Source organism: Pseudomonas sp. P110(2024) (assembly GCF_057480795.1).
Genome location: NZ_JBLIYT010000003.1, coordinates 392,174 through 447,989, shown reverse-complemented (window position 1 = coordinate 447,989; position 55,816 = coordinate 392,174). Strand labels below are relative to the sequence as shown.

General features: G+C 64.5%; 53 protein-coding genes (2 of these 53 cut by a window edge). 18 read left to right on the top strand and 35 right to left on the bottom strand.

Going from position 1 to position 55,816, the window contains the following annotated elements; genetic code table 11:
- A protein-coding gene (gene ptsP, locus AC25ND_RS07225; RefSeq protein WP_028688499.1) for a phosphoenolpyruvate--protein phosphotransferase crosses the window boundary here: on the top strand, positions 1–437 show its 3' portion. Its footprint begins 1,837 nt before the window's first position; the window shows 437 of its 2,274 coding nt (coding positions 1,838–2,274); the start codon falls outside the window, past its left edge; its stop codon occupies positions 435–437.
- A 95-nt stretch (positions 438–532) separates the two neighbouring features.
- Here the strand turns inward: ptsP and AC25ND_RS07220 are convergent, their stop codons facing one another.
- Positions 533–1,279, bottom strand: coding sequence for an NRDE family protein (locus AC25ND_RS07220; protein ID WP_182321925.1), 747 nt, complete (start codon positions 1,277–1,279; stop codon positions 533–535).
- A gap of 131 nt (positions 1,280–1,410) precedes the next feature.
- Between AC25ND_RS07220 and AC25ND_RS07215 the strand changes: the two genes are divergently transcribed.
- From AC25ND_RS07215 to AC25ND_RS07205, 3 genes are read left to right on the top strand one after another with little or no spacing between them, the layout of a single operon-like run.
- Entirely contained in the window at positions 1,411–2,193 is a 783-nt protein-coding gene (locus tag AC25ND_RS07215) for a sulfite exporter TauE/SafE family protein (protein ID WP_486976197.1), read from the top strand.
- A gap of 16 nt (positions 2,194–2,209) precedes the next feature.
- A complete protein-coding gene (lgt, locus tag AC25ND_RS07210; protein ID WP_050707398.1) occupies positions 2,210–3,019 on the top strand; it encodes a prolipoprotein diacylglyceryl transferase in 810 nt (269 codons plus the stop codon).
- Between the two features lie 48 nt (positions 3,020–3,067).
- Positions 3,068–4,039, top strand: coding sequence for a thymidylate synthase (locus tag AC25ND_RS07205; protein ID WP_028688503.1), 972 nt, complete (start codon positions 3,068–3,070; stop codon positions 4,037–4,039).
- Positions 4,040–4,180: 141 nt separating this feature from the next.
- On the opposite strand, the gene cadR is transcribed toward AC25ND_RS07205, so the two are convergent.
- Positions 4,181–4,624: a cadmium resistance transcriptional regulator CadR gene (gene cadR / locus AC25ND_RS07200; protein WP_028688504.1), complete on the bottom strand. Its 444-nt coding sequence runs from the start codon at positions 4,622–4,624 to the stop codon at positions 4,181–4,183.
- A gap of 111 nt (positions 4,625–4,735) precedes the next feature.
- Between cadR and AC25ND_RS07195 the strand changes: the two genes are divergently transcribed.
- Together AC25ND_RS07195 and AC25ND_RS07190 are read left to right on the top strand one after the other, a co-directional pair.
- Positions 4,736–6,967 (top strand): heavy metal translocating P-type ATPase, encoded by a 2,232-nt coding sequence (locus AC25ND_RS07195; protein WP_486976196.1) that lies wholly within the window; start codon positions 4,736–4,738, stop codon positions 6,965–6,967.
- Between the two features lie 32 nt (positions 6,968–6,999).
- Positions 7,000–7,869: a LysR family transcriptional regulator gene (locus AC25ND_RS07190; RefSeq protein ID WP_028688506.1), complete on the top strand. Its 870-nt coding sequence runs from the start codon at positions 7,000–7,002 to the stop codon at positions 7,867–7,869.
- 65 nt (positions 7,870–7,934) lie between these two features.
- Here the strand turns inward: AC25ND_RS07190 and AC25ND_RS07185 are convergent, their stop codons facing one another.
- A complete protein-coding gene (locus AC25ND_RS07185) occupies positions 7,935–8,411 on the bottom strand; it encodes a DUF4399 domain-containing protein (protein WP_062359824.1) in 477 nt (158 codons plus the stop codon).
- Between the two features lie 228 nt (positions 8,412–8,639).
- Between AC25ND_RS07185 and AC25ND_RS07180 the strand changes: the two genes are divergently transcribed.
- Positions 8,640–9,122, top strand: a complete 483-nt coding sequence (locus AC25ND_RS07180; RefSeq protein WP_028688508.1) for a transporter substrate-binding domain-containing protein — start codon at positions 8,640–8,642, stop codon at positions 9,120–9,122.
- Positions 9,123–9,198: 76 nt separating this feature from the next.
- Here the strand turns inward: AC25ND_RS07180 and AC25ND_RS07175 are convergent, their stop codons facing one another.
- The gene (locus tag AC25ND_RS07175) at positions 9,199–9,696 is read right to left on the bottom strand and encodes a 2-thiouracil desulfurase family protein (protein ID WP_028688509.1); all 498 of its coding nucleotides are present in this window, start codon (positions 9,694–9,696) and stop codon (positions 9,199–9,201) included.
- The gene (locus tag AC25ND_RS07170) at positions 9,683–10,306 is read right to left on the bottom strand and encodes a 2OG-Fe(II) oxygenase (protein ID WP_028688510.1); all 624 of its coding nucleotides are present in this window, start codon (positions 10,304–10,306) and stop codon (positions 9,683–9,685) included. The genes AC25ND_RS07175 and AC25ND_RS07170 overlap by 14 nt, the downstream gene beginning before the upstream one ends.
- 121 nt (positions 10,307–10,427) lie before the next feature.
- On the opposite strand from AC25ND_RS07170, the gene AC25ND_RS07165 reads away from it, so the two are divergent.
- Positions 10,428–11,180, top strand: coding sequence for a DUF2059 domain-containing protein (locus AC25ND_RS07165; protein ID WP_028688511.1), 753 nt, complete (start codon positions 10,428–10,430; stop codon positions 11,178–11,180).
- On the opposite strand, the gene bipL is transcribed toward AC25ND_RS07165, so the two are convergent.
- The gene (bipL, locus tag AC25ND_RS07160; RefSeq protein WP_236179563.1) at positions 11,181–12,107 is read right to left on the bottom strand and encodes a phospholipase BipL; all 927 of its coding nucleotides are present in this window, start codon (positions 12,105–12,107) and stop codon (positions 11,181–11,183) included.
- Positions 12,108–12,195: 88 nt separating this feature from the next.
- Here bipL and AC25ND_RS07155 point away from each other — a divergent pair, with 88 nt between their 5' ends.
- From AC25ND_RS07155 to AC25ND_RS07145, 3 genes are all read left to right on the top strand, one after another.
- A complete protein-coding gene (locus tag AC25ND_RS07155; protein ID WP_486976195.1) occupies positions 12,196–12,789 on the top strand; it encodes a DUF6436 domain-containing protein in 594 nt (197 codons plus the stop codon).
- 65 nt (positions 12,790–12,854) lie between these two features.
- Positions 12,855–15,077 (top strand): S-type pyocin domain-containing protein, encoded by a 2,223-nt coding sequence (locus AC25ND_RS07150; protein WP_486976194.1) that lies wholly within the window; start codon positions 12,855–12,857, stop codon positions 15,075–15,077.
- Positions 15,067–15,342 carry a bacteriocin immunity protein gene (locus tag AC25ND_RS07145; RefSeq protein WP_186594580.1) on the top strand — a complete coding sequence of 92 codons (276 nt, stop codon included), beginning with the start codon at positions 15,067–15,069 and terminating at the stop codon, positions 15,340–15,342. Before AC25ND_RS07150 ends, AC25ND_RS07145 begins: the two co-directional genes overlap by 11 nt.
- Before the next feature lie 38 nt (positions 15,343–15,380).
- Here the strand turns inward: AC25ND_RS07145 and AC25ND_RS07140 are convergent, their stop codons facing one another.
- On the bottom strand, positions 15,381–15,932 hold the full coding sequence (locus AC25ND_RS07140; RefSeq protein WP_186594578.1) for a sugar O-acetyltransferase: 552 nt from the start codon (positions 15,930–15,932) through the stop codon (positions 15,381–15,383).
- An 88-nt stretch (positions 15,933–16,020) separates the two neighbouring features.
- On the opposite strand from AC25ND_RS07140, the gene AC25ND_RS07135 reads away from it, so the two are divergent.
- Positions 16,021–18,384 carry a penicillin acylase family protein gene (locus AC25ND_RS07135; protein WP_486976193.1) on the top strand — a complete coding sequence of 788 codons (2,364 nt, stop codon included), beginning with the start codon at positions 16,021–16,023 and terminating at the stop codon, positions 18,382–18,384.
- Positions 18,385–18,431: 47 nt separating this feature from the next.
- Positions 18,432–19,250: an alpha/beta fold hydrolase gene (locus AC25ND_RS07130; RefSeq protein WP_088852202.1), complete on the top strand. Its 819-nt coding sequence runs from the start codon at positions 18,432–18,434 to the stop codon at positions 19,248–19,250.
- Between the two features lie 37 nt (positions 19,251–19,287).
- Here the strand turns inward: AC25ND_RS07130 and AC25ND_RS07125 are convergent, their stop codons facing one another.
- The 18 genes from AC25ND_RS07125 to AC25ND_RS07040 all read right to left on the bottom strand — a co-directional run bounded on the left by AC25ND_RS07125 (position 19,288) and on the right by AC25ND_RS07040 (position 37,347).
- A complete protein-coding gene (locus AC25ND_RS07125) occupies positions 19,288–20,160 on the bottom strand; it encodes a transporter substrate-binding domain-containing protein (protein WP_486976192.1) in 873 nt (290 codons plus the stop codon).
- The gene (locus AC25ND_RS07120) at positions 20,157–20,930 is read right to left on the bottom strand and encodes an amino acid ABC transporter ATP-binding protein (RefSeq protein ID WP_028688520.1); all 774 of its coding nucleotides are present in this window, start codon (positions 20,928–20,930) and stop codon (positions 20,157–20,159) included. The genes AC25ND_RS07125 and AC25ND_RS07120 overlap by 4 nt, the downstream gene beginning before the upstream one ends.
- Positions 20,927–21,586, bottom strand: coding sequence for an amino acid ABC transporter permease (locus AC25ND_RS07115; RefSeq protein WP_028688521.1), 660 nt, complete (start codon positions 21,584–21,586; stop codon positions 20,927–20,929). Before AC25ND_RS07115 ends, AC25ND_RS07120 begins: the two co-directional genes overlap by 4 nt.
- Positions 21,567–22,232: an amino acid ABC transporter permease gene (locus tag AC25ND_RS07110; protein WP_069015892.1), complete on the bottom strand. Its 666-nt coding sequence runs from the start codon at positions 22,230–22,232 to the stop codon at positions 21,567–21,569. Before AC25ND_RS07110 ends, AC25ND_RS07115 begins: the two co-directional genes overlap by 20 nt.
- A 468-nt stretch (positions 22,233–22,700) precedes the next feature.
- Positions 22,701–23,486 carry a MetQ/NlpA family ABC transporter substrate-binding protein gene (locus AC25ND_RS07105; protein WP_028688523.1) on the bottom strand — a complete coding sequence of 262 codons (786 nt, stop codon included), beginning with the start codon at positions 23,484–23,486 and terminating at the stop codon, positions 22,701–22,703.
- 181 nt (positions 23,487–23,667) lie between these two features.
- Positions 23,668–24,615, bottom strand: a complete 948-nt coding sequence (locus AC25ND_RS07100; protein WP_062359839.1) for a sigma 54-interacting transcriptional regulator — start codon at positions 24,613–24,615, stop codon at positions 23,668–23,670.
- Between the two features lie 62 nt (positions 24,616–24,677).
- The gene (locus AC25ND_RS07095; protein WP_028688525.1) at positions 24,678–25,259 is read right to left on the bottom strand and encodes an alpha/beta hydrolase; all 582 of its coding nucleotides are present in this window, start codon (positions 25,257–25,259) and stop codon (positions 24,678–24,680) included.
- Positions 25,260–25,501: 242 nt separating this feature from the next.
- Positions 25,502–25,903, bottom strand: coding sequence for an ExbD/TolR family protein (locus tag AC25ND_RS07090; RefSeq protein ID WP_028688526.1), 402 nt, complete (start codon positions 25,901–25,903; stop codon positions 25,502–25,504).
- Position 25,904: 1 nt separating this feature from the next.
- On the bottom strand, positions 25,905–26,627 hold the full coding sequence (locus AC25ND_RS07085; protein WP_028688527.1) for a MotA/TolQ/ExbB proton channel family protein: 723 nt from the start codon (positions 26,625–26,627) through the stop codon (positions 25,905–25,907).
- Positions 26,628–26,657: 30 nt separating this feature from the next.
- Positions 26,658–27,455, bottom strand: a complete 798-nt coding sequence (locus tag AC25ND_RS07080; RefSeq protein WP_486976191.1) for an energy transducer TonB — start codon at positions 27,453–27,455, stop codon at positions 26,658–26,660.
- Positions 27,456–27,753: 298 nt separating this feature from the next.
- Positions 27,754–28,743 carry a sulfate/molybdate ABC transporter ATP-binding protein gene (locus AC25ND_RS07075; protein WP_028688529.1) on the bottom strand — a complete coding sequence of 330 codons (990 nt, stop codon included), beginning with the start codon at positions 28,741–28,743 and terminating at the stop codon, positions 27,754–27,756.
- Between the two features lie 3 nt (positions 28,744–28,746).
- The gene (gene cysW / locus AC25ND_RS07070; RefSeq protein ID WP_062359848.1) at positions 28,747–29,619 is read right to left on the bottom strand and encodes a sulfate ABC transporter permease subunit CysW; all 873 of its coding nucleotides are present in this window, start codon (positions 29,617–29,619) and stop codon (positions 28,747–28,749) included.
- A 12-nt stretch (positions 29,620–29,631) separates the two neighbouring features.
- Entirely contained in the window at positions 29,632–30,450 is an 819-nt protein-coding gene (cysT, locus tag AC25ND_RS07065) for a sulfate ABC transporter permease subunit CysT (RefSeq protein ID WP_104833771.1), read from the bottom strand.
- 185 nt (positions 30,451–30,635) lie between these two features.
- Positions 30,636–31,643 (bottom strand): sulfate ABC transporter substrate-binding protein, encoded by a 1,008-nt coding sequence (locus AC25ND_RS07060; protein ID WP_062359850.1) that lies wholly within the window; start codon positions 31,641–31,643, stop codon positions 30,636–30,638.
- A 48-nt stretch (positions 31,644–31,691) separates the two neighbouring features.
- A complete protein-coding gene (oscA, locus tag AC25ND_RS07055; protein ID WP_016489716.1) occupies positions 31,692–31,874 on the bottom strand; it encodes a sulfur starvation response protein OscA in 183 nt (60 codons plus the stop codon).
- A gap of 258 nt (positions 31,875–32,132) precedes the next feature.
- Entirely contained in the window at positions 32,133–35,198 is a 3,066-nt protein-coding gene (locus AC25ND_RS07050) for an efflux RND transporter permease subunit (RefSeq protein WP_088852196.1), read from the bottom strand.
- Entirely contained in the window at positions 35,195–36,262 is a 1,068-nt protein-coding gene (locus AC25ND_RS07045) for an efflux RND transporter periplasmic adaptor subunit (RefSeq protein ID WP_028688534.1), read from the bottom strand. Before AC25ND_RS07045 ends, AC25ND_RS07050 begins: the two co-directional genes overlap by 4 nt.
- Positions 36,259–37,347 (bottom strand): efflux RND transporter periplasmic adaptor subunit, encoded by a 1,089-nt coding sequence (locus AC25ND_RS07040; protein WP_236247705.1) that lies wholly within the window; start codon positions 37,345–37,347, stop codon positions 36,259–36,261. The genes AC25ND_RS07045 and AC25ND_RS07040 overlap by 4 nt, the downstream gene beginning before the upstream one ends.
- Before the next feature lie 141 nt (positions 37,348–37,488).
- Here AC25ND_RS07040 and AC25ND_RS07035 point away from each other — a divergent pair, with 141 nt between their 5' ends.
- Positions 37,489–38,655 carry an AAA family ATPase gene (locus tag AC25ND_RS07035; protein WP_062359854.1) on the top strand — a complete coding sequence of 389 codons (1,167 nt, stop codon included), beginning with the start codon at positions 37,489–37,491 and terminating at the stop codon, positions 38,653–38,655.
- Between the two features lie 60 nt (positions 38,656–38,715).
- On the opposite strand, the gene AC25ND_RS07030 is transcribed toward AC25ND_RS07035, so the two are convergent.
- The 7 genes from AC25ND_RS07030 to AC25ND_RS07000 all read right to left on the bottom strand — a co-directional run bounded on the left by AC25ND_RS07030 (position 38,716) and on the right by AC25ND_RS07000 (position 47,013).
- A complete protein-coding gene (locus AC25ND_RS07030; protein WP_028688537.1) occupies positions 38,716–39,609 on the bottom strand; it encodes an ABC transporter permease subunit in 894 nt (297 codons plus the stop codon).
- Positions 39,606–40,487 (bottom strand): ABC transporter permease subunit, encoded by an 882-nt coding sequence (locus AC25ND_RS07025; protein ID WP_175406148.1) that lies wholly within the window; start codon positions 40,485–40,487, stop codon positions 39,606–39,608. Before AC25ND_RS07025 ends, AC25ND_RS07030 begins: the two co-directional genes overlap by 4 nt.
- Positions 40,488–40,522: 35 nt before the next feature.
- A complete protein-coding gene (potA, locus tag AC25ND_RS07020; RefSeq protein WP_062359856.1) occupies positions 40,523–41,665 on the bottom strand; it encodes a polyamine ABC transporter ATP-binding protein in 1,143 nt (380 codons plus the stop codon).
- Between the two features lie 57 nt (positions 41,666–41,722).
- Positions 41,723–42,817, bottom strand: coding sequence for a polyamine ABC transporter substrate-binding protein (locus AC25ND_RS07015; RefSeq protein WP_062359858.1), 1,095 nt, complete (start codon positions 42,815–42,817; stop codon positions 41,723–41,725).
- A gap of 161 nt (positions 42,818–42,978) precedes the next feature.
- The gene (locus tag AC25ND_RS07010) at positions 42,979–44,076 is read right to left on the bottom strand and encodes a polyamine ABC transporter substrate-binding protein (RefSeq protein ID WP_011536274.1); all 1,098 of its coding nucleotides are present in this window, start codon (positions 44,074–44,076) and stop codon (positions 42,979–42,981) included.
- Between the two features lie 168 nt (positions 44,077–44,244).
- Positions 44,245–45,606, bottom strand: coding sequence for an aspartate aminotransferase family protein (locus AC25ND_RS07005; protein ID WP_028688541.1), 1,362 nt, complete (start codon positions 45,604–45,606; stop codon positions 44,245–44,247).
- Between the two features lie 48 nt (positions 45,607–45,654).
- The gene (locus AC25ND_RS07000; protein ID WP_062359862.1) at positions 45,655–47,013 is read right to left on the bottom strand and encodes a glutamine synthetase family protein; all 1,359 of its coding nucleotides are present in this window, start codon (positions 47,011–47,013) and stop codon (positions 45,655–45,657) included.
- Between the two features lie 667 nt (positions 47,014–47,680).
- On the opposite strand from AC25ND_RS07000, the gene AC25ND_RS06995 reads away from it, so the two are divergent.
- Entirely contained in the window at positions 47,681–49,057 is a 1,377-nt protein-coding gene (locus AC25ND_RS06995; RefSeq protein ID WP_028688543.1) for a glutamine synthetase family protein, read from the top strand.
- A gap of 117 nt (positions 49,058–49,174) precedes the next feature.
- Here the strand turns inward: AC25ND_RS06995 and argA are convergent, their stop codons facing one another.
- Positions 49,175–50,473, bottom strand: coding sequence for an amino-acid N-acetyltransferase (argA, locus tag AC25ND_RS06990; protein ID WP_028688544.1), 1,299 nt, complete (start codon positions 50,471–50,473; stop codon positions 49,175–49,177).
- 109 nt (positions 50,474–50,582) lie between these two features.
- Complete coding sequence (gene argE / locus AC25ND_RS06985; protein WP_062359864.1) at positions 50,583–51,728, bottom strand: acetylornithine deacetylase; 1,146 nt, start codon at positions 51,726–51,728, stop codon at positions 50,583–50,585.
- 128 nt (positions 51,729–51,856) lie between these two features.
- Between argE and AC25ND_RS06980 the strand changes: the two genes are divergently transcribed.
- Positions 51,857–53,236 carry a CYTH domain-containing protein gene (locus AC25ND_RS06980; RefSeq protein ID WP_062359866.1) on the top strand — a complete coding sequence of 460 codons (1,380 nt, stop codon included), beginning with the start codon at positions 51,857–51,859 and terminating at the stop codon, positions 53,234–53,236.
- A gap of 72 nt (positions 53,237–53,308) precedes the next feature.
- On the opposite strand, the gene AC25ND_RS06975 is transcribed toward AC25ND_RS06980, so the two are convergent.
- The gene (locus AC25ND_RS06975) at positions 53,309–53,779 is read right to left on the bottom strand and encodes an Lrp/AsnC family transcriptional regulator (protein WP_062359868.1); all 471 of its coding nucleotides are present in this window, start codon (positions 53,777–53,779) and stop codon (positions 53,309–53,311) included.
- Between the two features lie 126 nt (positions 53,780–53,905).
- On the opposite strand from AC25ND_RS06975, the gene AC25ND_RS06970 reads away from it, so the two are divergent.
- Together AC25ND_RS06970 and AC25ND_RS06965 are read left to right on the top strand one after the other, a co-directional pair.
- Positions 53,906–54,220 carry a hypothetical protein gene (locus AC25ND_RS06970; RefSeq protein WP_062359870.1) on the top strand — a complete coding sequence of 105 codons (315 nt, stop codon included), beginning with the start codon at positions 53,906–53,908 and terminating at the stop codon, positions 54,218–54,220.
- Positions 54,221–54,319: 99 nt separating this feature from the next.
- Positions 54,320–55,816, top strand: partial view of a GspE/PulE family protein gene (locus tag AC25ND_RS06965; protein WP_062359872.1) — the 5' portion only. The gene runs 186 nt beyond the window's last position; the window shows 1,497 of its 1,683 coding nt (coding positions 1–1,497); its start codon is at positions 54,320–54,322; its stop codon lies beyond the right edge, outside the window.

The window sequence follows — 55,816 nt, the reverse complement described above, 5'->3', positions numbered from 1 at the left end:
GTGAACTGGCGCGCCAGGTCGACTTCCTCTCGGTCGGTTCCAACGACCTGACCCAGTACCTGCTGGCGGTCGACCGCAACAATCCGCGAGTCGCCGACCTGTACGACTACCTGCACCCGGCGGTGCTGCAGGCCCTGCAGACCGTGGTCAGCGTCGCCCACGAGGAAGGCAAGCCGGTGAGCATCTGCGGCGAGATGGCCGGTGACCCGGCCGCGGCGATTTTGCTGATGGCCATGGGCTTCGACAGCCTGTCGATGAACGCCACCAACCTGCCGAAGGTGAAGTGGATGCTGCGCCAGATCAACCTGGGCAAAGCCAAGGAACTGCTGGCCGACGCCATGAGCCATGACAACCCGCAGGTTATCCACAGCTCGCTGCAACTGGCGCTGAAGAACCTTGGCCTGGCGCGGATGATCGGGCCTAACAAGACCCTCTGATCGTCGGTACCGGCCTCATCGCGGGGCAAGCCCGCTCCCACAAAGTTGCTGCAAGAGCCTCGTGGGAGCGGGCTTGCCCCGCGATGAGGTCGGACTCACACCTCCAGGCTGACCTCGCCCAGGTGCCCGCCAAACGGCCCGTAGCTGCGCTCGACCATCCGCCGCCGCCCCTGGTCATCGACGATCAGCACCGTGCTCGCCCGCGTCCCATAGTTCTGGCTGGCGATGAACACACTCGACAGCAACCTTTCGGTGGTCAACCCCACGCCAGTCTCCGGCAGCTCACCATCCGACGCGGGCTGCGCATCGCCCAGCAGGGTCAACAGCCGTTGCGGATCGGCGGCCTCAAGCAAACTCTCAAGCCCGCTACGCGCCTTCACCAGCTTGGGCCACGGCGTATCCAGCCCGGCGTTCGAAAGCCCGTAGACCCCAGGCGCCAACAGACGCGGCGCGGCCTCACGGGCATGCAGGTAGCCCAGCCGCTCGCCATCGCCCACCAGCAGGTTGAACCCCGAGTACTGCCCACTGCGGCTGGCCACCTGGTCCAGGTAGGCCTCGACATCCAGCTCGCCCTGCAGGTACGCCGCCACCAGCTCGCCCCGTGAGCGCGGCCCCAGCGGCTGGCGCGGATCGCGGATGTTGGTCAGCGCGGCGAAGCGCCCGTTCGGCCCCACGCCAAGCCAGGTGCCGCCGGCCTCCAGGTCGCGCCCGGCATGCACCCCCGGCGCATCCTCCCAGGCCGCCAGGGCCTGTGTCGGCCGGGCATAGAACTCGTCGCGGTTGGCCGCGACGATCAGCGGCCGGGTCGTCCCCGGCCGCCAGGCGAATACGATCAGGCACATAGGTTGTCCCCTGTGTTTTTGGCCACTCTACCCGCGCCGCCGACCGCTATCCATCATCTGACACAGAGTTCACTAGAGCGCCGGGCTTGGCTTCCGTTACCATGCCGGATTGTTTTCCACTGGGGCCACGAATGGAATTCGCTCTCTATCTGCTGTTGGGCGCCTGCGCCGGCGTGCTGGCCGGGCTGTTCGGCGTTGGTGGCGGCATCATCATCGTGCCGGTGCTGGTGTTCAGCTTCACCCTGCAGGGCTTCGACCCTTCGGTGCTGACCCACCTGGCGGTCGGCACGTCGCTGGCGACCATCGTCTTCACCTCGATCAATGCCGTGCGCGAGCACCAGCGCAAGGGGGCGGTGCAGTGGCCGATCTTCGCCTGGATGACCGTGGGCATCCTGCTCGGCGCGCTGGTCGGGGCCAAGACCGCCTCGCTCATCCAGGGCCCGATGCTGCAGAAGATCATCGGCGTGTTCGCCCTGGTGATCGCCGCGCAGATGGCCCTGGACCTCAAGCCCAAGGCCAGCCGCGGCATCCCCGGCAAGCCCGGGTTGACCGCCGCCGGCGGGGTGATCGGCTGGGCCTCGGCCATCTTCGGCATCGGTGGCGGTTCGCTGACCGTGCCGTTCCTCACCTGGCGCAGCCTGCCCATGCAGCAGGCGGTGGCGACTTCGTCGGCCTGTGGCCTGCCGATCGCCCTGGCCAGTGCCCTGGGCTTCATGTGGCTGGGCTGGCACGAGGAACACCTGCCGGCCCACAGCCTGGGCTACGTCTACCTTCCGGCGCTGGTCGGCATCGCTGCCACCAGCATGTTCTTCGCCCGCTACGGCGCGCGTCTGGCGCACAAGCTGTCGCCGAGCGTGCTCAAGCGTCTGTTCGCCGCGCTGCTGTTCTGCGTCGGACTGAGCTTCCTTATCTGAACCTAGAGGAAAGACAATGCTGCCTTACCCGCAGATCGACCCGGTGGCCGTGGCCCTCGGTCCACTGAAAATCCACTGGTACGGCCTGATGTACCTGATCGGCATCGGCGGCGCCTGGCTGCTGGCCTCGCGCCGGTTGAACCGCTTCGACCCGACCTGGAGCCGCGAGAAACTCTCCGACCTGGTGTTCTGGCTGTCGATGGGGGTGATCGTCGGCGGGCGCCTGGGCTACGTGCTGTTCTACGACCTGCACCAGTACCTGGCCAACCCGACCTTGATCTTCGAGGTGTGGAAAGGCGGCATGTCGTTCCACGGCGGTTTCATCGGCGTGATGCTGGCCGCGCTGTGGTTCGGCAAGCGCAACAACAAGTCGTTCTTCGAGCTGATGGACTTCGTCGCGCCGCTGGTGCCGATCGGCCTGGGCGCCGGGCGTATCGGCAACTTCATCAACGCCGAGCTGTGGGGCAAGGCCACCGACGTGCCGTGGGCGATGGTGTTCCCACCATTCAGCGACCCGGCCCAGCTGCCGCGTCACCCGTCGCAGCTGTACCAGTTCGCCCTCGAAGGTGTGGCATTATTCGTCATCCTTTGGCTGTACTCGCGCAAGCCGCGCCCGACCATGGCCGTTTCCGGCATGTTCGCACTGTTCTACGGCATCTTCCGCTTCATCGTGGAGTTCGTGCGGGTACCCGACGCCCAGCTGGGCTACATCGCCTTCGGCTGGTTGACCATGGGTCAGTTGCTCTGCGTGCCGATGATCGTCGGCGGCATCTTCCTGATCTGGTGGGCCTACAACCGTAAGCCGTCGGCCAAGGCCACCGTCTGATTTTCACGGCAGGGGCGATCCCCCTGCCGTTCTTGCTACAGGTAAGCCATGAAACAGTATCTAGATCTGGTCCGTGACGTCATCGAAAACGGCACGCTGCAGGAAAACCGCACCGGCATCCGCACCATCAGCCTGCCGGGCGCCATGCTCAAGTTCGACCTGCAGAAAGGCTTCCCGGCCATCACCACGCGCAAGCTGGCGTTCAAGTCGGCGATCGGCGAGATGGTGGGCTTTTTGCGCGGCGTGAAGAACGCCGGCGAGTTCCGCGAGCTGGGCTGCAAGGTCTGGGACCAGAACGCCAACGAGAACGCCCAGTGGCTGGCCAACCCGTTCCGCCAGGGCCATGACGACCTCGGCGAGATCTACGGCGTGCAATGGCGCCAGTGGCCGGGCTACAAGCGCGTCCCGCTGAGCAACCCGGCAGCCATCGAGATGGCTGAAAAGGCCGGTTTCCGCCGTATCGCCCAGGACGAGGAAGACGGCCAGGCGTTCGTCATCCTGTACAAGGCCATCGACCAGGTACGCCAGTGCCTGGACACCATCGCCAACGACCCAGGCAGCCGACGCATCCTGTTCCACGGCTGGAACTGCGCCCAGCTGGATGAAATGGCCCTGCCGCCGTGCCACCTGCTGTACCAGTTCCACCCGAATGTCGAGACGAAGGAAATCTCCCTGACCCTCTACATCCGCTCCAACGACCTGGGCCTGGGCACGCCGTTCAACCTCACCGAGGGCGCGGCGCTGCTGTCGCTGTTCGGCCGCCTGACCGGCTACACCCCGCGCTGGTTCACCTACTTCATCGGCGATGCCCATGTGTACGAGAACCACCTGGACATGCTCAATGAGCAGATGAAGCGTGAGCCGTTGGCGGCACCGAAGCTGGTGATCAGCGACCGCGTGCCGGCATTCGCCGAGACCGGCAAGTACGAGCCGGAGTGGCTGGAGAAGATCGAGCCAAGCGACTTCTGGCTGGAAGGCTACGAGCACCATGCGCCGATGACCGCGCCGATGGCGGTGTAGCTTTTCAGATTGCCGGGGCTGCCTTGCAGCCCATCGCGACACAAGGCCGCTCCCACAGGTACGGTGCAGAACCTGAAACTGCGCTGTACCTGTGGGAGCGGCCTTGTGTCGCGAAAGGGGGGCGCAGCGCCCCCAGTACTTTCAATGCCCGTGGCTTCTGCCTACATGGGAATGCTCGGTTTCCGGCACCGTCACCGCCCCATTGGTCTCCAGTTGCTGGAGAATCGCGCACTCCGCCCCCTGCGCATTGCACCGCTGCCTCAACTCCACCAGCTGCGCCTGCAGCGCCACCAGCCCGTCGATCCTCGCCTGCACATGCTCGATATGTTCGTCGATCAGCGCATTGACGCTGCCGCATGAGCCGTCGGGGCTGTCGCGCAGGTTCAACAGGCTGCGGATCTCATCGAGGGTCATGTCCAGGGTGCGGCAGTTGCGGATGAAAGTCAGCCGCTCGACATGGGCCTGGGTGTAGAGCCGATAGTTGCCGTCGCTGCGGGCGGGCTCGGGCAGCAGCTGCTCACGCTCGTAGTAGCGGATGGTCTCCACGGCGCAGTCGGTGGCCTTGGCCAATTCTCCGATCTTCATGGCAAATCTCCAGCAGAGGGCTTGACCCTATAGTGGCTACAGGGTGTTCACTTGGCAACAACCCACTCTGCGGATTTGCGCAGAGGCCAGTGCTCAGTTAAGGATGATTCCATGAACCAGCCTGTCAGCCCCGACCACAAGCATGACCATGCGCATGACCATGAGCCCCACGCCCACAGCTGCTGTGCCAGCAAGGCTGCACCGGCCTTGGTGCAGCTGACCGAAAAGGCCAGCGCCCAGGCGCAGCTCAGTCGTTTTCGCATCGAGGCCATGGACTGCCCCACCGAACAGACCCTGATCCAGGACAAGCTGGGCAGGCTGGCCGGCATCGAGCAGCTGGAGTTCAACCTGATCAACCGTGTGCTTGGCGTGCGCCATACACTGACCGGCACCGCCGAGATCGAGCGGGCCATCGACAGCCTGGGCATGAAGGCCGAACCGCTGGCCGCCGAGGACGACGGCGGCGCCAATGCGCCCCAGGCGAGCAAGACCCGCTGGTGGCCGCTGGCCTTGTCGGGTGTTGCCGCGATTGCCGCCGAAGTCGTGCACTTCTCCGGCAAGGCGCCGGATTGGGTGGTCGCCGTGCTGGCCCTGGCGGCGATCCTCGGCTGTGGCCTGGGCACCTACAAGAAGGGCTGGATCGCCCTGAAGAACCGTAACCTCAACATCAATGCCCTGATGAGCATCGCCGTGACCGGCGCCGTGCTGATCGGCCAATGGCCGGAGGCGGCCATGGTCATGGTGCTGTTCACCATCGCCGAGCTGATCGAGGCACGCTCGCTGGATCGCGCGCGCAATGCCATTGGCGGCCTGATGCAACTGGCGCCAGACCTGGCCACCGTGCAGCAGGCTGACGGCCAGTGGCGCGAGCTCGACGTGCGCGAGGTGCCGATCGGCGCCCTGGTGCGGGTACGGCCGGGCGAACGTATCGGCCTGGATGGCGAGGTGGTCAGTGGCCAGTCCAGCGTCGACCAGGCGCCGATCACCGGCGAGAGCCTGCCGGTCGAGAAAGCCGTGGGCGACAAGCTGTTCGCCGGCACCATCAACCAGGCCGGTGCCCTGGAGTACCGCGTCACCGCCGCCGCCGGCCAGTCGACCCTGGCGCGGATCATCAAGGCCGTCGAGGAGGCCCAGGGCGCCCGCGCGCCGACCCAGCGCTTCGTCGACCAGTTCTCGCGCATCTACACCCCGGTGGTGTTCGCCGTGGCCCTGGCCGTGGCGGTGATCCCACCGCTGTTCATGGCCGGCGCCTGGTTCGACTGGATCTACCGCGCCCTGGTGCTGCTGGTGGTGGCCTGCCCGTGCGCGCTGGTGATCTCGACCCCGGTGACCATCGTCAGCGGCCTGGCCGCGGCGGCGCGCAAGGGCATCCTGATCAAAGGCGGCGTGTACCTCGAAGGCGGTCGCAAACTGGACTTCCTCGCCCTGGACAAGACCGGCACCATCACCCACGGCAAGCCGGTGCAGACCGACAGCAAGGTCCTCGACCCGCTGTTCGAAGGCCGGGCCCAAGCCCTGGCCGCCAGTCTGGCCGCCCGCTCCGACCACCCGGTGTCCGGTGCCATCGCCCTGTTCGCCAAGGAACAGGACCTGCCCTTGCGCGAAGTCACCGATTTCGCCGCCCTGGCCGGTCGCGGTGTGCGCGGTGATATCGGGGGCCAGACCTACCACCTGGGCAACCATCGCCTGGTCGAAGAGCTCGGCCTGTGCTCCCCGGAGCTTGAAGCGCAGCTCGATGTGCTGGAGCGCCAGGGCAAGACCGTGGTGCTGCTGCTCGACCGCTCCGGCCCGCTGGCGCTGTTCGCCGTGGCCGACACGGTCAAGGACAGCAGCCGCCAGGCCATCGCCGAACTGCACGAGCTGGGCATCAAGACTGTCATGTTGACCGGCGACAATCCCCACACTGCCCAGGCCATCGCCGCCCAGGTGGGGATTGATCGCGCCGAGGGCAACCTGCTGCCGGCGGACAAGCTGGCCAGCATCGAGCGCCTGTACGGCGAGGGCCATCGGGTCGGCATGGTCGGTGACGGCATCAACGACGCACCGGCCCTGGCCCGTGCCGAAATCGGCTTCGCCATGGCCGCCGCCGGCACCGACACGGCCATCGAGACCGCCGACGTGGCGCTGATGGACGACGACTTGCGCAAAATCCCGGCGTTCGTCAGGCTGTCGCGCCAAAGCGCGGCGATCCTCACCCAGAACATCGTGCTGGCCCTGGCAATCAAGGCGATCTTCCTGGCAATCACCTTTGCCGGCATGGCCACCATGTGGATGGCGGTGTTCGCCGACATGGGCGTGAGCCTGCTGGTGGTGTTCAACGGCTTGCGCCTGCTGCGCAAATAGGCGTCCGCAGCGCAGAACAGAGGTTATCCACAATGCTGAGCGCCGAGCTCAAAGCCTTCTACATGGTGGCCCGCCTGGGCAGCATCACCCTGGCGGCAAAGAAGCTCGGGCTCAGCCAGCCGACGGTGACCACGCAGATCCGCAATCTCGAAGGCCAGTACAACGTCGAGCTGTTCTACCGCGGTGGCCGGCGCCTGGTGCTGAGCGAGGAAGGCGTGCGCCTGCTGCCGATGGTCAAGGCACTGCTGCAGCAGGAGGCCGACATCGAGTTCGAGCTGCGCAACAGTGGCCAGGCCCAGGGCAGCCTGCGCATCGCCGCCACGGCGCCCTACTACATTCTCGACCTGGTGAAGATCTTCCGCGAGCGCCTGCCCCAAGTGGAAGTGGCGGTGGAAATCGGCAACTCGCAGCTGGTGCTGGAGATGCTCGAGGATTACCGGGTGGATATCGCCGCGTCCTCGCAACTGCTGGAAGATGCGCGCCTGGTGCGCCGGGTGCTGGGCACCGATCCGCTGGTGCTGGCGGTACACCGCAATCATCCGCTGGCCCAGCGTCAGGCGGTGTCCATCGACGTGGTGGCCGGGCATTGCCTGCTGATGCGCGAGCAAGGCTCGACCACCCGCAAACTGACCGAGCAGATGATGCAAGAAGCCAATGTGAAGGCCGGGGCCTTGCTGGAGATCGGCAGCCGCGAGTCGATTCGCGAGGCGGTGCTGCGCAACATCGGCATCAGCATCATTGCCCGCCACGAGGTGCCGCATAACCCGGAGCTACGGGTGCTGGCGCTGGAGGAGGCGCCGGTGATGCACGAGTACCTGTACTGCCTGAAGGAGCGGCGTCAGGCGCGATTGCCGGCGGCTTTTCTGGGCGTGGCGCAGGAAGTGGTTGGCTCGCAATTCTGAAACGCTTGCCCGTCTGCAATGCGCTCATCGCCGGCAAGCTGGCCGGCCGGCGATGGCGCGGCGGGTCACTTCACGTTGACGGTGATCTTCTGCGACTCGACGCTTGGCTTGAACGGCACGTGGTACTTGTCGCCCAGCACCAGCTGCAGGGTGTGCTTGCCCGGCGTGAGGGTGATGGTTGCCTCGGTCTGCGCCTTGCCGAAGTGCAGCACCTGCGGGCCTGCCGGCAGCGGCGCGTTGTTCTCGGGCATCAGGCTCGTGGGCAGCGGCTGGTCGGCCAGGGGCGCCTTGTCCACATCCACCAGCAGGTGGTGATGGCCAGAGTGCGGGGTCTGGTCGCCCGCGGGCTTGAGGTCCATGCCTTCGATGCCGAACTTGACGGTGAAGGTCTTGTCGACCGTGGCCCCATCAGCGGGGGAAACGATGAAGACCTTGGCGCCTTCCGGTGGCTGCTCGCTCTTCAGGGCATCCGCGGCACTGGCGAACACCGACGCCCCCATCAGCAGACCGGCGACGGCAGCACGCGAAAATAGGCTTTTCATTCACTTCTCCTGTGATTCACTTCAATTGACCGCTATCACTTAAAGGCAGTGTGGCGGTACTTCACCATAGTCCAACGCGACCGGGAGAGGTTCAAAAACAGGGACAGAAATATTTCAGGGCCGAAGAAAACCTTGCCGCGACCTGGAGGTCTTAGGCTGCGTTCGACCGGGGCAGACGAGAAAGCCACGGCGAATGCACTTCATCTGCCGAACAAGAAAGGGGTACTCATGCGTTTGACCATTGGCATTCTGCTGGCGGCACTGTTCAGCCCATTGGCCCAGGCCGAACTGATCGACGAAATCAACGACCGTGGCGAACTGCGCATCGCCGTGCTTGGCGACGCGCCGCCCTATGCGTTCAAGGAGAACGAACACCTGACCGGCTTCGAGATCGAGTTGGGGCAGGCCCTGGCCAAGGAGCTGGATGTGCGGGCCGAGTTCGTCGAGACGCCCGCCGATGAGGTGCTGCCTGGGGTGGAGAGCGGCAAATTCGACATGACCTTCAACCAGCAAGATGCCGAACTGAGCGACAAGCTCGACGCCATTCGGGCCCTGGCCGGCCAGAAATTGGTGATCCCGTACCAGAAGGGCAATCCAGCTTTCGAGACGGCTGTGAACAATGCCCTGCAGCGGATCGAGGATGATGGCCGTCTGGCCGACCTGGAAAGCAAATGGTTCAAGGGCACCAAGCAGGCGACCACCGGACAGTAACACCGCATCGCGGGGCAAGCCCGCTCCCACGCTGCCGTCATGGTCACCATTGCGTGGGAGCGGGCTTGCCCGGCGATCAGACCTTGGCCAACGCTCGCTGCGCGTCTTCCAGCTCCAGCTCGCTGAACACGAGCACCCCTTCGCGACGCAGCAAGGCCGCGGTCACCCCTTCCCCAGCCACCTTCACTCCGCTGAAGCTGCCGTCATAGGTCTGCAGGTTGCCACACGACGGGCTGCCGGACTTAAGCACCGCCACACGGATGCCATGCCGACGCACCAACTCCAGCGCCCGTCTGGCCCCGGCCAGAAACGCCTCGCTGACATCGTCGCCGGACACCGTCACTACCCGCGCCTGCCCATCCAGAACCTGAACGCCCTGCCCGCCCGGAATTTCCGCAGGCGGTCGCGGCGTCGGCAGGCCACCGGCCACCTCCGGGCACAGCGGCACCACCCGGCCTTCGGCCTGCCAGCGCTGCACGACGTCGGGATGACCACTGGCACGCCCGTCATAGCGCACTGGCTGGCCCAGCAGGCAGGCACTGACCAGTACTTTCGGCCGCTCAGAACGGGTCATTGCCACGGCGCCGGAACCAGCCGGTCAACGACAGGCGTTCACGCCCGGCCGGGAGCACTTCGTGCGGCACTTCACCCGACAGGAACACCACCAGGCTGCCCGCCACCGGCTGTACGTCGTGCTCGACACCGTCCTGCAGGAACATCCGCAACTGCCCGCCATCCTCCGGTTGCCAACCTTCATTGAGGTAGAACACGGCCGATACCATGCGCCGGTCGTCGTCACGGAAGCGGTCGAGATGGCGCTTGTAGAAAGCCCCCGGGGGATACAGCGCAAAATGGCACTCGAAGTCCTCAAGCCCCAGGAACAAACCCTGGTTGATGGCCTGGCGCAGGCTGTCCATCGCGCCCAGGTAGCGGTCGCAGACCTCCGACTCGCCGGGGTCGAGCCACTGGATCTGGTCGCCACGGATCGCCTCGCGGATCTCCTGCGCGGCGCCGCGACCGACGCTGGCCGGGTTGAGTTCGCCCTCGGCGTGACGGCGACGGCATTCGGCCGCCAGCGCGCGCGACAGCGCGTCGGGCAGGAAGAGAGGTTGCTGCGACCAGCCACGGGTGGCCAGGTCGTCGACGATCGTCGACAGCAGCGGATGTTCGAAAGGCGTGTGCATGGCGCATCATAGCCATTCGCCAATCGCTCGCACAGCGCCACTTGGTCAGGAAGCGCCGCTGGCGACTCGACAAAGCCCCGCCACGCCTAGGACAATAGCGGCCTGCCGACAGGAGTCCTGAATGCGCCGTCTGTTTTCCCTGCTTCTGCTGATGATCTGCACCATGCCTGTCTGGGCGGACAGCCTCGAACAGTTGTACAAGGCCGCCGGCTGGCCCGACCAGCGCGTCCATTTCAACGATGCCGTGAGCGCTGCCCAGCAGCGCTACCGCAACAGCCTGCCGCCTGCCGTCTACCAGGCGCTGGTCAACAACAGCAACCAGCGCTTCCAGGCCCAGGCCATGGACCGCCGGGCCCAGGCGCAGCTGCGCGCCAACCTGGCGAATCCCTCGCCGGCCCTGGCGTTCTTCCAGTCACCGCTGGGGCGCAAGGTGGTGGCCGCCGAGCTGCTGGCCACGCGCAAGGACCAGCTGGCCAAGAATGCCAAGGGCCTGCCCAAGGTCCAGGCCAGCGACAACCGCCTGCTGATCGTCGGCCACCTGGCCCAGGCCCTGCCGGCCCGCGAAGCCGGCGCCGAGGTCAGCCTGGCGATCGCCGGCGTGGCGGCCGACAGCCTGAGCTCGATGCTGCCCGGCCTGTTCGGTGGCGGCCAGGCGCAGAACCTGCTCGATGGCCAGCGCCAACGCTTGATGAACCAGGTCGGCGAAGACCTCAACAATACCCTGCTGTACGTCTATCGCGACCTGTCGGACGCCGAGCTGGAGGAATTCGCCACCTTCGCCGAATCCGCCGACGGCCAGGCCTACTACAAGGCGGCGGTGGCAGCGGTACGCGCCGCCCTGGCCGTGGGCCAGAATGCCGCCGAGCTGAAGTGATCAGCCCAGGCGCTGGCCGATGAAGTCGAAGTAGCGCTGGCGAATGCCGGGCAGCTCGTTGGCCAGGTGATGCCGCGCCTCGGGCAGCATGAGGATCTGCGGTTCGGCGAACTTGGCCTTGAGCACCTTGAGGTTGTAGGGCCAGTCCACCGTGCCGTCCGCCTCGCCCTGCACGATCAGGGGCTGGCGCGTGCTGCGCGGCGCGGCTTCGATACGCCGGACCCACTTCATCAACGCCCCCACCCAGGCAGTCGGCAGGCGCCGTGGCTGCAGCGGGTCGGCCTCGAGGAAGGGCAGGAAGGCCGGGTCGTTGGTGTTCTCACTGAAGCGCCGCTCGATGCCGCTGACGAAGTGGCGCAGCACCCGATAGCTCAGTTTCGACCAGTGCCAGGCACGTGGGCGCACCAGGGGCGCCAGCAGGATCACCTGGCCGTCGGCCGGGCTGCGTTCACCCTGGTGCAGCAGGTGATCGACCACGATTGCCCCGCCGGTGCTCTGTCCGCATAGATGCCAGGGTCGCGGCAGTTCCAGCAGGCGGGCCTGTTCGAACAGTGCATCGAGCACCTGCTGGTAGATGCCGAAGTCATCGATGCTGGCCCGCTCGCCGCTGGACAGGCCATGACCGGGCAGGTCGCAGCCGATCACTGCGTAGCCCTGGCCCAATGCCCACGCGATCACGTGCCGGTACAGGCCCATGTGGTCGTAATAGCCGTGCAGCAGGAACACCGTCGCCACCGGTTGCTCCGGCAGCCAGAGCTGTCCGACCAGATCGAAGCCCGCCACCTGGAAGCCACCCAGCCAAGTGCGCGCGGGCAGATCCAGGCCGTAGAAGCGCTGGTAGGCCTGGCCCTGGGCGGACAACGGCTGGCGATCAGCAAGGGGCGACAGGCTGGTACGCAGCTGGTCGGGATTGAAGCTGGCGGGCATCGGTACATCCAGTGTGAAGCAAGTATTGATCTGCGATATTCAGCTCTGCGCCGCGCCATGGCAAGCTTGGCCCCTCCTCCGATGAACAATGCGACCTCGTGCCAAGGCCCCCATGGCGAAGCGATTTATCACATTACTTGCACTGCTGCTCTGCGCCACCACCCTCTGGTGGGCCTACGACAGCTTCCAGTCCCGCTACCTGCGCACCTTCGACAACCAGACCACCTTCTTCGACGGCAGCCAGCTGCGCCTGCCCCCCGAACTGGCAGGTCCGGGCCCGATCCGCGTGGTGCACTTCTGGGACCCGGCCTGCCCCTGCAACGTCGGCAACCAGCAGCACCTGGGCGAGCTGTTCGAGCGCTTCGCGCCGCTCGGGGTCAGCTTCCATGTCGTGCAAAAACCTGGCAGCCACGGCCGACTGCCGGCCAACCTGGGAGCGCTGAAGCCCCTGGCCAGCCTGCCCGGCAGCGAGCACCTGCCCGCAAGTCCCGCCGTGGCGATCTGGGACCACGACGGCAACCTCGCCTACTTCGGCCCCTACAGCGAAGGTGCGGTGTGCAACTCGAGCAATAGTTTCATCGAGCCGATCCTCATGGCGCTGGAAGAAGGGCGTCGGGTGCAGGCCTCCAACACCTTGGCGGTCGGCTGCTATTGCCCGTGGAGCAGTGGGCCAGGCCAATAGCCCACTACCGCAGCCTCATCCCAGAGACTCCCTAGGGTAGCGACATACAGAACAAGGAGAACTGTATGTCACGCGAAGGCTACACCAAGCTTACCCCTATCAACGTCAGAGACCGCTACGAAGAACAGTTCCGTTCAACCCCACCGATCTTCTGGGGACATCAACGGGTCCATCCGCTGCAACTGGTATCGACATTCCGCCCTGGCCACCTGGTAATTGACCTGGTCCGCCAGGTCGAATCGGACAAGCAACAGGTTCACACCGACCACGCGCGCCTGCAGGCTACCCAGGACGAACGACTCGACCAGGCCATCGCGACCAGCGCAGGCCCACTGACAAGCCTCAGCGAATCCGCGCGTCTGGAGCGCCAGATCGCTGCCGTCAGGCAGCTCACCGCAACCTACCAGACTCAGTTGCAACAGGCTCGCCAGCAAGCCAACAGCTTCTTTGGTACAGACCCGGAGCATCGCCCACTCAAAGATTTTCTTGCTGTCGTCCGGCAGCCGAACGCCCCCCACGCGCCTCGTCAAGCCTGGCTGACAGCCTACCGCGCGGCCTTCGAGGCCAAGCGCCTGGCGCGCCAGCTCAATGAACTTCGTCGCCGCCAGGCTCGCCTGCAATGGGCGCTGACCGATTCCAGGTACAAGGCAGCGCAACGCGATCGGGTGGTTCAACTGGTCCATCGGCTGGAAACGAAACTCGCTCGCTTCTCCGTCAGTAAGCTTGAGCATGAGCTCGCGCGCGCCTCGCTCGAGGGCGCATTGAGCACATTCCAGCGCCACCAGCATGACGACATCGCAGCCCAGGCCGCAGCCGAGCATGCTCGTGAGCTGGAGCGGGAAACCTCCGACCTGATCCGCGCCCAGAATGCACTCCATAAACATTCTGCGGCCGCTCGAAAGGATAATCTTTCACTCGAGTTCGACAGCAGTCAGCTCGACACCGTGATCACCGAGCAGAACCGCAAGCCACACGCCCAGCGCAATCCGGAGCTGCAGCAATTGCGGGACAGGGTCGAGCTCGAGCGCACAGGCTATGGCATCGATGCGCAATGGGGACGGGCTGCCGACAACCCTCTGCACCTGAGGGCCCATGACGCCATCCACGCCGCATTCGATGAGCAGACACACCTCTCCATGCTCAGCGGACAGACGCCGAGCAATACCCCTGTCACCTTCCACGCCTGGGTCGCCAGCACTCGCCACGTAGTGGTTCTGGCGAGTTCAAGCGGTGCCATCGCGTACTTCGAGGCGTTCTGGGAACTGCTGGGAAAGGCGCTGCAGTCAGCCGCACCACGCTTGCTGGCACACGCCGCGACCGGCGCCGTTCGGTATGCGTCCCTGATGCTCTACTCGGCCCGACTCGGCAATGGAGAGCGCATGGGCGTCAGTGTGCCGCTGGCCTACATGACTCCCGGCGCGGATCTGACCGCTGAAGCCAACCGCAGGGCCGGGCAGACGCTTGAGCTGGCGCTACGGATGAACGCCGTTCCAGTGGGTGAACAGACCGAGGTATACCTGGCTAGCACCGATGGCAGCAGCCTTCTGCGCGATGTCCGCGTACGCCAAGCCAATTGGGACCCTGCCCTGGAGAGTTACAGCTTCACCGCCGATGGCCCAGGCGGTGCGACGCTGCTCTGGCATCCGGCCACGCCACCGAGCAGCCTGGGCACCCGTGACCCGCTGACCGGCAGCACCACGCCCGCGCTGCCGATCGTCGAGGATCTGACTAAGCATTACCCGGGCACGATCAGTTCGAAGCGCGAGCCGGACATCAACGCATTCCCTGCCCTGCCGGACCCACATATCGACGATTACGTCATTGTCTTCCCCGCCGATTCGGGGCTGTCGCCGATCTATGTGATGTTCCGCGATCCCCGGCAGATCGCCGGGGTGGCCAGCGGTTACGGGCAGGTGACGCCGGATCGCTTTCTTGAGGCCGCAGTCACACCAGAGGGCGCGCCGATTCCTTCACGGATTGCGGATAAGTTGAGGGGGCGCAGGTTCAGTAGTTTCGATAGGCTGCGGGAGGCGTTTTGGATGGAAGTGGCCGCTGATTCCCTACTCAGCAAACACTTCACAAGGAATAACTTGATACGAATGACAGACGGTGGCGCGCCACTGGCACCCGGGATAAAGTGGGTCGGAAAGCGAAAAAGCTTTGAGATTCACCATATTGAAGAAGTCAAAAATGGCGGCGCCGTTTATAACCTGGACAACTTGGCAGTCATGACACCTCAACAACATATTGACCACCACAGTAAAAAAGGTAAAAGCAATGACCAATAGCAAAAGCATCACTGAATACACGGAAAGTGAATTCTTGGAGTTTCTGCAAGATTTTTTTGTCAATCGCACGGATCTCAAAGGTGCCCGTTTCATTGAGTATCAGGATCAACTGATGCGAAGATTCGAGACGATCATCGAAAACCCACAGGGATCTGATCTCATTTGCTATCCAGGAGAAGGCGCAGAGGATAGCCCTCAAGGCGTCCTAGACCGCGTCAAAGAATGGCGCGCAGCCAACGGCAAACCCGGCTTCAAGCCCGCCTGACCAAAAGCCCTGCGGCCAACCCCGCAGGGCTTCGCACTTCAGCCACGCACCCGCGCTGGATTACCCACCACCACCGCGCCCGCCGGCACATCCCGGGTCACCACGCTGCCGGCGCCGACCACGGCGTTATCACCAATGGTCACCCCCGGCAGGATGATCGCCCCGCCGCCGATCCAGACATTGTCGCCAATGATCACCGGGCGCCCGCTTTCCAGGCCACTGCGGCGCAGCGCCGGGTCCAGCGGGTGGTCGGCGGTGTAGATCTGTACCGCCGGGGCGATCTGGCAATCGGCACCGATCCGCACAGGAAGCACGTCGAGAATCACGCAGTTGAAGTTCATGAAGGTGTTGGTGCCCACACTGATGTTGTAGCCGTAGTCGCAATGGAATGGCGGGCGGATCACCACGCCGCTGCCCACACTGCCGAAATGCTCCTCCAACAGGCCATGACGCGCCTCGTTGGGCTGATCGACACTGTTGTTGTAGCGGTGCATCCAGTGGCGGTTGGCCGCCTGTTCGGCTTGTAGCTCGGGACAGCCGGCATGGTAGAGCTGGCCTGCCAGCATTTTCTGTTTTTCGCTGAGGGACATGGAAACTCCTTCCAGGGGACTATGCTCAGTTCGCGAATCCGCCGATGATCGGACCATATTTTCTCGTTCGAGTGCACAAGGAGTCTCGATGAAGCGCAGCCTGACCTTGCTGGCGGTGGTGATCGCAGTGGCCGCCGCAGGCACCGGTTACTGGTACGTGCGCGGCAAGCAGCCGCAACGTGACGGCGAGGTAGCCGTCGGCGGATTGCAGGCGCCGGTCAGCGTGCGTTTCGATGCCCGCGGCGTGCCGCACCTGCAGGCGCAGAACGAGCAGGACCTGTACCGCGCCCTGGGCTACGTGCACGCCCAGGACCGTCTGTTCCAGATGGAGATCATGCGCCGCCTGGCCCGCGGCGAGCTGGCCGAGGTGCTGGGCGACAAGCTGCTGCCCACCGACACCCTGTTCCGCAGCCTGCGCATCCGCGACCAGGCGGCCTTGATGGCGCAGCGCCAGGACCGCCAGTCGCCGGCCTGGCAGGCGCTGCAGGCGTACCTGGACGGTATCAACCAGTGGCAGGCCAGCCATCCCAAGCCGATGGAGTTCGACCTGCTCGGCATCCCGCCACGCCCCTTCACCGCCGAGGACACCCTGAGCATCGCCGGTTACCTCGCCTACAGCTTCGCCGCGGCATTCCGTACCGACCCCGCGCTGACCTACATCCGCGACCAGCTCGGCCCCGAATACCTGAAGATTTTCGACCTCGACTGGCAGCCCGACGGCGCCGTGGCCACCCCTCTGGCCGCCGCCGACTGGCGCAGCCTGGAGCAGCTGGCGCGGCTGAGTCACGATGCCCTGGGCGATGCCGGCATCCCGCAGTTCGAAGGCAGCAACGCCTGGGCCGTGGCTGGCAGCCGCACCCGCAGTGGCCGGCCGCTGCTGGCGGGCGACCCGCACATCAGCTTCGCCGTGCCGGCAATCTGGTACGAGGCGGAGCTGTCGGCGCCGGGGTTCAACCTGTATGGCTACTTCCAGGCGCTCAACCCGTTCGCCCTGCTCGGCCACAACCGCGACTTCGGCTGGAGCCTGACCATGTTCCAGAACGACGACGTTGACCTGATCGCGGAGCGGACCAACCCACAGGCCCCCGAGCAGGTGATGGTCGATGGCCGCTGGCAGCCACTGGAAAAGATCGAACAGAAGATCGCGGTCAAGGGCGCGGAACCTGCCAGCATCACCCTGCGCCGCTCGCCCCATGGCCCGATCGTCAACAGCGTGCTCGGCGATACCGCAGGCCCGACGCCCATCGCCATGTGGTGGGCGTTCCTGGAAACAGAGAACCCGATACTCGAGGGCTTCTACCAGATCAACCGCGCCGACACCCTGGGCAAGATGCGCGAGGCGGCCGCCAAGGTTCAGGCGCCGGGGCTGAACCTGGTATGGGCCAATGCCCAGGGCGATATCGGCTGGTGGGCGGCGGCGCGCCTGCCGATCCGCCCGGACGGCGTCAACCCGGCGTTCATTCTCGATGGTGCCAGCGGGCAGGCCGCCAAGCCGGGCTTCTACCCGTTCAGCGCCAATCCGCAGCAGGAGAACCCGGCGAGCGGCTACATCGTCTCGGCCAACTACCAGCCGCCCGGCGCAATTCCCGTGCCCGGCTACTACAACCTGGCCGATCGCGGCCGTCAGCTCGATCGCCAGTTGAGCGACCCGGACATCAAGTGGGACACCCAGAACAGCCAGGCCCTGCAACTGGACACCAGCACCGACTACGGCCCGCGCACCCTGGCGCCGCTGCTCGGCACCTTGCGCAATATCGCCCAGGGCGACGAGGAGAAGGAGCTGGTCGAGCAACTGGCCGCCTGGCGCGGCGACTATCCGCTGGACTCCATCAGTGCCACGCTGTTCAACCAGTTCCTCTACGAACTGGCGTTCGCCGCCCTGCACGACGAGCTGGGCGACACCTGGTTCCCGGTGCTGATCAGCACCCGCGCCATCGACGCCGCTCTGCCCCGCCTGGCCGCGGACCCGACATCGCCCTGGTGGAGCCAGCGCGGCGCCAGTGAACGCACCGACCGTGACGCCATCGTGCGCCAGGCCTGGCAACGCAGCCTCAAGCACCTGCGCGAGACATTCGGCAAGGATCCGGCCAGCTGGCAATGGGGCAAGGCCCACACCCTCACCCACAACCATCCACTGGGGGTGAAGAAGCCGCTCAACCTGCTGTTCAATGTCGGCCCGTTCGCCGCGCCCGGCACCCACGAGGTGCCGAACAACCTGTCGGCGAAGATCGGCCCGGCGCCCTGGCCGGTGACCTATGGTCCTTCAACCCGCCGGTTGATCGACTTCGCCGACGCAGGCGCCGCGCTGACCATCAACCCCGTCGGGCAGAGTGGCGTGCCGTTCGACCGGCATTACGGCGATCAGGCCGAGGACTATATCGAGGGGCGCTATCACAAGGCGCGGATGGGGGTGATTCCGGCGCAGAGCACGTTGCGGCTGGTGCCCAGATAGAAACCGGGGCCACACAGCGGCCCTCTCGCAATCCATGAGGTCACGCAATGCACAAACGCTTCATCGAGATAGACGGAGCACGCATGAGCTATGTCGACCAGGGCCAGGGCTTCCCAGTGCTGCTGGGACACAGCTACCTGTGGTCGTCCGCCATGTGGCAACCGCAGATCGACGCACTGTCACGGCACTTCCGGGTCATCGTGCCTGAGCTGTGGGGGCACGGCGATTCCGCCGCTCCGCCCGCCAGTACCGTCGACATGGCTGCCCTGGCTCGACAGCACCTGGCATTGCTCGATGCCCTGGATATCCAGAAGTGCCACCTGGTCGGGCTGTCGGTTGGCGGCATGTGGGGCGCGCAGTTGGCCGTTGACCACCCTGAACGCGTCGACCGCCTGGTGCTGATGGACACCTACCTGGGCGCCGAGCCCGAGCCGACGCGGCTGAAGTATTTCGGTTTGCTGGATGCGGCAAGCAAAGCGGGAGCCTTCATAGACCCGTTGCTGGACGTTGTGGTGCCGATCTTCTTCCATGCCGGTGGCCAGACTGTGCCCGAGGTGCGCGAATGCTTCCGTGCGGACCTCAAGGCAAGCAGCGCCGAAACCATCCGGGACAGCCTCGATCCGATGGGCCGGGTGATCTTCGGCCGGCCAGACCTGCTGGCGCGACTGGGTGAGCTGCCAGGAGAGCGAACCATCGTGCTCTGTGGCGACCAGGACATTCCAAGGCCACCGACAGAGTCAGCGGAGATGGCGCAGCTGATTGGATGCTTGGCGGCACAGGTTCCATTCGCCGGGCATATCTCCAGCCTGGAGAATCCGCAGGTGGTGAATGATTTCCTGTTGAACTGGTTGCCGCGAAATCGCTGAGACCGGAGAGGGCCGCTGTGCGGCCCCGTTCAGGTAATCAACCCTGCAACTTTCCGCCCTCGACGATCACGCTCTCAGGCTTGGTGTCGTCGCTCAGTTCCTTGCGCACGTACTGGTCGTACAGCTTGAGCAGGAACTTCTCCTCGCCCAGCTTGGCCAGCTCGCTGTTCACCCAGTCGCGCAACTCGGTGTTGCCCTTCTTCACCGCCGGCGCAATCGGCGCCTCGTCGCCCAGCAGCTGCGGCAGCACGCGATAGCCCGGGTTCTGCTTGGCCCAGCTGAACAGGATCAGGTTGTCCTGGGCATAGGCATCGCCACGGCCATTGGCCAGGGCAGCCAGCGACTCGGTGTTTTTCTCGAACTTCAGCAGCTTCCAGTCCGGGTGATTCTTGGTCAGCCAGATATCGGCGGTGGTGCCGGTGGTGACGATGATGGTCTTGTCGGCCAGGTCGTCGAGTTTCTGCACCGGGCTGCCATCGGCGACGATGGCCTGCACCGCCACGCGCAGGTTGGGGTTGGTGAAGTCCACCGCTTCCTTGCGCTCGGGGGTGACGGTCATGTTGGCGAGGATCAGGTCGACCTTGTCGCTCTGCAGGAACGGAATGCGGCTGGCAGGCTCGACGGCGACGAACTCGACCTTGCTTTCATCGCCCAGCAGGTCCTTGGCGAAGCGACGGCCGATGTCGGTGTCGAAGCCCACGTAGCGGCCGCTTTCATCGACGAAGCCGAACGGTGGCTTGTCGGTGAACACACCGACGATCAGCTTGTCGCGGGCCTTGATGGTTTCCAGGTAGCTGGAGGCCGGCGAGGCAGCAGCAGGCTTGGCCGGGTCTTCGGACTTGTTGCAGCCGGCCAGCAGGGCCAGGCCAAGCAGTGGAGCGAGCAGTTTGGCGAACGGGGCAGTCTTCATGACAGTTCCTTGTGCAGTGTCTTGGGCAGGCTTTCGACGAACGAGAATTTCTCCAGGAACTGCTGCGCGCGTGCGGTCTGCGGTTGGGTGAAGAAGCGCTCGGGGTGGTTCTGTTCAAGGATCCTGCCGGCCTCCATGAACACGATGCGGTCGGCCACCGCGCGAGCGAAGGCCATTTCGTGGGTGACGATGAGCAGGGTCATGCCTTCGCGGGCCAGGCCCTGGATCACCTGCAGCACCTCCTTGACCATCTCCGGGTCGAGGGCGGCGGTGACCTCGTCGAACAGCATCACCTGGGGGTTCATGCACAGCGAACGGACGATGGCGATGCGTTGCTGCTGGCCACCGGAGAGCTGGCGGGGGAAGGCGTCGCGCTTGTCCAGCAGCCCGACCCGGGCCAGCAGCGCCTCGGCCTGGGCCTGGGCCTCGCGGCGTTCGCGCTTCTGCACCTTCAGCGGGCCCAGCAGCAGGTTGTCGAGCACGCTCATGTGACCGAACAGGTGGTAGCTCTGGAACACCATGCCGACCCGCTGGCGTACCTGGCGCCAGTCGGTGTCGGGGCCGAGCAGCTCTTGGCCGTCTAGCCGCAGGCTGCCGCCCTGGGCCTCCTCCAGCCCGTTGAGGCAACGCAGCAGGGTGCTCTTGCCGCAGCCGCTGGGGCCAAGGATCACCACCACCTCGCCGGCCGGGACCTTGAGGTCGATGTCCGCGAGCACCTGGTGCTCGCCGAAGAACTTGTTGAAGCCTTGGAATTCGATCAATGGATTCATGCATGGGCCCAGCGCCGCTCCAGCACGCGGGAGGCGGCCGACAGCGGGTAGCAGACAAGAAAGAAGAACAGGAACAGCGCGCCGTAGATCAGCACCGACTCGTAGGTGCGTTCGATGATCTGCTGCCCCGCCTTGATCACTTCGACCACGCCGATCAGCACCGCCAGCGAGCTGGTCTTGATGATCCGCGTGTAGAGGTTGATGATCGGCGGGGTCATGCGCTTGAGCGCCTGGGGCAGCAGCACGTAGCCATACAGCTGCCAGCCGCTCAGGCCGATCGACAACCCCGCCTCGCGCTGCCCGCGTGGCAGCGACTGCAAGGCGCCGCGCACCACCTCGCCGACCTCGCTGGCGCCCCACAGGCCCAGCACCAGCACCGCGCACCAGAAACTGGGAATGCTCAGGCCGAAGAAGATCGGCAAGCCGAAGAACACCAGGTACAGCCAGACCAGCACTGGAATCGCCCTGAACAGTTCCAGGTACACCTGCAGCAGGATGTTCAGCCAGCGCTTGCCGAGGGTCGCCAGTACGCCGTAGAGCACACCGCCGAGGGTGGCGAACAGAATGCCCAGGGCCGAGATCGCCAGGGTCTGCCCGGCGCCCGTGGCCAGTTGCGGCAGCGAAACCAGCAGCAGCTCAATGCCCGAACTGGCCATGTTGCAGCCTCCGTTCCAGGTAGCGCAGCAGCAGCGACAGCGGCAGGAAGATCAGCACGCAGAGCAGGGTCAGCACGGCGAGCATTTCGTAGGTCTTGTAGTACAGGGCGATGTAGTTCTTGGTGGTGTAGAGGATCTCCGGCACCGCCACCGCCGACACCACGGTGGTCTCCTTGAGCAGGAACACGAAGTTGGCGAACAGTGCCGGCAGGCTGAGGATGCCAGCCTGGGGCAGGATCACATGGCGCAGCAGCTGGCCCTCGGAGAGCCCGATGGAGCGCCCGGACTCCAGTTGCGCCCGCGGCACGGCTTCTACCCCGGCGCGCAGCACCTCGGTGAGATAGGCGCCGCCCATGAACGTCAGGGTGATGATCGCGGCGGCGAAGCCGGACACCTTCAGCCCCAGGCTCGGCAAGGCGAAGTAGACGAAGAACAGCTGGATCAGCAGCGGTGTGTTGCGGGCCAGTTCCACGTAGCCCTTGACCAGGCGCCACAGGTACGGCGTGCGCAACACCAGGAGCGTCGCGTTGAGCAGCGCCACCAGCATCGAGGTGACGATGGCGATCGCCCCGACTTGCAGGGTCACGCCAACGGCCTTGAAGAAGGCCGGCAGTGTGCTAAGCATGAAAGCGGTGTCGAAGCTCATGGAAAGGGCCTCGACACGGGGTCACGAAGGTACGGCATGGGGCAGGTCCAGGGTCGGCACGAGGGTGGCTCGGCTTCGTTTCACGAATGGTGGCGCTGTGCCGGTAAGCACGATCCCTAGACTCTAAAGGTATAAAAATATTTTTATAAATACCTTTATTGCATATCTATATCACCGCCCCATGGCGCTCAGAAATTTCCTTCATCCCACACGGATCTTTCCGAGCATTTTCCCCTCCAAGGGGTTTCAAACTGTGACTTGCACGGCCCATCACATTCAACAAGGAAGACAACGATGAACAGCCCCTGCTTGCCTGCTTCGAATGAACAATTGCTGTGGCTCCTGGCCCTGCGCCGGGCGCTGGCCAGTCAGCGCTGAAACGCCACGGCGAGCTGGCCCCTCTCCAAGCCAGCCCAAACAAAAACGCCGACGCAAAATGCGTCGGCGTTTTTCGTACCAGGTCGCGTATCAGAACGCCGGCAGTACGGCACCGCTGTATTTCTTCTCGATGAACGCCTTTACTTCCGGGCTGGTCAGCGCCTTGGCCAGTTTCTGGATGGCCTCGCTGTCCTTGTTGTCCGGACGGGCGACCAGGAAGTTAACGTAAGGCGAGTCGCTGCCTTCGATCACCAGCGCATCCTTGGCCGGGTTCAGGCCGGCTTCCAGCGCGTAGTTGGTGTTGATCATGTCCAGGTCGACCTGGTCGAGCACACGCGGCAGCATGGCCGACTCGAGCTCCTTGAACTTCAGCTTCTTCGGGTTCTCGGCGATGTCCTTCGGCGTGGCCAGGGCGTTCTTCGGATCCTTCAGGGTGATCAGGCCAGCTTTCTGCAGCAGCAGCAGGGCGCGGCCGCTGTTGCTGCCTTCGTTGGGAATGGCGACGGTGGCGCCGTCCTTCAGCTCACTCAGGCTCTTGACCTTCTTCGAATAGCCACCGAACGGCTCGACGTGCACGCCGATCACGGTTTCTAGGTGGGTACCCTTGCCTTCGTTGAAGTTCTTCAGGTACGGCAGGGTCTGGAAGTAGTTGGCGTCCAGGCGCTTCTGGTCGACCTGCACGTTGGGCTGGACGTAGTCGGTGAAGACCTTGATTTCCAGGTCCACGCCCTCTTTGGCCAGGGTCGGCTTGATCAGCTCGAGGATTTCGGCATGCGGCACGGGTGTGGCGGCGACCACCAGTTTCTCGGCGGCATTGGCCAGGCCAGCAAACGAAAGGGCGGCGGCCAGGGCGGTGGTCAGCAGGGTCTTTTTCATGGTGATCCTTGTTCTAAAGCTGGGCCATCGCAGATGGCGAGTCGGGTGCCCATCCGTTCGGGTGGGCGTGCAACGGACAATACCGAGATTTTTTATTCCGTAACAATATCTTTTGATTAGCTGCTTATTCCAAAAACAAATCGCCATCACCGCCTTTGCTTATGAGCGGCCACGCACTGCTCTACGGCGCGGCTTCGCCCAACTGCGCCAAGGCGGTGTTCAGCAACCCGCGCAGTTCGGCCACGGTTTGCGGCTCCCGACTGGCACCCAGTTGCGCGAGCTGACGGGCCAGGCTGGCCAAGGGTGCGGTATCCGGAAGGTCGAGGTGCGCCGGGAGGATTTCCTCGCCGTCGCTGACCAGCAGGGCAAAGTGGATGATGTTCTCCAGCTCACGGGTATTGCCCGGCCAGGCATGGGCCTCCAGCGCCTGCTGGGCCGCCTCGCTGATCAGGGGCAGCGGCCGATCCAGGCGCACGCTGTAGATACCGACGAAATACTCGGCCAGCGGCAGGATGTCGCCGACCCGATCGCGCAATGCCGGCAGCTCGAGTTCACCCTCATGCAGGTAATGGTAAAGCCGTTCGTTGAAGCGCCCGGCGCGCACGGCCTGGGCCAGGTCGATGCTGGAAGCGGCCACCAGCCGCACATCGACCGCCTGCGGCTGGGTGGCGCCGACCCGGGTTACCTCGCGGTTCTCCAGGGCCGCCAGCAGCTTGCCCTGGATCGCCAGGGGCAGGTCGGCAATCTCGTCCAGGTACAGCGTTCCGCCATTGGCCGAGCCGAACCAGCCGGCTCGACTGCTGGCGGTGCCGCCCTGGGTCGCGGCACTGTAGCCGAACAGCTCGGCATCGGCGTAGGTCGGGCTGATGGCCGCGCAGTTGACCGACACGAACAACCCGCTGCGGTCACTGGCGCGGTGGATCTGCCGGGCCAGCAATTCCTTGCCGGTGCCGGTCTCGCCACGGATCAGCACGGGCAAGGGTTGTGGCGCCAGCCGCTCCAAGGCCTGGCGCAACGCCTGGGAGCGAGGATCGACGAACACCAGCGCCTTGGCGCGAATGCTCAACGGGCTCTTGTCCAATTCGGGGAAGGTCAGCAACGGCTGGCCGAAAGCAGTGTGAAACGTCATGGAATACTCCCGCCCCGGTCGCACGCGACCGGGGATTCGACTCGTTCGAAAAAACCGGCGGATCAGGCGCGGCGCAGCGCGCGCTGATCGACACGGGCCTGCAGGCGGTAGAGGTAGGCGAAGCCCTGTTCCCAGCGTTCATGGCCGGACTTGACGTTGATGTGCCCGGCATCAGCCAGCAGCCCAGCCTCGGCACTCCAGGCCTGGGCCAGGTACAACGCGCGCGGCACACTCACCGCCGGGTCGTTGTCGGAGCTGACCACCTGGCTGGGGAACGGCAGGGCCTGCAGTGGAATCGGCGCGAAATTGCGCAGGGCCGGCGCGCAGGTCGGCCGCTCGACATCCGCCGGCGCCACCAGCAGTGCGCCACGTACTCGGCACAGCAGCTCGGGGCTGGCCTGGGCTGCCCAATGGGCGACCGTGATGCAGCCCAGGCTGTGGGCGATGAGAATCACCGGCGAGCGTTCGGCGGCAATCGCCTGCTCCAGGGCCTGCACCCAATCGCGCCGCTGCGGGGTCAGCCAGTCGTGCTGCTCGACCCGGGCGCTGTTGGGCAGGCTGCGCTGCCAGTGACTTTGCCAATGGTTGTCTGGCGATCCTTGCCAGCCCGGCACAATCAGGTAACGAATCGACTCATTGCGCATGGGGACGCCTCCGGAAGTTTGCGTGCTTGGGTGCAAGTATAGGGAGGGGGCTATGTTCGTAAAGGAATAAGAAGCTATTTATTAATAACCAAAATTCTTTTAAAGCAACTGTCTTGCACAGTGTTAAGCCCTGCGCCTACAGGGATAGCGAAAGGCTTCAAATCCGCGTCTCCAATAAAAAAGGGCCATCCCCTGCCAAGGAAAATGGCCCCGAAGCACTTGCCTGAAGAGGGTATCGTCGGTCAGCGCGCGGTGATCACCGCCAGCTTGCTGATCCCGGCACGCTCGATCGCCGCCATCGCGCGGGCGACCTCGCCGTAGTTCACACCATCGTCGGCCTGCAACTGCACACGCAGCTCGGCGTCCTTGTCCTTGGCAGCCTTTAGGTTGGTCTCCAGCAAGTCCGGCTGGATCTCGTCCTTGTTGATGAACAGCTTGCCGCTGCCGTCGATGCTCACCACCAGCGGGTCCTTCTGCTCCACCGGGGCGACGGCCTCGGTCTTGGGCAGGTTGATCGGGATGGCATTGGTCAGCAACGGCGCGGTGACGATGAACACCACCAGCAGCACCAGCATGACGTCCACCAGCGGCGTGACGTTGATTTCACTCAACACTTCATCGCTGTCCTGGGTCGAGAAGGCCATGTCAGGAGGCCTCCTTCACAGGTTGGGTGAAGCCGGTGTGCTGGCGCTGCACCGCGGGGTGCACCAGCACGCGGAAGGCACTCTTCTGCGCCAGGCTGTAGAAGTCATGGGCGAAGTCGTCGAGGTCGGCCGCGGTCAGCTTGAGGCGACGAAGGAAGTAGTTGTAGACCAGCACCGCCGGCACCGCGACGGCGATACCCACGCCGGTGGCGACCAGCGCCGCGCCGATCGGGCCGGCCACGGTTTCCAGGCTCGCCGAGCCCGCCGCGCTGATGCCCTTGAGGGCTTCCATGATGCCCCACACGGTGCCGAACAGGCCGATGAACGGCGAGGTGCTGCCGATACTGGCGACCACCGCCAGGCCAGTCTCCAGCGAACGGCGCTCGCGGACGATCTGCTGGCGCAGGGCGCGCTCCAGGCGATCCTGGTGGTTGATCGCCTGGCTGAGGTCACTGGCCTGACCAGGCTCGCCAACCGCGATCGCTGCAAAGCCCGCCTGGGCGACACGGGCGGCCGGGCCGGGCAGGTCGTGGGCGGGCTCGGCGGCGGAGTCGAGGCTGGACGCGGCCCAGAACTGCTGGTGGAAGCGCTTGTCCTGGTTTTTCAGGCGCACGAACTGCACGACCTTGACCAGGGCCAGCGCCCAGGTGGCGACGGAGAAGCCGACCAGCAGCCAGATGACCGCGCTTTCAACGGATTCGAGGGGAGATGCCAACAAGCTCATGATGAAGTCCTTCCTGTATGCGGTCGCAAGTTAACGAAGCTTGAAATCGATCGGTACGCTGACCCAGCCCACCTGGGCCAGGTCGCCCTGCTTGGCCGGGACGAAGCTCCAACGTTTCACCGCGGCCAGCGCGGCGGCGTCCAGGGCATCGCGGCCACTGCTCTTCTGGATCTGGATCTGCCCCGGCTTGCCACTGGGCAGCACCTCCACGCGCAGCAGCACCGTGCCTTCCCAGCCACGGCGCTGGGCCATCTGCGGATACTCCGGCGCCGGGTTCTTCAGGTACGCGGCGTTGGCCGAGGCAGGGGTCACCGGAGCCGGCGCGGGTGGAGCAGGGGCCGGCGCCGGGGGTGCTGGCGCGGCGACCGGTGTCGGCGGTGGCGCCTCGACTGGCTTGGGCTGCGGCTTGGCCACGGGCTTGGGCACCGGCTTGGGTTTGGGGACCGGCTTGGGCACGGGCTTGGCGGCCAGTTCGTCGACCACCGGTGGCGGTGGCGGCGGCTGGACCACAGGGGCCGGCGGCGGCGGCTCGGCCACCGGTGGCGCTGGCGCGGCGAACTCGATGGTCATGGGCGGAATCTTCGGCGGGATGACCGGCAGCTCGGGGGTCGGCTGGTGGCTGACCCAGTACGCCACCGCGCCATGCAGCACCAGCACCAGCAGGCCCAGCGCCAGCTTGTCGCGACGCTTCAAGCCGCTGACCGGCGTGCGTTGCAGGCGCAGTTGCGCGAGCGGCAAGCGCAGGGTGCGGCCAAGCTCGACGAGCTCCCCTGGCGCGGGGCGCCAAGGCTGGTCGTAGGCCCGGGCGGAGGTCTGGACATTACCCATTGCTTGAGGCTCCTGGGGTGTTGATTCAGGTGTGTGGCTGAATCATCAGTGCCAGATGCTTAGTTCATAAAGTAATGTTTAAACGTAAAGTTAGATATTTATGGAATATTTATTTTGATGGATTGCCCACAGCCCGCGTCGTTCTTGGCCTGCAGCAAAACAGCTCGCGAACGATGCTTTATCGGCATTCAAAATATTCGTTCAAGGCATCGGTTCGCTGCGAGGGCTTCGCCCTCGATCACGCTCAGGCAATAAAAAACCCGGGACCATGCCCGGGTTTTTCATCGCAAGCGCCAGCTCAGATATCCGTCACCTTCTGCCACACCTTCGGCCGGAAGAACAACGTTTCCCCCCGCGCCAGCCCGGCCAGGCTGTCGTGATCCTTGACCACCTCGGCTTCGATCAGCTCGCTCTGCCCTTCCACCTTCAGCGTCACTCGCGTGGTCGCGCCCAGCGGGCGGATATCGCGTACTTCGGCGGCATGATGCCCCTCGGTCTCGTGGCGCGACAGCGACACTTCGTGCGGACGGAACAGCACGTGGTGCCCTTCGCTCAGCGCCAGACGGTTGGAGTCGCCAAGGAAGTGGTAGACGAAGTCGTTGGCCGGCTTCTCGTACACCTCACCCGGGGAGCCGATCTGCTCGATCACGCCCTTGTTCATCACCACGATACGGTCGGCGACTTCCATGGCCTCTTCCTGGTCGTGGGTGACGAACACCGAGGTCAGGTTGATGTCCTCGTGCAGGCGCGCCAGCCAGCGGCGCAGCTCCTTGCGCACCTTGGCATCCAGCGCCCCGAACGGCTCGTCGAGCAGCAATACCTTGGGCTCCACCGCCAGGGCACGGGCCAGGGCGATACGCTGGCGCTGGCCACCGGACAGCTGCTCGGGGTAGCGATCGGACAACCAGTCGAGCTGGACCATGTTCAGCAACTCATGGACCTTCTCGGCAATCTTGCTCTCGCTCGGGCGCTCGCCCTTAGGCTTCATGCGCAGGCCGAAGGCGACGTTGTCGAACACGCTCATGTGGCGGAACAGTGCGTAGTGCTGGAACACGAAACCGACGTTGCGATCACGCACGTCATGGCCGGACACGTCCTCGCCATGGAACACGATGCTGCCGTCATCCGGGGTCTCGAGGCCGGCGATGATGCGCAGCAGGGTGGTCTTGCCGCAGCCGGACGGGCCGAGCAGGGCCACCAGCTCGCCGCTGTGGATATCCAGGTTGATGTTGTCCAGGGCCTGGAAGCTGTTGAAGCGCTTGCTGACGTTACGAACTTCGATCGACATGAATCATTCCTCCGCGGCGCTGTGGCGCAGGCGGTTAATACGGTTCTCGCTCCACTGCTTGAGCAGCAGGATGAAGAGCGCCAGGATCAGCAGCAGGCTGGCCACGCTGAAGGCCGCGACATGGTTGTACTCGTTGTAGAGGATCTCCACGTGCAGCGGCAAGGTGTTGGTGACGCCGCGGATATGGCCGGACACCACCGACACTGCGCCGAACTCGCCCATGGCCCGGGCGGTGCACAGCACCACGCCGTAGATCAGGCCCCACTTGATGTTCGGCAGCGTGACATGCCAGAACATCTGCCAGCCGTTGGCACCGAGCAGGCGCGCGGCCTCCTCTTCCTGGGTGCCCTGCTCCTGCATCAGCGGGATCAGCTCGCGGGCCACGAATGGTACGGTGACGAAGATGGTCGCCAGGACGATGCCCGGCAGGGCGAAGACGATCTGGATATCGTGGTCCTGCAGCCACGGCCCGAACAGGCCTTGGGCGCCGAACATCAGCACGTAGACCAGGCCGGCGATCACCGGCGACACCGAGAACGGCAGGTCGATCAAGGTGACCAGCACGCTCTTGCCACGGAAGGTGTACTTGCTCACGCACCAGGCAGCGGACACCCCGAACACCAGGTTCAGTGGTACCGAGATGGCCACCGCCAGCAGCGTGAGCTTGAGGGCGGACAGCGCGTCGGGCTCGAAGATCGCTTCGAAGAACGTGCCGAAGCCGTTCTTCAGCGCCTGCGACACCACGATCACCAGCGGCAGCGCCAGGAACAGCGCGAAGACGATCCAGGCCAGGGTGATCAGCACGCGGCGCGAAGTGGCGCTGCCACGCCGGGCGGCGTTGGCGGCGGCGGTTGCGCCGAGGGTTTGACTAGACATTGCCGGCCTCCTTCAAGGGGTTTCGATGCGCCGCTGCAGCAGGTTGATCAGCAGCAGCAGGATGAAGGAAACCACCAGCATCAGCACGCCGATGGCGGTGGCGCCGGTGTAGTCGTACTGGTCGAGCTTGACCATGATCAGCAGCGGCAGGATCTCGGTCTTCATCGGCATGTTGCCGGCGATGAAGATCACCGAGCCGTACTCACCCACGCCCCGGGCGAAGGCCAGGGCGAAGCCGGTCAGCCAGGCCGGCAGCAAGGCGGGCGCCAGCACGTGGCGGAACACCTGCAGCGGTTTCGCGCCCAGGCAGGCGGCGGCTTCTTCCACTTCACGCGGAATGTCGGCCAGCACCGGCTGCACCGTGCGCACCACGAACGGCAGGGTGACGAAGGTCAGCGCCAGGGTGATGCCCAGCGGCGTGTAGGCGATCTTGAAACCGAGGTCGGTGGCGAACTGGCCGACCCAGCCCGCCGGGGCGTACAGGGCGGTCAGGGCGATACCGGCGACGGCGGTGGGCAGGGCGAACGGCAGGTCGATCATCGCGTCGATGATCTTGCGCCCGGGGAAGGTGTAGCGCACCAGCACCCAGGCCAGCAGGGTGCCGATCACGCCGTTGATGATGGCGGCGAACAGGGCGGTACCGAAACTCAGCTTCAGCGCGGCCAGCACCCGTGGTGCGCTGATGATGTTCCAGAACTGCTCCCAGGTGAGCTGCGCGGCATGGATGAACATGGCCGCCAGCGGTATCAGCACGATCAGGCTGAGGTACACCAAGGTGTAGCCCAGCGTCAGCCCGAAGCCGGGTATGACGGGGGAAATGCGACGTGACATAAAGGTCCCTGGTTGAACGCACGAAGCCCGGGAGCGCTCCCGGGCCGGTGCAGGCTTCTGAATCCTGGGGCTGCTGCGCAGCCCTTTCGCGACACAAGGCCGCTCCTACAGGGGATCGCGGATTCTTGTAGGAGCGGCCTTGTGTCGCGAAAGGGCCGCACAGCGGCCCCGCTTCTCCATACCGCTTACTGTGCCTGATAGATCTGGTCGAACACCCCACCATCATTGAAGAACTTCGGCTGCGCAGTCTTCCAGCCACCGAAGTCCTTGTCGATGGTCACCAGGTCCAGTTTCGGGAACTGCTGGCCGAATTCGGCGGCGACCTTCGCGTCACGCGGACGGTAGAAGTTCTCTGCGGCGATCTTCTGGCCAGCCGGGCTGTACAGGTGCTTGAGGTATTCCTCGGCGATCTTCTCGTTGCCCTTCTTCTCGGCGTTCTTGTCGACCACCGCCACCGGTGGCTCGGCCAGGATCGACAGCGAAGGCACGACGATCTCGAACTTGTCGGCGCCGCCGTCTTCCTTCAACGCCAGGAAGGCCTCGTTTTCCCAGGCCAGCAGCACATCGCCCTGGCCGTTGTTGACGAAGGTGATGGTCGAGCCACGGGCGCCGGTATCGAGCACCGGCACGTGCTTGAACAGCTCCTGCACGTAAGCCTTGGCCTTGTCTTCGCTGCCACCGGTCTTCAGGCCGTAGGCCCAGGCGGCGAGGAAATTCCAGCGGGCGCCGCCGGAGGTTTTCGGGTTGGGGGTGATGACCGAGACATCCTTCTTGATCAGGTCGCCCCAGTCCTTGATGCCTTTCGGGTTGCCCTTGCGCACCAGGAACACGATGGTCGAGGTGTACGGCGTGCTGGCGTCCGGCAGGCGCTTCTGCCAGTCCTCCGGCAGGGTCTTGCCGAGCTTGGCGATCTCGTCGATGTCACCGGCCAGGGCCAGGGTTACCACGTCGGCGCGCAAGCCGTCGATCACCGCACGCCCTTGCTTGCCCGAACCACCGTGGGACTGCTGGATCTTCACCTTGTCGCCCGGGTGGGCGGCTTGCCAGTGCTTGATGAACTCGGCGTTGTACTGCTGGTACAGCTCGCGGGTCGGGTCATAGGACACGTTCAGCAGTTCGTAGTCCTTGGCGATCGCGGAACCGGCAAAAACGGCACTGGCCAGGGCGGCAAGCGCATAACGGCGGATGGACATGGTGAAGCTCCCGATTGGCATTTTTCTAGTTTTTGAAGTGATGCGGTGTCAGCCGGACTTGTTGCCGGGCTGCTGCAGGCGGAACTTCTCCTTGCGTTCGATCTGCACCACCTGGGCGTTGTGCACGGTGATCTCCACCGCGCCGAAGCGCAGGTCGCGCAGCGCGCTCTGGATTTCACGCAGAATGGTGGCTTCGTCCTGACCGTCGATGCTGCGCAGGGATGCACTCATGCTCGTTCTCCTGTGAGTAAGGGTGCCGGGCAGAGGTTTTGAAGGGGATTGCGCCTGGCTTGAGGGCAATACTAGTGAGGCGCGGATATTCTTAAAAATACTGTTTAAGAATGTTTATATAACCAATTTTAAAGGATGACCTGTAGGAGCGGCCTTGTGTCGCGATGGGCTGCGCAGCAGCCCCGACAATTCTGCAAGATGCCCAGATCCTGGGGCCGCCATGCGGCCCATCGCGACACAAGGCCGCTCCTACAGGGGTCAATGCGGTCGCGGGGTTTTGTCCTCGGGCTCGCGAATCTTGTACCAGGCCACATACAGCGCCGGCAGGAACAGCAGCGTCAGCAGCGTTGCACTGATGATGCCGCCGATCATGGCGTAGGCCATCGGCCCCCAGAACACTTCCCGGGCGATCGGGATCATGCCCAGGCTCGCCGCCGCCGCCGTCAGCAGGATCGGCCGGCGGCGGTGGTTGGTCGCCTCCACCACCGCATCCCACGGCGTATAGCCCTGCTCTTCGAATTCGTCGATCTGGGTCACCAGGATCACCGAGTTGCGAATGATGATCCCTGCCAGCGCGAGGATCCCGAGGATCGCCACGAAGCCCATCGGGGTACCCGTGGGCACCAGCGCCAGCACCACGCCGATCAGCCCCAGGGGCGCGACGCTGACCACCAGGAACAGCTTCTGCACGCTGTGCAGCTGGATCATCAGGAAGGTCGCCATCAGGAACAGCATCAACGGGATGACGTCGGCGATCGGTCCCTGGGCCTTGCTGCTCTCCTCCACCGTACCGCCGGTGGCCACCTCATAACCCACCGGCAGCTGGCTGGCAAAGCCTTCGATACTGGGCTTGAGTTCGGCTACCAGGTCGGTGGGCTGGATATCACCGACCACCGAGGCCTTGATGGTGATGGTCGGCTTGCGGTCGCGACGCCATACCAGCGGTTGCTCCTGCTCATAGCGCACCGTGGCGAAGGCCAACAGAGGAATCGAGGCGCCGCTGGGCGTGACGATCTGCAGGTTCTGCAAGGTATCCGGCGAGCCGCGTTCGCTGTCTTCGGCGCGGGCCACCACATTGACCAGGTAGATGTTGTCGTTGATCTGGGTGACCGGCACGCCGCTGACGATGCTGTTCATCACATTGGCCACATCCTCGGACGACAGGCCCAGCTGGCGCGCCTTGTCCTGAGCGATCTCGATGCGCAGCACCTTACCGGGCTCGTTCCAGTCGTAGATCATCTCGCCGATGTGTTCGTTGCTGTCGAGCAGGGTCGCCAGTTCGATGGCGTGCTTGCGCACCTGGTCGATATCCTTGCCGCTGACCCGGTACTGGATCGGCCGGCCCACCGGGGGCCCCATCTCCAGCGACTGAACGTTGGTACCGATGCCGACGAACTCCTCACGCAGCAGCTTCTGCAGGCGCTGCATCATGCCCTCGCGCTCCTCGAAACCCTTGCTGACGATCACCAGCTGGGCGTAGTACGGGTTCTGCAACTGCTGGTCGAGGGGCAGGTAGAAACGGATCGCGCCCTGGCCGATGTAGGTGCTCCAGTGCACCAGGTCCGGGTCGTCCTTGATCCGCGCCTCCAGGCGGTCGACGACTTTGCGCGTTTCCTCGATCGAGGCATTCTGCGGCAGGTTCAGGTCGACCAGGATCTCCGGCCGGTCCGACGACGGGAAGAACTGGTTCTGCACGAAACGCATGCTGAAGATCGACAGGGCGAACAGCAGCACCGTGCCGATGATGGTCAGCCAGCGGTGGCGCATGCACCACAGCAGCCCGCCTTCGAACGCCCGGCCGACACGCCCGGGCTCGGCCTCATGGGGCTTGAGCTTGCTGCTGCTGAGAATGTGCACGCCCAGTACCGGCGCAAAAAATACCGCCACCACCCAGGACACCAGCAAGGCCACAGCAATCACCGCGAACAGGGTGTAGGTGTACTCGCCCGCGGAACTGGCGTTGAGGCCGATAGGCACGAAGCCGGCCACCGTCACCAGGGTGCCGGTGAGCATGGGGAACGCCGTGGAGGTATAGGCGAAGGTGGCCGCCTGCTCCTTGGTCTCGCCCATCTCCAGGCGCGTGACCATCACCTCGACAGTGATCATCGCGTCGTCCACCAACAACCCCAGGGCGATAATCAGCGCACCGAGCGAGATCCGCTGCATGGTGATGTCGCTGTACTCCATGAACACGAACACCATCGCCAGCACCAGCGGAATCGAGCAGGCCACCACCAGCCCCGCGCGAATGCCCAGGCTGACGAAGCTCACCGCCAGCACGATCACCACGGCTTCGAACAGCGCGCTGGTGAAGCCGCCGACCGCCTGCTTGACCACCACTGCCTGGTCAGACACGTTGTGCACGCCAACCCCCACCGGCAGGTCGCGGACGATGCTGTCCATCCGCGCTTTCAGGGCGGCGCCGAACACCTCGATGTTGGCGCCGGCCTTCATGCCGATCGCCAGGCCAATGGCCGTCTGGCCATTGAAACGGAACATTGGCGACGGCGGGTCGACATAGCCGCGCTCGATATCGGCGATGTCGGCCAGGCGGAAGAAGCGATCGTTGATACGCAGGTTCACCGTTTCCAGGTCCTTCTCCGAGGCAAACTGCCCGGTGGTGCGCACCGAGATGCGCTCGGGTCCGGCCTCGATCACCCCGGCCGGGGTCACCGCGTTCTGCTGCTGCAGGGCCTGCATGGCCTGGCGCTGGTCGATGCCAAGCGCGGCCAGCTTGCGGGTGGAGAAGTTCAGGTAGAGCACTTCGTCCTGGGTCCCGATCAGCTCGACCTTGCCGATGTTGGGCACCTCGCGCACTTCGGCCCGCGCCACTTCCACATAATCGCGCAGTTGCCGCAGCGTGAGGCCGTCGGCGGTAAACGCGTAGATCGAGCCGAACACGTCGCCGAACTCGTCATTGAAGCCCGGGCCCTGGATGCCTGCGGGGAACTGCCCGCGGATGTCCTGGATCTTCTTGCGCACCTGGTACCAGATCTGGGGAATGTCCTTGGCCTTGGTGGTGTCACGCAGGTAGACGTAGACGGTGGATTCCCCTGGACGGGTGTAGCTTTTCACGTAGTCGAGGGAGTCCAGTTCCTCGAGCTTCTTCTCGATGCGGTCGGTGACCTGGTAGAGGGTCTCGTCCTGGGTGGCGCCGGGCCAGCGGGTCTGGATGACCATGGTCTTGATGGTGAAGGATGGATCTTCCTCACGGCCGAGATTGAAGTAGGAGAAGATCCCCATCAGCAGGCCAACGAACATCAGGTACCAGACGAAGGACTGGTGCTTCAGCGCCCATTCCGAGAGGTTGAAGCTTCCTTTCATTGCGCGTCCTCGTCGAAGGTGACCTTCTGGCCGGGCTTGAGGCTGTTCACGCCAGCGGTCACCACGCGCTCGCCGGGCTGCACCCCGGAGGCAAGGACGATGCTGTCGGCGGTACGTTCGATCAACGCGACATCGCGGGTAGCCACGGTTTTCTGCTGCGGATCGACCACCCACACCTGGGTCTTGCCGTCCCGCTCGAGCAGCGCGGTCAACGGCAGCTCGCTGCGCGGGCTCACCGCCGAGGTCAGGGTCACGCTGACCGCGGTGCCCAGGTGAAAGGCATCGGGCGTGCTGGTCAGGGTCAATCGGGCGCGACGGGTACGGGTGGTGGCGTCAGCCTGTGGCTCGAGCTCGCGCAGCGTGGCGGTGGTGTTGATGCCTGGGTCGAGCTGCGAAGCGACGGTAAAGGTGAGGTCCTTGTCCAGCTGTTCGGCGAGCGGAATCGGCAGGTCGATCACCGCCTCCTTGACGTCCGGGCGGGCCAGGGTGACGACCGCCTGACCGGCGCTGACGGTCTGCCCCGCCTCGGCCTGCCAGGCGGTGACCACCGCCGCATGATCACTGCGCAGGGTGCTGTAGCCGAGCTGGTCGCGGGCCTGGCTGACCGCCGAGCGTGCCTGCTCCAGCGCGGCGCCGGTGGTTTTCAGGTCAGTCTGGGCGATATCCAGCTGGGCCTGGGCGCCGACGCCACGGTCGTACAGCTGCTGCTGGCGGCGGGCATTGGCCTGGGCGTTGATCCATTGCGCCTGGACCTTGGCCAGGTCGCCTTCGGCGGCGCGCAGCTGGTTTTGCTGGTCGGTCGGATCGAGGGTCGCCAGGGTGTCGCCTGGGCTTACCCGGGCGCCGACATCCAGCCAGCGCCGGGCGATGCGTCCGGACACCCGAAAACCCAAAGTGCTTTCATAGCGGGCCTGGATGGCGCCGGCAAAGCGGCCCAGCTGCGACTGTACCTGCGGCTCGACCAGTGTCGAGAGCACCGGACGGATCGCCTCAGGTGGCGCCTCATCGCCACCGCAGGCGCCCAGCATCAGGCTGGCCGACAGTATCAGCAACTGACGTTTCATGGCGCGGCCCCTCCGTCCTTGGCGCTGACCTTCTCGACCTGCATGTCCGGATGCAGCAGCTGCCCACCGCCCACCACCACGGTCTCGCCGCCCTTGATACCGTCAGCGATCACCACCTTGCCGGTGAGGTAGCGCGCGACCTGGACCTTGCGCAATTCAACCTTGTCGCCCTCGCCCACCACCCACACCGCCGGCTCCTTCAGCGCCTTGGTCAGGGCCGACCACGGCAGCTCGATGCTGGGCTGCCCCTGGGTGTTGCCAGTGGCCGTGACCGGCGACCCCAGTTGCATGCCCGCCGGCACGTTGCGCAGCGCGACCTTGACCTGCACCGTGCCGCTCTCGGCGGAGACCGTCGGGGTAATCTCGCGGACCCGGCCCTCGGCCTTGATCGCCGGGTTGTCCAAGAGGCTGACGACAACGCCCTCGTCGCTGGGGGACTTCACCAGCAACGATTCGTAGACATTGAACACCGCGTCACGGTCGCCATCGACCGCCAGGCTGAAGATCGGCATGGTCGCCTGCACCACCTGGCCGACTTCGGCCTGGCGCGCGGTGATCACCCCGTCGGCTTCGGACACCAGCGCCGTGTAGCTCAACTGTTCGTTGGCGTTGGCCAACTGCGCCTGGGCGGCCTTGAGCGCGCTCTGGCTGCTGCGCAGCGCGGCTTCGGCGGAATCGTACTCGCTCTGGCTGGTGTAGCCCTTGGGCAGGAGCTTCTGCTGACGCACGAACGCGGCGCTGGCCTGGGTAACCCGCGCCTGCTCGGCGAACACCTCGGCCTTGGCCGAGTCGACGTTGTTCTGCAGGTCCTTCGGATCCAGGCGCGCCAGCACCTGGTTGGCCTTGACGTGGTCGCCGACATCGACGCCGCGGGCGATGATCTTGCCGCCCACGCGGAACGACAGGTCGGTCTGCACCCGCGCCTGCACGTCTCCGGTCAAGGTGACCCGGGCGGCGAAGTCGGTGGGCTGCACCTGTTGCACCGCGACCCGGGGCAACACCGGCGCGGCCTCCTCTTTACCACAGCCCGTCAGCATGAACAGCAGCCCCAGGCAAACGACCATCAGCGGACGCGTTACCGTCATGCAGGCTCCTTGCTTCGACAAAGGGAGTGAGGGATGCGTTTGAAAGCGTAGATCAGGGATGGACAAACGACACCGATGTCGGTTCAACAAAGCACAGCGCTATCGGCGATACTGTGGGCCAGACGCTCAAGGACAATGCTGATGCTGACCACCCTGGCCATTGCCAACTACCGCTCGATCAACCAGCTGGTGATGCCGCTCGGGCAGCTCAACGTGATCACCGGTGCCAACGGCAGCGGCAAGTCCAACCTGTACAAAGCCTTGCGCCTGCTGGCCGAGACCGCCCGCGGCGGCGTGGTCAACGCGCTGGCAGCCGAGGGCGGGCTGGAGTCGACCTTCTGGGCCGGCCCCGAGAAACTCTCCCGGCGCATGCTCAACGGCGAGGTGCCGGTGCAAGGCGGGCCACGCCAGCAGGCCAGGCGCCTGAAGATGGGCTTCGCTGGCGAAGACTTCGGCTACGCGATCAGCCTCGGCCTGCCCGAACCCAGCCGGTCAAAGTTCGCCCTGGACCCGCAGATCAAGCAGGAGACGATCTGGGCAGGCCCCCTGTGCCGCCCCGCCAGCCTGCTGGTGCAGCGCAATGCAGGGATGGTCAAGGCCCGCGATGGGCGCCAATGGCAGGTGCTGCACCAGCACATGACCGAGTTCGACAGCCTGTTCGACCAGGTCGGCAGCCTCCAGGGCTCCCCCGAGGTGCCGCATCTGCGCGAGCAGATCCGCAGCTGGCGCTTCTATGACCATTTCCGTACCGATGCCGAGGCCCCTGCCCGGCAATCACGGCTGGGCACGCGCACGCCGGTGCTGCATCACGACGGCCGTGACCTCGCCGCCGCCCTGCAGACCATCGACGAGATCGGCGACCTGCAAGCCCTGCAGGACGCCGTGGGCGACGCCTTTCCCGGCGCCCGGCTCGCGGTCGATGCCCAGCCCGGCGGTCTGTTCGGCCTGCGCTTGCACCAGGCCGGACTGCTGCGGCCGCTGAGCGCCGCGGAGCTGTCCGACGGGACCCTGCGCTACCTGTTGCTGGTGGCGGCCCTGCTCACGCCGCGCCCGCCGAGCATGATGGTGCTCAACGAGCCGGAGACCAGCCTGCACCCGGACCTGCTGCCGGCACTGGCACGCCTGATCCGCCGCGCGGCCCAGCAATGTCAGGTATGGGTGGTATCGCACGCGCCCCGGCTGGTGGCGGCGCTGGAGGAGGATGCCGACTGCAATTCGATCCACCTGGAGAAAAACTTGGGGCAGACCGGTATCGTCGGACAAGGCATGCTGGATGAACCGGCCTGGAACTGGCCGGACCAGGGCTGAAACGATCGCGGGGCAAGTCGCATCGGTGCGCCGATGCGACTTGCCCCGCGATGCGTTGGCTCAGGCCTGCGCGGTGGCCTGGGCCGGACGACGCACCTGCGGCTGCGAGACGTTCGCCGCGGCGCCCTCTTCGATGGCCTGCTGGATCGCCCGGCGGCGACGCTCTTCGGCCTGGCGGCTGAAGTACCAGACCAGGAAGGTCACCAGCGACACCGACAGCAGGATCAGGCTGGCCACGGCGTTGATCTCCGGCTTCACGCCCAGGCGCACGGCCGAGAACACTTCCATCGGCAGGGTGGTCGAGCCCGGGCCGGAGACGAAGCTGGCCAGCACCAGGTCATCCAGCGACAGGGCGAACGACATCATGCCGCCCGCCGCCAGCGACGGCGCGATCATCGGGATGGTGATCAGGAAGAACACCTTCCACGGCTTGGCGCCCAGGTCCATGGCCGCCTCTTCGATGGACAGGTCCAGCTCGCGCAGGCGCGCCGACACCACCACCGCCACATAGGCGGCGCAGAACGTGGTGTGGGCGATCCAGATGGTGACGATGCCCCGCTCCTGGGGCCAGCCGATCATCTGCGCCATGGCCACGAACAGCAGCAGCAGCGACAGACCGGTGATCACCTCGGGCATCACCAGCGGCGCGGTGACCAGGCCACCGAACAGGGTGCGGCCCTTGAAGCGGGTGACCCGGGTCAGCACGAAGGCCGCCAGGGTGCCCAGCGCCACGGCGGCGACCGCCGTGTAGCAGGCGATCTCCAGTGAGCGCATCACCGAACCCATCAGCTGGGTGTTGTCGAGCAGGCCGACGTACCACTTCACCGACCAGCCGCCCCACACCGTCACCAGTTTCGAGGCGTTGAACGAGTAGATCACCAGGATCAGCATCGGCAGGTAGATGAACAGCAAGCCGAGCACCAGCATCAGCTTGGAGAAACTGAAGCGTTTCATGCGCGGCCCTCCATCTCTTTGGCCTGGCTACGGTTGAACAGCAGGATCGGCACGATCAGGATCGCCAGCATCACCACCGCCAGGGCGGATGCCACCGGCCAGTCGCGGTTGTTGAAGAACTCCTGCCACAGCACTTTACCGATCATCAGGGTTTCCGGACCGCCCAGCAGTTCCGGGATGACGAACTCACCGACCACAGGGATGAACACCAGCATGCAGCCGGCGATGATGCCGTTCTTCGACAGCGGCACGGTGATTTTCCAGAAGCTGTTGAAGGTGCTCGAACCCAGGTCCGATGCGGCTTCGAGCAGGCTCTGGTCATGCTTTACCAGGTTGGCGTACAACGGCAGGATCATGAACGGCAGGTACGAATAGACCACGCCGATATACACCGCCAGGTTGGTGTTGAGAATCTGCAGCGGCTGGTCGATCAGGCCCAGCCACAACAGGAAGCTGTTGAGCAGCCCGTTGTTGCTGAGGATGCCCATCCAGGCATAGACGCGGATCAGGATCGCGGTCCAGGTCGGCATCATGATCAGCAGCAGCAAGACCGTCTGCGATTCCTTGTTCGCCTTGGAGATGGCATAGGCCATCGGGTAGCCGATCAGCAGGCACAGCAAGGTGCTGAAGAAGGCCACTTTCAACGAGCCGAGGTAGGCCGCGATGTACAGTTCATCCTCGGTCAGCAGGCCGTAGTTGGCCAGGTTCAGCACCAGCTGGACCTTGCCTTCCAGATAGGTATAGATCTCGGTGTACGGCGGAATCGCCACGTCGGCTTCGGCAAAGCTGATCTTCAATACGATGAAGAACGGCAGCATGAAGAACAGGAACAGCCAGATGAACGGCACGCCGATCACCATGTGCCGTCCTTCGGGGATCAAGCGCTGGAGGGCTCGTTTGAGCTTTCGTGGTTTCATGAGCGCAGTACCACGCCGCTGTCGTCTTCCCACCACACGTAGACTTCGTCATCCCAGGTCGGGCGGGTGCCCTGGCGCTCGGCGTTGGCGACGAACGACTGGACGATCTTGCCGCCGGGCAGCTCGACGTAGAACACCGAGTGGCCGCCGAGGTACGCGATGTCGTGGACCTTGCCGCGCGACCAGTTATGCTCGCAGGTCGGCTGCTCGGTGGTGACCAGCAGCTTCTCCGGACGCAGGGCGTAGGTGATGTGCTTGTCCTCGACCGAGGTGGTGACGCCGTGGCCGACGTAGATCTTGCGCTCCAGTTCCGGGCTGGCAATGATCGCGTGGCCTTCGGCGTCGTCGACCACCTCGCCCTCGAACAGATTGACGTTGCCGATGAACTCGCAAACCAGGCGGCTGGTCGGGGTTTCATAGACGTCGATCGGGCTGCCGATCTGGGCGATCCAGCCCAGGTGCATGATGGCGATGCGCTGGGCCATGGTCATGGCCTCTTCCTGGTCGTGGGTCACCATCACGCAGGTCACGCCCACGCGCTCGATGATCTCCACCAGTTCCAGCTGCATCTGCGAACGCAGTTTCTTGTCCAGCGCGCCCATCGGCTCGTCGAGCAGCAACAGTTTCGGGCGCTTGGCCAGCGAGCGGGCCAGGGCCACGCGCTGACGCTGGCCACCGGACAGCTGGTGCGGCTTGCGCTTGGCGTACTGGGTCATGTGCACCAGCTTGAGCATCTCGGCCACGCGGGCTTCGATCTCGGCCTTGGGCATCTTGTCCTGCTGCAGGCCGAAGGCGATGTTCTGCGCCACGGTCATGTGCGGGAACAGCGCGTAGGACTGGAACATCATGTTGATCGGCCGCTCGTAGGGCGGCATGTCGGTGATGTCGACGCCATCGAGGAAGATCCGCCCTTCGGTCGGACGCTCGAAGCCGGCCAGCATGCGCAGCAAGGTCGATTTGCCGGACCCGGAGCCGCCCAGCAGGGCGAAGATCTCACCCTTGCGGATTTCCAGGGACACATCGTCCACGGCTACCGTTTCGTCGAATTTTTTTGTGACCCGGTCGATCTTGACCAGCACCTGCTTGGGTTGCTGGCCACCCTCGAGGGCTTTCTTATAGGCACCGGAGGCAACTGCCATGAGTGAAACTCCCAACAAGATTTATGTGCCCGCCGCTGCGCTGGCGGGCCTGGATTGTTACTTGCCCGACTTGACCTTGGTCCAGCTGCGGGTCATCAAACGTTGCACCTTGGGTGGCAACTCAGCGTTGACGAACATCTTGTCCAGCACTTCCTGCGGTGGGTAAACCGCGGCGTCAGTCCTCACGGCCTGGTCCATCAGGTCGCCAGCCTTGGGGTTCGGGTTGGCGTAACCGACGTAATCACTGACCTGGGCGATCACCTCAGGTTTCAGCAAATAGTTGATGAAGGCGTGGGCCTCCTTGACGTTGCTGGCGTCCTTGGGAATCGCCAGCACATCGAACCAGAGGTTGCCGCCTTCCTTGGGAATGGCGTAGGCCAGTTTCACGCCCTTCTTCGCTTCTTCAGCGCGGGCCTTGGCCTGGAAAATGTCGCCGGAGAAGCCGGCGGCCACGCAGATGTCGCCGTTGGCGAGATCGGTGATGTACTTCGATGAGTGGAAGTAGGTCACGTACGGGCGCACGGCCAGCAGTTTCTCTTCCGCCTTCTGGTAGTCCTTGGGGTTGCTGCTGTTCGGGTCCAGGCCCATGTAGTTGAGCACCGCCGGGAGCATCTCGTCGGCCGAGTCGAGGAAGGCCACGCCGCACTGGCTGAGCTTCTTCATGTTCTCGGGTTCGAACAGCACCGCCCAGGAGTCGATCTTGTCAGTGCCCAGTACCGCCTTGACCTTCTCGACGTTGTAGCCGATGCCATTGGTGCCCCACAGGTAAGGGACGGCGTACTGGTTGCCCGGGTCGTTCTTCTCCAGACGCTTCATCAGCGCCGGGTCGAGGTTCACGTAGTTGGGCAGCAGGTCACGGTCGAGCTTCTGGAAAGCGCCCGCCTTGATCTGCTTGCCGAGGAAATGGTTGGACGGCACGACCACGTCATAGCCGGTGCGCCCGGCCAGCAGTTTGCCTTCCAGCGTTTCGTTGCTGTCGAAGACGTCGTATTTCGGGGTGATGCCGGTTTCCTTCTGGAAATCGGCGAGGGTATTGGGGCCAACGTAGTCGGACCAGTTGTAGATGTGCACCGTGGGCGCCGCTTGGACGCTGCAAGCCAGCGTCAGACCCGCTCCGGCCATCAAGGCCTTGCGAAAAACAGAAATAGACAAGTGGGTGGTCCTCACAATCAGTGCCTTTGCGGGCAGTAAACCTCGGCCGCACACGCAAAACCGGCGCGCAACTTACCTTCACGGCGTGGATGCCGCAAACTTATTTGCCTTAACCTGCCTCCAGGCCGGGAAACCCCGGCCCAGAGGGCCTTGCATCGGGCTTACTTGCCCGACTTGATCTTGGTCCAGCTGCGGGTGATCTCGCGCTGGGCGGTCTTTTCCGGCGCCTTGATGGCGTACAGCTTGGCCTTCACTTCATCGGACGGGTAGATCGCCGGATCGCTGGTGATCTCTTTGTCCACCAGCGGGGTGGCTGCCTTGTTGCCGTTCGGGAAGCGCACGGCATTGGTGATGCCGGCCATCACTTCCGGTTGCAGCAGGAAGTCCATGAACTTGTAGGCGGCCTCGACGTTCTCGGCGTCTTTCGGAATGGCGACCATGTCATAGAAGGTGCCGGCACCTTCCTTCGGAATGGTGTAGCTCAGCTTGACCTTGTCGCCGGCCTCGTGGGCACGGGCCTTGGACTGCTCCAGGTCACCCGAGTAACCCACGGCCACGCAGATGTTGCCGTTGGCCAGGTCCGAGATGTACTTGGAAGAGTGGAAGTAGGTGATCGAAGGACGGATCTTCAGGAACAGGTCTTCCGCGGCCTTCAGGTCTTCCTTCTTGGTGCTGTCGCTGGGCAGGCCCAGGTAGTGCAGCGCGGCCGGGATCATCTCGGTCGGGGCATCGAGGAAGCTCACGCCGCAGCTCTTGAGCTTGGCGATGTTCTCAGGCTTGAACACGGCGTCCCACGAGTCGATCTTGTCCACGCCCAGCGCGGCCTTGACCTTCTCCGGGTTATAGCCGATGCCGATCGAACCCCACATGTAAGGGAAGGCGAACTTGTTGCCTGGGTCGCTGGCATCGCCCACGGCCTTGAGCAGTGCCGGGTCGAGGTTCTTCCAGTTGGGCAACTTGGAGCGGTCCAGCTCTTGATAGACGCCGGCCTTGATTTGCTTGGCCAGGAAGTTGTTCGATGGCACGACGATGTCGTAGCCCGACTTGCCCGCCAGCAGCTTGGCTTCGAGGGTCTCGTTGCTGTCGAAGACGTCGTAGACCACCTTGATGCCGGTCTGCTTCTCGAAGTTGGCCACGGTGTCCGGGGCGATGTAGTCCGACCAGTTGTAGACGTGCAGCACCTTGTCGTCAGCCTGAACAGCGGTCGCCATGGCACCCATCAGGGCCGCGGCCAGCAGCGTCTTGCCCAATTTCTTCATGCGTAATGCTCCAGAATTTATTATCAAGCCATCTGTTCAGCAGCCAGGTACCACGGGACGCGCGCTGGGCGACTAAACAGCCGTTAGTCTGGCAAGTTACAAGGCGCTGTTTCAACAGAAGCAGGGCCTTGTAACGACTTAATGTCACCTCGCCAGCCTAGCAGACTGTCATTTGACCGCTTCGTAGGTCAGGTCCAGGCACTTGCGCGCCTTTTCCACCAGTTCGTCGATCTCTTCGCGACTGATCACCAGCGGCGGCGCGATGATCATGGTGTCGCCCACCGCGCGCATCACCAGGCCGTTCTCGAAGCAGTGGGTGCGGCAGATCATGCCAACGCCCTTGCCCTCGTAACGGCTGCGGGTGGCCTTGTCCTTGACCAGCTCGATCGCGCCGAGCAGGCCCAGGCCGCGTACCTCGCCCACCAGCGGATGGTCCTGCAGCTCACGCAGTCGTTTTTGCAAATACGGTGCCGTTTCGTTGCGGGCACGCTCGACAATCTTCTCGTCACGCAGGATGCGCAGGTTTTCCAGACCCACCGCCGCCGCCACCGGGTGGCCGGAGTAGGTGAAGCCGTGGTTGAAATCGCCACCTTCGCTGATCACCTTGGCCACTTTGTCACGCACGATCACACCGCCCATGGGGATGTAACCGGAGGTCAGGCCCTTGGCGATGGTCATCAGGTCAGGCGCAAGGTCGTAGTAGTCGGAGCCGAACCACTCGCCGGTGCGACCAAAACCGCAGATCACTTCGTCGGCAACGAACAGGATGTCGTACTTGGCGAGGATCTCCTTGATCTTCGGCCAGTAGGTCTCAGGCGGAATGATCACCCCACCGGCGCCCTGGATCGGCTCGGCGATGAAGGCGGCGACATTGTCCTCGCCGACTTCGAGAATCTTCTTCTCCAGCTGTTCGGCCGCCCACACGCCGAACTCATCCGGCGTCATGTCGCCACCCTCGCCGAACCAGTACGGCTGCGGGATATGCACGATGCCCGGAATCGGCAGGCCACCCTGCTCGTGCATGCCGCTCATGCCGCCCAGGCACGCACCCGCAAAGGTGGAACCGTGGTAGCCGTTGATGCGGCCGATGATGGTCTGCTTGTGCGGCTTGCCCTTCAGCGCCCAGTAATGACGGACCATGCGCAGCACGGTGTCGTTGCCCTCGGAGCCGGAGCCGGTGAAGAACACATGGGTCATGCCCTTGGGCGCCACGTCGGTGATCGCCTTGGCCAACTCCAGCGCCGGCGGGTGAGCGGTCTGGAAGAACAGGTTGTAGTACGGCAGCTCACGCATCTGCTTTTCTGCCGCCTGCACCAGCTCTTCACGACCATAGCCGACCGCCACGCACCACAGGCCGGCCATGCCGTCGAGGATCTTGTGCCCCTCGCTGTCCCACAAATGCACGCCCTGCGCCTTGGTGATGATGCGCGGCCCCTTCTCCTTCAGCTGCTTGTAGTCACTGAAAGGTGCAAGGTGGTGCTCGCCGCTCAGGGTTTGCCATTCACGGGTTTGCGGGTTGTTGACGCTCATGTGCCTCTCCATTTTCCGGTGGCCGCCCGCAGGCGGCCTCAGGGTTGATCACACAGCAAACAGCAGGAACTCACGCTCCCAGGAGCTGATGACGCGCTTGAAGTTCTCATGCTCGGCGCGCTTGGTGGCGACGTAGCCGGTGATGAATTTCTTGCCCAGGTACTGCACCAGCGCGCGGCTGTTCTCCATGCGCTCGAGGGCGTCCTCGATGGTCAGCGGCAGGCGCAGGTTGCGCCGCTCGTAACCACGGCCCTGCACCGGCGCGCTGGCCTCGATGCCTTCGACCATGCCGATGTAGCCGCACAGCAGGCTCGCGGCGATGGCCAGGTAGGGATTGGCGTCGGCGCCCGGCAGGCGATTCTCGACCCGGCGATTCTGCGGGCCGGCATCGGGTACGCGCAGGCCAACGGTACGGTTCTCTTCGCCCCACTCGACGTTCACCGGTGCCGAGGTGTCCGGCAGGAAGCGGCGGAACGAGTTGACGTTGGGGGCGAACAGCGGCAGCGCCTCGGGGATGAACTTCTGCAAGCCGCCGATATGGTGCAGGAACAGCTTGCTCATGCTGCCGTCGGCGTTGGAGAAGATGTTCTTGCCGGTGGCCACGTCGACCACGCTCTGGTGCAGGTGCATCGCGCTGCCCGGCTCGCCGGTCATGGGCTTGGCCATGAAGGTGGCGGCCACGTTGTGCTTGAGCGCGGCCTCGCGCATGGTGCGCTTGAACACCAGGATCTGGTCGGCCAGGTGCAGGGCATCGCCGTGACGGAAGTTGATTTCCATCTGCGCGGTGCCGTCCTCGTGGATCAGCGTGTCGAGGTCCAGCTGCTGCAGTTCGCACCAGTCATAGACGTCCTCGAACAGTGGGTCGAATTCGTTGGCCGCCTCGATGGAGAACGACTGCCTCCCAGTTTCCGGACGGCCGGAACGACCCACCGGCGGCTGCAGCGGAAAGTCCGGGTCTTCGCTACGCTTGGTGAGGTAGAACTCCATCTCGGGCGCGACGATCGGCTGCCAGCCCTTGTCGGCGTAGAGTTTCAGGACCTTCTTCAATACGTTGCGCGGCGACAGTTCGACCGGGTTGCCCTTCTTGTCGTAGGTGTCGTGGATCACCTGGGCGGTCGGCTCGATGGCCCACGGTACGAGAAACACCGCGTTCTCGTCGGGGCGGCAGATCATGTCGATGTCGGCCGGGTCGAGCAGTTCGTAATAGATGTCGTCGTCGACGTAGTCGCCGGTTACGGTCTGCAGCAGCACGCTTTCAGGCAGGCGCATGCCTTTCTCGGCGATGAACTTGTTGGTGGGCGAGATCTTGCCGCGGGTGATGCCGGTCAGATCGCTGATCAGGCATTCCACTTCGGTGATCTTGTGCTCTTTCAACCAATCGGTGAGCTGGTCGAGGTTGTGACTCATAAATACCTCAGGAGGTAATGTGGCGCGATTGAAGGCAACCGGCGGCCACTGACGCCAGGCGTCGGGCAAAGTCGGCGCGCAGGGCGCCGAGGGGCCTGGAAAGGCCCGCGCCTTGATTCTGGATGCTGTGCATGGCTAAAGCAAAAACCCTCGCGCAGGACGACAGTGGAGGCACGCCATGACGGCGCGTCCGGACAGAAAGCGAAGGGCAGAAGGAAAGGAGGTGTTGCGGTAAAGCGTTACGAGGTATGGTTTTTTTTCGCGAACCGTCAATTATTGCGGCCAGCGCGGCGCCCCTTTGATACAGGCGTGCGATGACCGGACGGCAACCGGGAGATGTACCTGAACGCACCGTGCATGCGGCGCTGACAGGTCTCGGCAAGCGGACCATGTGACCCTCGTATTATTGTGTTCTGGGTTGTGACCGAGCTTATCCTCGTTCATTTTTTTACACAACCTCTCCGTAAAAAATAAAACACGCCCCGCTCGGGATAACCCTTCAGGGCAAAAATAGCGGATAATGGCACGCCCCGATATGCAGCAAATCTGCCGTAGATGTGCCATTTAAGGGCATCATGGGGTTGGCTTGACTTCACCTGGTCTTTCCGATTGACTGAGGTTGCAAGCCCCCCTTGATTGATATTTTTAACAACAAAGGTGTTGCATCATGTCGGTACCCCCGCGTGCCGTTCAGCTTAACGAAGCGAACGCGTTCCTTAAGGAACATCCTGAGGTTCTCTACGTTGACCTTCTGATTGCAGATATGAATGGTGTGGTGCGTGGCAAGCGCATCGAGCGCACCAGCCTCCACAAGGTTTACGAGAAAGGCATCAACCTGCCTGCCTCCCTCTTCGCCCTGGATATCAACGGTTCAACCGTCGAAAGCACAGGCCTTGGCCTGGACATCGGCGACGCCGACCGTATCTGCTACCCCATCCCCGGCACCCTCTCCAACGAACCCTGGCAGAAGCGCCCGACCGCGCAACTGCTGATGACCATGCACGAGCTCGAAGGCGAGCCCTTCTTCGCCGACCCGCGCGAAGTACTGCGCCAGGTGGTGAGCAAGTTCACCGAGATGGGCCTGACCATCTGCGCCGCGTTCGAGCTGGAGTTCTACCTGATCGACCAGGAGAACGTGAACGGCCGTCCGCAGCCGCCGCGCTCGCCGATCTCGGGCAAGCGCCCGCAGTCGACCCAGGTCTACCTGATCGACGACCTCGACGAATACGCCGACTGCCTGCAGGACATCCTCGAAGGCGCGAAGGAGCAAGGCATCCCGGCCGACGCCATCGTCAAGGAAAGCGCCCCGGCGCAGTTCGAAGTCAACCTGCACCACGTCCCCGACCCGCTCAAGGCCTGTGACTACGCGGTGCTGCTCAAGCGCCTGATCAAGAACATCGCCTACGACCATGAAATGGACACCACATTCATGGCCAAGCCCTACCCGGGCCAGGCAGGCAACGGCCTGCATGTACACATCTCCGTGCTGGACAAGGATGGCAACAACATCTTCACCAGCGAGGATCCCGAGCAGAACGCCGCGCTACGTCACGCTGTCGGCGGTGTGCTCGAGACCCTGCCTGCCTCGATGGCGTTCCTCTGCCCGAACGTCAACTCGTACCGCCGTTTCGGCGCGCAGTTCTACGTGCCGAACGCGCCGAGCTGGGGCCTGGACAACCGCACCGTGGCCCTGCGCGTGCCGACCGGCTCGCCGGACGCCGTACGCATCGAGCACCGGGTGGCCGGCGCCGACGCCAACCCGTACCTGATGATGGCGGCCGTGTTGGCCGGCGTGCACCACGGTCTGACCAACAAGATCGAACCGGGCGAGCCGATTGAAGGCAACTCGTACGAGCAGCTGGAGCAGAGCCTGCCGAACAACCTGCGCGATGCCCTGCGCGAGCTGGACGACAGCGAGATCCTCAACAAGTACATCGATCCGAAGTACATCGACATCTTCGTCGCGTGCAAGGAGAGCGAGCTGGAGGAGTTCGAGCATTCGATCTCCGACCTCGAGTACAACTGGTACCTGCATACCGTGTAAACGAAAACGCCGCCCACAAGGGCGGCGTTTTTCTTTGCCATCGCATCGCGGGTCAAGCCCGCTCCCACGTGTGCCAGCCCGTGTACACCGTGGGAGCGGGCTTGACCCGCGATGGCATCAGAGCGGCTTCTCGAAGATCTTCGAATTGCGCTGGTAGTTGTACAGCGAAGCCCGCGCCGCCGGCAGCCGTTCCACGCCACTGGGTGCAAAGCCACGCTCACGGAACCAGTGCGCGGTGCGGGTCGTCAGCACGAACAGGGTGTTCAGCCCCAGCGCCCGCGCCCGCTCCTCGATGCGCTCGAGCAGTTCGTCGCCACGCCCGCCATGCCGGTACTCCGGGTTCACCGCCAGGCACGCCAGCTCCCCGGCTTCGGAATCGGCAATCGGGTACAACGCCGCGCAGGCGATGATCATGCCCTCGCGCTCGACCACGCTGAACTGCTCGATCTCCCGCTCCAGCACCTCGCGCGAGCGACGCACCAGGATGCCCTGCTCTTCCAGCGGGCTGATCAGCTCCAGCAGGCCGCCGACATCCTCGATGGTCGCCTCGCGCACCACTTCGAACTGCTCCTGAGACACCAGCGTCCCGCCACCGCCACGGGTGAACAGCTCGGTCAGCAACGCACCGTCCTCGGCATAGCTGACGATATGGCTGCGCGCCACGCCCCCCTTGCAGGCCTCGGCGGCGGCATCCAGCAGCTCGGCCTGGTAGTCGCTGCCCAGGCGTTGCAGGTGCGGCGCGATCTGCTGTGGCCGCAGCTCACGCACCAGTTGGCCATGCGCATCCAGCAGGCCAGGTTCAGCGCCGAACAGCAGCAGCTTGTCCGCGCCCAGTTCGATTGCGGCACGGGTGGCCACGTCCTCGCAGGCGAGGTTGAAGATCTCGCCGGTCGGCGAATAGCCCAGCGGCGACAGCAGCACGATGGAGCGCTCATCGAGCAGGCGGTTGATGCCTTTGCGGTCAACCCGGCGCACTTCGCCGGTGTGGTGGTAGTCGACCCCTTCGAGCACGCCGATCGGCCGCGCCGTGACCAGGTTGCCGGAGGCCACCCGCAGGCGCGAGCCCTGCATCGGAGAGGCCGCCATATCCATCGACAGGCGCGCCTCGATGGCCAGGCGCAAGGCGCCGACCGCATCGATCACGCAGTCGAGCGTTGCCGCATCGGTGATGCGCATGCCGTGATGATAGTGCGGGGTCAAGCCGCGGGCGGCCAGGCGGCTTTCGATTTGCGGGCGCGAGCCGTGGACCAGCACCAGCCGCACACCAAGGCTGTGCAGCAGCACCAGGTCGTGGACAATGTTGCCGAAATTCGGGTGTTCGACGCCATCACCGGGAAGCATGACCACGAAGGTGCAGTCGCGGTGGGCGTTGATGTAGGGAGACGCATGACGCAGCCAGTTGACGTAATCGGGCATGACAGGGCCTGTGGATAAGTGAACGGAGAACGAAAAGGCGCACAACGTTCGAAAGTCATCGTCGGAACAGGCTTGCGGTCACGCGCGGTCTCCTCTGGTCAGGGAAAGATCAATGGCTCAGGCAATAGTGCCGGATCAGGTCACGGAGTAGACGCACAGTAGGCTCGATTCGTGACATTTCCAGGTATTCGCCGGGCTGGTGGGCGCAGGCGATGTCACCCGGGCCGAGCACGATGGTCTGGCAACCGAGCTGCTGAAGATAAGGCGCTTCGGTGCCAAAGGCCACCGCTTCGGCGCGGTGACCGGTCAGGCGTTCGGCCAGGCGCACCAGTTCACTGTCGGCGTCCTGCTCGAATGGCGGTACTTCGGGGAACAGCGGCGCATAGTCGATACGCACGTCGTGGCGTTCGGCCAAAGGCGCGATCTTGCCGCGAATCGCCGCGCGCAGCTGCTCGACATCCATGCCCGGCAGCGGGCGCAGGTCGAACTCCAGGGCGCACTGGCCACAGATGCGGTTGGGGTTGTCGCCACCATGGATGCAGCCGAAGTTCAGAGTCGGCGTCGGCACCGTGAACTGCGGGTTGCGGTACTGCTCCTGCCAGGTACGACGCAGGCCCATCAGCTCGCCCATCACCGCGTGCATGGCTTCCATGGCGCTGCGGCCCAAGCTCGGATCCGACGAATGGCCACTGCGCCCGAGGATGTCGATACGGTCCATGAGGATGCCCTTGTGCATCCTGATCGGCTTGAGCCCGGTAGGCTCGCCGATCACCGCCGCCCGTCCGAGCGGCTGGCCGGCCTCGGCCAGAGCGCGGGCGCCGGACATCGAGCTTTCCTCGTCGCAGGTGGCGAGGATCAGCAGCGGTTGCTTGAAATCGTGCTCAAGCAGCGGGATGACCGCGTCGATGACCAGGGCGAAGAAGCCTTTCATGTCGCAGCTGCCCAGCCCGACCCAGCGACCATCGACCTCGCTCAGCTTGAGCGGATCGCTGCGCCACAGCTGCGGGTCGTAGGGCACGGTATCGCTGTGTCCGGCCAGCACCAGGCCGCCCGGGCCGGTGCCGCGGCTGGCCAGGAGGTTGAACTTGCCGGGGCTGACCTGCTGGATCTCGCAGGTGAAGCCCAGGTCGCCCAGCCAGCCGGCCAGCAGGTCGATGACCGCGCGGTTGGACTGGTCCAGCGCAGGCTGGGTGCAACTGACCGAGGGCGCGGCGATCAGGGCGGCGAACTGGTCTTTCAGCGACGGCAACGGCATGCGCGGACTCCTCGACGGCGTGAAAGGCATCATAACAATGGCGACCCGTCACCTGGCAATCCACAGCATCCTCGTGGAGCAAGTACTGTAGACTGCCCAGCAACGATGCCCCTCCTTCCGAGCCCGCGATGCACAAAGAAACCGAACTCAAACTCCGCGCCAGCCGCGAGACCCTTGCCGCCCTGCGCGAGCACCCCCTGCTGAAGAAGCGCAACAAGTCCGGCTGGCAGACCCGCGAATTGCTCAACCAGTACTTCGACACCCCCGAGCGCGACCTGTCCGCCGCCCGTGTCGCCCTGCGCCTTCGCCGTGATGGCGAGGTCATCATCCAGACCCTCAAGTGCCGTGGTCAGAGCGTCGCCGGCCTGTCCGAGCGCAACGAGCACGAGTGGCACCTGGACAAGGTCAAGCTCGACCTGAAGAAGCTCGACGCCACCTGCTGGCCCGAGCAACTGGCCGAGCTGGACAAGAAGACCATCAAGCCGCTGTTCACCACCGACTTCACCCGCGAGTACGCCGAGATCGCCTGGGGCCGTGGCAAGGCGAAGGTGGTGATCGAGGCCGCGCTGGACCAAGGTTTCGTGATCGCCGGCAAGCGCAAGGAAGAAATCTGCGAGCTGGAGCTGGAACTGCGTGAAGGTCCCCCTGAGGCGCTGTTGGAGCTGGCCGCCGAGCTGGCCGCCAGCCTGCCACTGATGCCCTGCGACATCAGCAAGGCCGAGCGCGGCTACCGCCTGCTCGATCCGGACAGCTACGAGTTGGGCCTGCCGGTGACCGAACTGCAGGCCGAGATGCCGCTGGACGACGCCTACGCCGCCCTCGCCTGGCAACTGCTGGGCAGCAGCCAGCGCCTGGCCGAGCAGTATCGCCACAATGGCCACTGGCGCCTGCTGCAGGACTGGGTCCGCTGCCTGGCCGAACTGCGCGCCCTCACCGCAAGCCTCGGCCAGGCCGCGCCGCGCCCGACCACCCGTGCCCTGCGCGCCAGCCTCGACGCGCTGCTGGAAGACTGGCGCCCGCTGGTGCTGGCCGGCAACGATGACGAGGACATTCGCCGCGCCGCCCCCGAGCAGTTCGCCGAAGAACTGGAAGACCCGCGCTGGGGCCAGTTCTCCCTGGAGACCGCACGTTGGCTGAGCGCCCGCGCCTGGACCGCCGAGCGCAAGGGCCGTGGCGAGCGCCAGGGCAAGGCGCAGCTGGCCAGCTGGCTGCAGCACCTGCTGGGTGAGGAGTCTCGCGCCCTGAAGCTGCCGCTGTACGTGCAGCGCCCGGAAGACCTGGCCGAACAGCTGCCACGCATCGAATGCGTGCAGAGCTGGCTGCACCACGCCCGCCAGGTGCTGGACCTGCCGCAACAGGACCGCCTCTACGGCGAGCTGAACAAGCTGCACGAACTGGCCGAGCACCCCCTGGTGGAAGAAGGCAAGGAAGAACTGCTCGAAGCCCGTATCGAGCAGGCCCGCGCCATTGAGCAGAACCGCGCCTGGAAACACCTGCTCAAGGCCTGAGTCCGCGCTGCCCGCTCCTGCACTTCGTGGGAGCGGCGGTGCGCCGTTGCGACTTGCCCCGCGATCGACTCGTCAGGGTCTCAATGGCAAGCTCGTGGTCGACTTGATCTCCGACAACGCCACGATCGAGTTCACTTCCTGGATACCCGGCACGTTCGACAGCTTCTCGAAGAAGAACCGCTCATAAGCCTCGATATCCGAGGTAACGATGCGCAGCAGGAAGTCCACCGCCCCCATCAGCACGTAGCATTCCAGCACTTCGGGAAACCCGCGGATCGCCTCGGTGAACTCGGCGAAGTTCGAGCGCCCATGCGCATTGAGTTTCACCTCGGCAAAGATCTGCGTGTTCAGCCCCACCTTCTTGCGATCCAGCAGGGTCACCTGCCCGCGGATCACGCCCTCCTCCCTCAAGCGCTGGATGCGCCGCCAGCATGGCGACTGCGACAGGCCCACGCGCTCGGCGATCTGCGCGCTGGACAGCGACGCGTCCTCCTGCAGCAGCTCGAGGATGCGCCGATCATAGGCATCCAATCCACCATGCATTATCAATTCTCCAGAACTCAACTTTGCGAATTAAACTATTCTCAATAGATAGAAAACGCTCAAATCATAGCGAAAAAATACCACCGCCAGCGTGCAAGAATTTCTTCACTTTCGTGGAGAAACGCCATGCACTCAGCCGAACAGCCCAGGATCGATGCCTGGGCCCCCAACACCGCCCACAGCACCGTCCACTATCGCCTGCAGGCCGAGGCGGAACCGGACAGCCTGTGCCGGGTGCTCAACCTGTTCGCCCTGCAGTTCCTCACACCACATAGCGTCCAGGTCAACCAGTGCGATGACCTGCTGGACATGGAAATCGGCATCGGCGGCCTGAGCTGGCACCGCGCCGAAGTCATCGCGCAGAAGCTGCGCAACCTGGTCTGCGTGGCCGATGTCAGCCTGGAGTGCCGGCCACGCCTGGCGCAGGCCGCCTCGGCCTGAACGCCCCCTGGCAAGATTCCGAAACCCTTTATTCACCCCACCATTGCGTCCTCTGACTAGCCTTGCCAGCGTCATGGATCACCTGGCAGGGATCTCGCCATGTTTGCCAACGCTAGCCAAGACCTGGACCTGAACCGGCTGCTCGACGCCTTGCTCGCCGAACAGCGGATCGCCGCCTGCGATGCGCTCAAGGCGCTCGAGCGGGCCAGGCAACACCCTGACGAGCATCCCCTGGAGCTGATCGCCGCGCTGGCCCTGGCAGATCCGTTACACCCTGGCCAGCACCTGGACCTGCATGCGCTCTGCCACTGGTTGGCCGATCAGGTGGGCCAGCCATTCCTGCACATCGACCCGCTGCAGGTCGACCTGGCACAGGTTGCCAGCCTGATGTCAGCGGCCTTCGCCGAACGTCACGGCATCCTCGCCGTGGCGCTGGACGACAGCAGCGTGACCGTGGCCAGCGCCCAACCCTATCGACGTGACTGGGAGGCCGACCTGTGCCACGGCCTGGGCAAGCGCGTGCAACGTGTGCTGGCCAGCCCCCGGCAGATCCGCCAACTGACGCCCACCTTCTTCGGCCTGGCGCGTTCACTGCGCAATGCCCAGCAGCCCCCGGCGCCCGGGCTCGGCGAACTGGAGCAGCTGCTGGAGCTGGGTGCCAGCCAGGCCCAAGCGGGCGCCGAGGATCAGCATGTGGTGCGCATTGTCGACTGGGTGCTGCAGTACGCCATCGAGCAGCGTGCCAGTGATATCCACCTGGAACCGCGCCGCGAACTGGGCCACCTGCGCCTGCGCATCGATGGCCTGCTGTACCCTGTCTACGCCTTCCCGGCGGGCGTCGCACTGGCCATGGTCAGCCGCCTGAAGCACCTGGGTCGGATGAACGTGGCGGAGAAGCGTCGGCCCCAGGACGGCCGCCTGAAAAGCCGCCTGCCGGATGGCGCGCAGATCGAGCTGCGCCTGTCCACGTTGCCCACGCCATTCGGCGAGAAGCTGGTGCTGCGTCTGTTCGATCCGCAGCTACGCCATGAAACCCTCGAGCACCTCGGCCTGGAGGCGCCCTTGCTGGCCCAGTGGAAAACCCTGCTGCAACGGCGCCAGGGCATCCTGCTGGTAACCGGCCCCACTGGCTCGGGCAAGACCAGCACCCTCTACGCCAGCCTGCGCCACCTGGCCACGCCCCAGGTCAACCTGTGCAGCATCGAGGACCCCATCGAGCGCCTGGAGCCGGCGATCAACCAGCTACAGGTGCAACCCGGCCTGGGCCTGGGCTTCGCCGATGGCGTGCGCGCTCTGCTGCGGCAGGATCCGGACATCATCATGATCGGCGAGATCCGCGACCAGGAAACCGCCCAAGTGGCGGTACAGGCGGCGCTGACCGGCCACCTGGTACTGTCCACCTTGCACACCGACGATGCCTGCGCGGCAATCACCCGCCTGCAGGAGCTGAAGGTGGCCGACTACCTGATCAGGGCCACGTTGCTGGGGGTCATGGCCCAACGGCTGGTGCGCACCTTGTGTCCTGCCTGCCAAGGCATGGAACACACCGATCGCCCCGCCTGCCAGACCTGTCGGGGCAGCGGCTTTCATGGCCGC

Excerpts from the sequence above, each read along its gene's own strand:
- AC25ND_RS07220 (WP_182321925.1), bottom strand. The coding sequence starts at position 1,279 with ATGTGCCTGATCGTATTCGCCTGGCGGCCGGGGACGACCCGGCCGCTG.
- AC25ND_RS07215 (WP_486976197.1), top strand. The coding sequence starts at position 1,411 with ATGGAATTCGCTCTCTATCTGCTGTTGGGCGCCTGCGCCGGCGTGCTG.
- lgt (WP_050707398.1), top strand. The coding sequence starts at position 2,210 with ATGCTGCCTTACCCGCAGATCGACCCGGTGGCCGTGGCCCTCGGTCCA.
- AC25ND_RS07205 (WP_028688503.1), top strand. The coding sequence starts at position 3,068 with ATGAAACAGTATCTAGATCTGGTCCGTGACGTCATCGAAAACGGCACG.
- cadR (WP_028688504.1), bottom strand. The coding sequence starts at position 4,624 with ATGAAGATCGGAGAATTGGCCAAGGCCACCGACTGCGCCGTGGAGACC.
- AC25ND_RS07195 (WP_486976196.1), top strand. The coding sequence starts at position 4,736 with ATGAACCAGCCTGTCAGCCCCGACCACAAGCATGACCATGCGCATGAC.
- AC25ND_RS07190 (WP_028688506.1), top strand. The coding sequence starts at position 7,000 with ATGCTGAGCGCCGAGCTCAAAGCCTTCTACATGGTGGCCCGCCTGGGC.
- AC25ND_RS07185 (WP_062359824.1), bottom strand. The coding sequence starts at position 8,411 with ATGAAAAGCCTATTTTCGCGTGCTGCCGTCGCCGGTCTGCTGATGGGG.
- AC25ND_RS07180 (WP_028688508.1), top strand. The coding sequence starts at position 8,640 with ATGCGTTTGACCATTGGCATTCTGCTGGCGGCACTGTTCAGCCCATTG.
- AC25ND_RS07175 (WP_028688509.1), bottom strand. The coding sequence starts at position 9,696 with ATGACCCGTTCTGAGCGGCCGAAAGTACTGGTCAGTGCCTGCCTGCTG.
- AC25ND_RS07170 (WP_028688510.1), bottom strand. The coding sequence starts at position 10,306 with ATGCACACGCCTTTCGAACATCCGCTGCTGTCGACGATCGTCGACGAC.
- AC25ND_RS07165 (WP_028688511.1), top strand. The coding sequence starts at position 10,428 with ATGCGCCGTCTGTTTTCCCTGCTTCTGCTGATGATCTGCACCATGCCT.
- bipL (WP_236179563.1), bottom strand. The coding sequence starts at position 12,107 with ATGCCCGCCAGCTTCAATCCCGACCAGCTGCGTACCAGCCTGTCGCCC.
- AC25ND_RS07155 (WP_486976195.1), top strand. The coding sequence starts at position 12,196 with ATGCGACCTCGTGCCAAGGCCCCCATGGCGAAGCGATTTATCACATTA.
- AC25ND_RS07150 (WP_486976194.1), top strand. The coding sequence starts at position 12,855 with ATGTCACGCGAAGGCTACACCAAGCTTACCCCTATCAACGTCAGAGAC.
- AC25ND_RS07145 (WP_186594580.1), top strand. The coding sequence starts at position 15,067 with ATGACCAATAGCAAAAGCATCACTGAATACACGGAAAGTGAATTCTTG.
- AC25ND_RS07140 (WP_186594578.1), bottom strand. The coding sequence starts at position 15,932 with ATGTCCCTCAGCGAAAAACAGAAAATGCTGGCAGGCCAGCTCTACCAT.
- AC25ND_RS07135 (WP_486976193.1), top strand. The coding sequence starts at position 16,021 with ATGAAGCGCAGCCTGACCTTGCTGGCGGTGGTGATCGCAGTGGCCGCC.
- AC25ND_RS07130 (WP_088852202.1), top strand. The coding sequence starts at position 18,432 with ATGCACAAACGCTTCATCGAGATAGACGGAGCACGCATGAGCTATGTC.
- AC25ND_RS07125 (WP_486976192.1), bottom strand. The coding sequence starts at position 20,160 with ATGAAGACTGCCCCGTTCGCCAAACTGCTCGCTCCACTGCTTGGCCTG.
- AC25ND_RS07120 (WP_028688520.1), bottom strand. The coding sequence starts at position 20,930 with ATGAATCCATTGATCGAATTCCAAGGCTTCAACAAGTTCTTCGGCGAG.
- AC25ND_RS07115 (WP_028688521.1), bottom strand. The coding sequence starts at position 21,586 with ATGGCCAGTTCGGGCATTGAGCTGCTGCTGGTTTCGCTGCCGCAACTG.
- AC25ND_RS07110 (WP_069015892.1), bottom strand. The coding sequence starts at position 22,232 with ATGAGCTTCGACACCGCTTTCATGCTTAGCACACTGCCGGCCTTCTTC.
- AC25ND_RS07105 (WP_028688523.1), bottom strand. The coding sequence starts at position 23,486 with ATGAAAAAGACCCTGCTGACCACCGCCCTGGCCGCCGCCCTTTCGTTT.
- AC25ND_RS07100 (WP_062359839.1), bottom strand. The coding sequence starts at position 24,615 with ATGACGTTTCACACTGCTTTCGGCCAGCCGTTGCTGACCTTCCCCGAA.
- AC25ND_RS07095 (WP_028688525.1), bottom strand. The coding sequence starts at position 25,259 with ATGCGCAATGAGTCGATTCGTTACCTGATTGTGCCGGGCTGGCAAGGA.
- AC25ND_RS07090 (WP_028688526.1), bottom strand. The coding sequence starts at position 25,903 with ATGGCCTTCTCGACCCAGGACAGCGATGAAGTGTTGAGTGAAATCAAC.
- AC25ND_RS07085 (WP_028688527.1), bottom strand. The coding sequence starts at position 26,627 with ATGAGCTTGTTGGCATCTCCCCTCGAATCCGTTGAAAGCGCGGTCATC.
- AC25ND_RS07080 (WP_486976191.1), bottom strand. The coding sequence starts at position 27,455 with ATGGGTAATGTCCAGACCTCCGCCCGGGCCTACGACCAGCCTTGGCGC.
- AC25ND_RS07075 (WP_028688529.1), bottom strand. The coding sequence starts at position 28,743 with ATGTCGATCGAAGTTCGTAACGTCAGCAAGCGCTTCAACAGCTTCCAG.
- cysW (WP_062359848.1), bottom strand. The coding sequence starts at position 29,619 with ATGTCTAGTCAAACCCTCGGCGCAACCGCCGCCGCCAACGCCGCCCGG.
- cysT (WP_104833771.1), bottom strand. The coding sequence starts at position 30,450 with ATGTCACGTCGCATTTCCCCCGTCATACCCGGCTTCGGGCTGACGCTG.
- AC25ND_RS07060 (WP_062359850.1), bottom strand. The coding sequence starts at position 31,643 with ATGTCCATCCGCCGTTATGCGCTTGCCGCCCTGGCCAGTGCCGTTTTT.
- oscA (WP_016489716.1), bottom strand. The coding sequence starts at position 31,874 with ATGAGTGCATCCCTGCGCAGCATCGACGGTCAGGACGAAGCCACCATT.
- AC25ND_RS07050 (WP_088852196.1), bottom strand. The coding sequence starts at position 35,198 with ATGAAAGGAAGCTTCAACCTCTCGGAATGGGCGCTGAAGCACCAGTCC.
- AC25ND_RS07045 (WP_028688534.1), bottom strand. The coding sequence starts at position 36,262 with ATGAAACGTCAGTTGCTGATACTGTCGGCCAGCCTGATGCTGGGCGCC.
- AC25ND_RS07040 (WP_236247705.1), bottom strand. The coding sequence starts at position 37,347 with ATGACGGTAACGCGTCCGCTGATGGTCGTTTGCCTGGGGCTGCTGTTC.
- AC25ND_RS07035 (WP_062359854.1), top strand. The coding sequence starts at position 37,489 with ATGCTGACCACCCTGGCCATTGCCAACTACCGCTCGATCAACCAGCTG.
- AC25ND_RS07030 (WP_028688537.1), bottom strand. The coding sequence starts at position 39,609 with ATGAAACGCTTCAGTTTCTCCAAGCTGATGCTGGTGCTCGGCTTGCTG.
- potA (WP_062359856.1), bottom strand. The coding sequence starts at position 41,665 with ATGGCAGTTGCCTCCGGTGCCTATAAGAAAGCCCTCGAGGGTGGCCAG.
- AC25ND_RS07010 (WP_011536274.1), bottom strand. The coding sequence starts at position 44,076 with ATGAAGAAATTGGGCAAGACGCTGCTGGCCGCGGCCCTGATGGGTGCC.
- AC25ND_RS07005 (WP_028688541.1), bottom strand. The coding sequence starts at position 45,606 with ATGAGCGTCAACAACCCGCAAACCCGTGAATGGCAAACCCTGAGCGGC.
- AC25ND_RS07000 (WP_062359862.1), bottom strand. The coding sequence starts at position 47,013 with ATGAGTCACAACCTCGACCAGCTCACCGATTGGTTGAAAGAGCACAAG.
- AC25ND_RS06995 (WP_028688543.1), top strand. The coding sequence starts at position 47,681 with ATGTCGGTACCCCCGCGTGCCGTTCAGCTTAACGAAGCGAACGCGTTC.
- argA (WP_028688544.1), bottom strand. The coding sequence starts at position 50,473 with ATGCCCGATTACGTCAACTGGCTGCGTCATGCGTCTCCCTACATCAAC.
- argE (WP_062359864.1), bottom strand. The coding sequence starts at position 51,728 with ATGCCGTTGCCGTCGCTGAAAGACCAGTTCGCCGCCCTGATCGCCGCG.
- AC25ND_RS06980 (WP_062359866.1), top strand. The coding sequence starts at position 51,857 with ATGCACAAAGAAACCGAACTCAAACTCCGCGCCAGCCGCGAGACCCTT.
- AC25ND_RS06975 (WP_062359868.1), bottom strand. The coding sequence starts at position 53,779 with ATGCATGGTGGATTGGATGCCTATGATCGGCGCATCCTCGAGCTGCTG.
- AC25ND_RS06970 (WP_062359870.1), top strand. The coding sequence starts at position 53,906 with ATGCACTCAGCCGAACAGCCCAGGATCGATGCCTGGGCCCCCAACACC.